This window comes from Brevundimonas diminuta, from assembly GCF_050310045.1.
GTDB classification, from domain to species: domain Bacteria; phylum Pseudomonadota; class Alphaproteobacteria; order Caulobacterales; family Caulobacteraceae; genus Brevundimonas; species Brevundimonas diminuta_F.
The window spans coordinates 505873-563543 of the sequence record NZ_CP190005.1 but is presented as its reverse complement, the minus strand read 5'-3'; the positions used below and the strand labels follow the sequence as shown (position 1 = coordinate 563543).

Below are 57671 nucleotides of genomic sequence, written 5' to 3'. Positions count from 1 at the left end.
CACGCTGCCGGTCTTTTCACGCAGCCAGACCAGCAGCAGACCCGCCAGCCCCGTCGTCGCCATCGGCGCCCAGTCGAAGGTGAAGGCGCCGTCCTGATAGCCCAGGGCGTGGGTCAGGCCGAACGCCAGCGCGGTCAGCATCGCGCCCCAGCCCATCTGCGCGCCCAGCACGCGGACCGGCCGCCCGAACGCCTCGTTCAGCATCAGCAGCAGCACGCCGCGATAGAAGATCTCCTCGTCCAGCCCCGGCATGGTCAGCTGGAAGGCCAGACTGTCGGTGTCGAACCCCTCGCCCGGCGCCCAGATCGCCAGACCGAGGAACAGCAGGACCAGCAGGCCGGACAGGATCAGCGCGCCCTTCAGCCCTTGCCGGTCCTGATGCAGGGTCAGGCCGCTGCGCCTCCATCCGACGAGAGGCAGGCTGGCGACGGCAAGGGACAGCATGACGGCCAGCGTCTTGCCCTCCCAATTCCAGCGCGAAGGTCCGAAATCCAGCGGGATATGCCCATAGCCGCGCGTCAGCACGGCGTCATAGACGGCCATCAGCAACAAGGCCGCGACCAGCCAGCCCCAGCGCACTCTGCCGCGCGACAGCATTGCAGCCGCCAGACCCGCCAGCGCGACGGCCCCCACCCAGCCCAGCATGGCGATGACTGCGTCCGGCATGGCTCTTTCCTCCCCCAATACGACGTCGTCGTTCAGAGGCGACCGAGCGGACCTGCGGATGCAGATGAAGAAAACTTAAGCTTCCTTCTCCCCCGATGGGAGAAGGGTCTAGTTATTCAGATCCAGCGAATAGCCCGCCGAGCGTACCGTGCGGATCGGGTTGACCGTGCCTTCGACGTTCAGCGCCTTGCGCAGGCGGCCGACGTGGACGTCCACCGTGCGGGCCTCGACATAGACGTCCGAGCCCCAGACCGCGTCCAGCAGCTGCTCACGGCTGAACACCCGGCCCGGATGCTTCAGGAAATGATCCAGCAGGCGGAACTCCGTCGGGCCCAGATGCACCTCGCGGCCCGCGCGGCTGACGCGGTGAGCGACGCGGTCCATGATGATGTCGGCGTGGTTGACCCGGTCGTCGGCCAGACCCGGGCGGATGCGGCGCAGCACGGCGCGGATGCGCGCGGTCAGTTCCGTCATCGAGAAGGGCTTGGTCATATAGTCGTCGGCGCCGGTGTCCAGGCCGCGCACGCGGTCCGTCTCCTCGCCGCGCGCGGTCAGCATGATGATCGGCAGGTTGCGCGTCTCGGCCCGGCCGCGGATGCGGCGGCAGACCTCGATGCCCGACAGCTTGGGCAGCATCCAGTCCAGCAGGATCAGGTCGGGGGTGCGCTCCTCGACCTGAAGCATCCCCTCCTCGCCATCGGCGGCGACGGCCACGTCATAGCCTTCCTTCTCCAGATTATACTGAAGCAGGGTGGCCAGGGCGTCCTCGTCTTCCATCACCAGGATATAGGGTTGCACGTCAGCCTCTCCGGTTCGTCGAAGTCGTCAGCGATGTAGGGGGATTAGTCGTCAGCCGCGTCGGGAGACGCAGACAGATGCGGGGTCGGCGTCGGCTCTTCGCCGGGACCGGGAACGGCCTTGGGCCGCTCGCCCAGCATTTCCTCGCCCGTGATCTCATAGTGGACCGTCTCGGCGATATTGGTCGCGTGGTCGCCGATCCGCTCCAGATTCTTGGCCATGAACAGCAGGTGGGTGCAGGCCGTGATCGTGCGCGGGTCGCCCATCATATAGGTGAGCAGTTCGCGGAACAGGGCGTTGTAGTGCTCGTCCACCTCGTCGTCGGTCTGCCAGACCGACAGGGCGCGCTCGATCTCTGACGCCGTATAGGCGTCCAGCACGTCGCGCAGACGGTTCGACACCAGCCGCCCCATCCGCTCGATCGAGCGGGTCAGCGGCTGCATCGGCTCGGCCTCGGCCAGGATCAGCGCCCGCTTGGCGATGTTCTTGGCCAGATCGCCGGTCCGCTCCAGATCCGAGGCCAGCTTCATGGCCCCCAGCGTCCGGCGCAGGTCGCTGGCGACCGGCTGGCGCAGGGCGATCAGGCGGATAGCCTTCTTCTCGATGTCACGGTGCAGGATATCCAGACGGTTGTCGCGCTCGACCACCGCCTTCGCCAGCGCCACATCGCGGCGGGCGACGGATTCGATGGCGTCCGCCACCTGCGCCTCGGCCAGACCGCCCATGCGGACGACCTCGGCCGTCAACTGGTTCAGCTCGTCGCCGTAAGCCTTGACCGTATGCTGGTTCATCGTCGCGTCCTCAGCCGAAACGGCCGGTGATGTAATCGAGCGTGCGCTTTTCGCGCGGGTTGGTGAATATCTCTTCGGTGTCGCCGGTCTCGACCAGCTTGCCCATGTGGAAGAAGGCCGTGCGCTGCGACACGCGGGCCGCCTGCGCCATCGAGTGGGTGACGATGACGATGCAGTAGCGCTCGCGCAGTTCGTCGATCAGCTCCTCGATCTTGGCCGTGGCGATCGGGTCCAGCGCCGAGCAGGGCTCGTCCATCAGGATGACTTCCGGCTCGACCGCAATGGCGCGGGCGATGACCAGACGCTGCTGCTGGCCGCCCGACAGGCCGGTGCCCGGCGAGTGCAGACGGTCGGCGACTTCGTCCCACAGACCGGCTCGCTTCAGCGACTTCTGGACGATCTCGTCCATCTCGCCCTTGCTGGAGGCCAGACCGTGGATTTTCGGGCCATAGGCCACGTTTTCATAGATCGACTTGGGGAAGGGGTTCGGCTTCTGGAACACCATGCCGACCTGGGCGCGCAGCAGCACCGGGTCGATCTTGCGGTCGTTGATGTCGCCGCCGTCCATGTCGATCCGGCCGGTCACGCGGGTGCCGGGGATGGTGTCGTTCATGCGGTTCATCGTCCGCAGGAAGGTCGACTTGCCGCAACCCGACGGCCCGATCAGCGCCGTCACCGTCTTGTCCGGAATATCCAGCGAGACGTCGAACAGGGCCTGTTTGTCGCCGTAGAAAACGCAGACATCGCGCGCGGCGATCTTGATCGGCCCCAGCGGCGCCGAGGCGTGGGCGCCCACGGCCGGAGCGGTCGACAGGGAGGCGGCAGCGCCGTTCGAAACGCCTTCGGGAGCGCGGAAAATGCGGGACTTCATCAGATTTACCACCGGCGTTCGAAGCGACGGCGCAGCAGGACTGCGGCGGCGTTCATGACGATCATGAAGGCGAGAAGGACAAGGATGGCGGCCGCCGTCCGTTCGTGGAAGGCGCGCTCGGAGGCGTTCTCCCAGATGTAGATCAGCGACGGCAGGGCGCCGACGGGCTCGTCGATGGCGTGCGGCACGCCCGGCACGAAGCTGATCATGCCGATCAGCAGCAGCGGCGCCGTCTCGCCCAGCGCGTGGGCCATGGAGATGATAGCGCCGGTCATCACGCCGGGCATGGCCAGCGGCAGGACGTGGCCGAACACCGTCTGGGTGCGGCTGGCGCCCATGGCCAGAGCAGCCTCGCGGATCGACGGCGGCACCGCCTTCAGCGACGAGCGGGTGGCGATGATGATGGTCGGCAGAGCCATCAGCGCCAGCACCAGACCCCCGACCAGCGGACTGGCGCGCGGCAGGTGCATGAAGTTGATGAACAGCGCCAAGCCCAGCAGGCCGTAGACGATGGACGGCACGGCGGCCAGATTGTTGATGTTGACCTCGATGATCGCCGTGATGCGGTTGCGCGGCGAATATTCCTCCAGCCACAAGGCTGCGCCGACGCCGACCGGAATGGCGATCAGGGCCGTCACCATCAGCATCAGGGCCGAACCGACCACGGCGCCCAGCAGGCCCGCCAGTTCCGGCTGGGTCGAGTCGCCCTTGGTGAACAGGGCCGAGTTGAAGTGAGCGCGGATGGCGCCCGAGGCCTTCATCCGGTCCAGCCACTCCATCTGCTCATTCGAGACGCGGCGCTGGTCCTCGGGCTGATCGCGGGTGATCTTGCCCTTCAGATACATTTCGGCGTCATCGGACAGGGGGGCGACGATCGGCACGGTCTGGCCCAGCAGGCTGGGCTGGCGCGCCACCATCTTGGCCGCCTGGAACTTCAGCTCCGAGGACAGCAGCGACTTCATGGCCGCGGCCTTCGTCCCCTCTTCGTCGTCCTGAACGCCCAGACGGCGGACCTGCTGCTCGGCGGCGATCTGCTCGAAATTGGCGCCCTGCGGATAGGCCATGTCGATCCGCGCAGGATCCATATGCACCGGTAGGGTGACGGTGTGGGCGTAGAAGGCGGTGTAGCCCTGAGCCACGATACTGCCCAGCAGGATCACCAGAAAGGCCAGAGCCACGCCGATGGCCGCACGGCCGTACCAGCGGAAACGGTTCTCACGCGCGTAGCGGGCGCGCAGGCGGCTCTTCAGGCGCTGGGTGCGCGGGCTGACGCCGGTCGAGGCAGAGGCGGCGTCAGTCATACTGTTCCCGATAGGCTTGCACGATGCGCATGGCGACAATGTTGAGCAGCAGGGTGACGACGAACAGGGTCAGCCCGAGGCCGAAAGCGGCCAGCGTCTTGGGGCTGTTGAACTCCTGATCTCCCGTCAGCAGGGTGACGATCTGGACGGTGACGGTCGTAACCGTCTCCAGCGGGTTCAGGGTCAGCCGCGCGGCCAGACCGGCGGCCATGGTCACGATCATCGTCTCGCCGATGGCGCGCGACATGGCCAGCAGCAGGGCGCCCGCGACCCCCGGCAGAGCGGCGGGCAGCAGCACCTTGCGGATCGTCTCGGACTTGGTGGCGCCCATGGCGTAGGAGCCGTCGCGCAGGGACTGCGGCACAGCATTGAGGATGTCGTCCGACAGGGAGCTGACGAAGGGGATCAGCATGATCCCCATGACTGCGCCCGCAACCAGCGCCATCTGGTTCTGGACCAGCGACAGGTAAAGGCCCAGATCGTTGAACGGCCCGCCGATCAGCATGTCGCCGATGCTGTTGAAGAAGACGCGCAGCGCCGGACCCACCGTCAGGGCGGCGAAGAAGCCGTAGACCACGGTCGGAACGCCCGCCAGAACCTCCAGCGCCGGCTTGACCATGGCGCGGGTCTTTCGGCCCGAATATTCCGACAGATAGATGGCCGAGAACAGGCCGATGGGCGCCGCCACCGCCATGGCGATGATCATGATCAGGAAGGTGCCTGCGAACAGCGGCACGGCCCCGAAGGCGCCCGACGACCCGACCTGATCGGCGCGAATGGCGATCTGGGGGCTCCACTTGGTTCCGAACAGGAATTCGGTGATCGGCACCATGCTGAAGAAGCGCATGGAATCGATGACCAGCGAGAAGATGATGCCCGCCGTGGTCAGCACCGCCACCGCCGAACAGGCGAACAGCAGGCCGGTGATCCAGCCCTCGACCCGGTTGCGCGCGCGCAGGTCCGGGCGGATGCGGGTGAAGACGAACAGTCCGCCCAGCACGGCGGCGATCAGGGCGGCGACGCCCCCGCCCCAGTTCAGGGTGGCGGTGATCCGGTGCGCGCGGCGGCCTTCGGCGGGCAGTTCCTCGGCATAGGGGGCAGGCCAGATCTGGCGCGCCTCCTGCCCTGCCCCGACCAGTCGCGCGTCGGCGAAGAAGGCCTCACGGCGGAACGGCTCAAGCTCGACGACGCTGTCCGGCGCGCCCGCCAGCATCATCTGACGCTCGATCGGCGTCGAGAACACCGAGGCGGCGATCAGCACGACCAGAGCCGGAATGCCGACCCATATCAGGGCATAGAGCCCATGCTGTCCGGGTCGTGAATGCGACTTCACGCCCTGACCCCGACGAACGGCCGTCGCGCGCCCGGCCAGATAGGCCAGCACGGCGAACGCCACCAGCAGCAGCAGGAATATCCAGATCATCCGGTCCGATCAGCGCAGGAATCAGAACGCGCCGGGTGCGGTGCGTTTCGGCCCGGAAACTGCCTGCGATACGTCAGCGGATTAAGACGGCTGGATGACAGTTATGTTACGGTGCAGGTCCATCATGTCGCAGTCCTGTGACGGTAAATCCGTGCGCGTCCGGATTTCCTTCAATACGCTCAGTTTTCCGAACTCGGCGCCAGCGGGAAGCAGGCCGCGAAAATCGCCCCGCAGCCCGGCGCGCTGTCGACCGACAGACCGCCCCGGTGGCGGATGATGATGTGCCGCACGATGGCCAACCCCAGACCCGTGCCCTGCCGGTCGCCGCTCTTCTGGCCTTCGACGCGATAGAAACGCTCGGTCAGGCGCGGCAGATGCTCGCGCGCCATGCCCGGCCCGTGGTCGCGCACTGTGACGACGGCGTAGCGCTGGCCCGTTTCGCGGTCCGGGGTCGCCAGCGACAGGCGGTTGCCCTCGGGCATCCGCGCCGACATGGCCTCGTCCAGAGTGCGGCCGATCTCGATGCCGATCTCTATGGTCCCGCCCGCGCTGGAGTATTTCAGCGCATTGTCGATCAGGTTCTGCACCACCTGGGCGATCTCGTCCCGGTCGCCGATCACGGCGGCGCCGCCGTGCGGCAGATCCGCATGGATCGTCACCTGCCGCTCGCGCGAGATGACGCTGACCGCATCGACGACATCGGCGGCGGCCCGCGCCAGATTGACCCGGCCCAGCGGCGCGATGTGTTCGTTCAGCTCGATGCGGCTCAACGACAGCAGATCGGCCACCAGACGCCGCATCCGGTCGGCCTGCACCGCCATGATATCGAGGAATTTGTCGCGCGCCTTGGGATCATCCTTTGCGTGCCCCTTCAGCGTCTCGATGAAGCCCGACAGCGAGGCCAGCGGCGTGCGCAATTCATGACTGGCGTTGGCCAGGAAGTCGACGCGCATCTTCTCCATGCGACGCACATCCGTCTCGTCGCGCAGGGCCAGCAGCGTCAGCGCCCCATCGCCCCAGTTGGAGTTTTCGCGTACCGGCAGCGGACGGATCAGCGCCTTCCAGTACCGCTCCTGAACCCCGCCGCCGACATAGTCGACCTCACCGCCGATACCGCCGAACAGGGCTTCGTCCACCGCCTCCAGCACACGCGGATCACGGATGATTGACACCAGCAGACCGCCGCCGGTCCCACTCAATTTGAACAGTTCGCGCGCAGCCGCATTGGCCAGGGCGATGCGACGCCCCGCGATGTCGTCCGCTTCGCCGCCGCTGATGATCAGCAGCGGATCGTCCAGCGCTTCAAAGGCGTCGCCCAGCAGGGCCGCATCCGGACCCAGATCGACCGCGCCCGGTTCAAGCGCCGTCTCGTCCATGCCGGACGGCGGATTACGGTTGACCACCCAGGTCGCCACGGCCACCGCCAGCGCCCCCGCCGCCAGCCAGCCCGCCAGTTCCGGCTTCATCACCGCCAGCACCGCCATGACCAGTATGGCCACGCCGCCGCTGGCCCCAGCCGTCCACAGACGGGACGAGGCGGTCGGCGCGACTGGCGATGGTGAATGATCGTAAGGCATTTCGATCGACGTTATCTCATTGTTTAACAGCCTGACCCAGACTGCCTATCTTCAACCCGCCCAAGTCGGCCGGTTCGATGTTTGTTCAGTATCTAGCTTGGTTTCTTCACGGATTTACGGCGGAACCCCAACGGGTTGAAAGGACAGCGTCATGACGGACGGCTTCCTGCACGGTCTGATCCATCAGCACGACTGGCGGATTGCGGCTTTTGCGACGCTGATCTGCATCTTCAGCCTCGGTGTCGCCATGCTGCTTTTTGATCGCGCCCGGCGGTTGTCGCCGCGCGCGAGACGCCCCTATCTGCTTTCAGCGCCTCTGGTCGGCGGATTGGGCGTCTGGGCGACGCATTTCATCGCTATGCTGTCCTACGACGCAGGCGCTACCGTCCGTTACGACGCCTTCCTGACCGGCGTGTCGCTGGTTGTGGTGGTCCTGTCCTTCTGCGCCGCCATGCGCCTGCATCTGACGGGCCAGGACACGGTCTGGCGCCGACATGCTTCGCTGGCCGCGGCCCTCTTGATGGCGCTGAGCGTGGCCGCCATGCATTTCATCGGCATGTCCGCCCTGCGCATGGAGGGCCTTGTCCTGACGTGGAATGCGCCGCTTGTGCTGATGGCCGTCGGCGGCGGGGTCGCCCTGTTCGCCGCTTCCGCCGCGCTGCCTCTGACCAGTCCCATGCCGCGCCTGGCTCTCAGCACCGCCCTGATGGTCTGCGGAATCTGCTGGCTGCATTTCGTCGCAATGGGCGCCATGACCCTGTCGCCGGCGCCCGAAGTGTTCCTGCCGGCGCAGACCACCAGCCAGACTTTGATCGCTCTTTGGGCGGCGCTGGGCGTGGTTTTGACCGTCATCATCGCCGCCTTTTTCGTCGGCATGATGTGGTGGTCACGGCGTAGCGCGCTGGGTCAGGTGCTGGAAGCCATCAACGCCATGCCTGACGGCGTCAGCGTCTATGATGCAGATGACCGGCTGATCCTGTGGAACCGCCGCTTTCTGGAGATTTATCCGCATCTTGAGGGTCAGTTGAAGCCGGGCGTCACCTTTCAGACGCTGATCCGCCAAACACTCGCAAATGGCATCGTGCCCGAGGCGCTGGGATGTGAAGACGCGTGGATTGAACAGCGTATGGCCACCCACCGCCGCATCGCAGAACCGCGTGAGCTTCAGGTGGCCGACCGCTGGGTTAAGATTCAGGATCGGCCCACCACCGGCGGCGGCGTCGTCACCCTGTATACGGACATCACGGATCAAAGGCGCAACGCCGACGCCCTGGCCGAGGCGCGCGACGCCGCCGACGCCGCCAACCGGGCCAAGAGTCGCTTCCTGGCCAATATGAGCCATGAGATCCGCACCCCCCTGAACGGGCTCATCGGCGTGGCCCAGGCGCTGTCCCGCACGGAATTGACGCCCCAGCAACGCGAGATGCTGGAATTGATCCAGTCTTCCGGCCGCGCGCTGAAGTCCCTGCTCAGCGACATTCTGGATCTGGCCCGCGTCGAATCCGGCCGGCTGGAGCTGAAGGAAGAAGCGTTCGATCTGGCCGAGACGGTGGATGAGGCCGCCATGCTCTATGCCGAGGCTGCGCGGCAAAAGGGCCTGCAATTTATCGTGGAGGTGGCGCCCGAAGCGCAGATCTGGGCGTTCGGAGACGCCCTGCGCCTGAAACAGGTGCTGACCAATCTGGTATCCAACGCAGTGAAATTCACCCGTTCCGGCTTCGTCAGCCTGACCGTCGACGCTGTGCCCGCCGAAGCGCCCCATACGCTGCGTTTTGTCGTTCAGGACACGGGCATCGGTTTTGATGCGCACGCGCAGGAGCGACTGTTCAACCGCTTTGAACAGGCCGACGGGGATATCAGCCGTCATTACGGGGGCTCTGGGCTGGGCCTGGCCATCTGTCGCGAAATGGCCGCCATGATGGGCGGTGATATCGGCTGTGAAAGCCAGCCAGGCGCAGGATCGGCCTTCATCCTCACCCTGCCGCTCAAGACAGCCGAGCCGCCGGATCCGGTCGCCGCATCGCCCGCGCCGCCCGCGCCGGACGAAGCGCCCGGCAACAGACTGCGCGTGCTGGCCGCCGATGACCACCCCACCAACCGGCGCGTCGTCGAACTGATCCTGGATCCGGGGCAGTTTGATCTCGTCTCGGTCGAGAACGGCGCCGAGGCGGTGGAGGCCTGTCGCGCCGAGCGCTTCGATCTGGTGCTGATGGATATGCAGATGCCGGTGATGGACGGCCTGACCGCCGTGCAGGAAATCCGCCTGCATGAAGCCGCGCACGGCCTTGTTCGCACGCCGCTGGTCATGCTGACGGCCAACGCCCTGCCCGAGCATCTGGAGAAGGCGCTGGCCGCCGGCGCCGACCGCCATATGGCCAAACCTTTCAGCGTCGAGGCCCTGCTGGCCATGGTCGCCGAACTGACCGCAAAAACGCCTCAGGCCGCGAACGCCGCGGCCTGAGGTTTCGTTTCTGCAAGGCGCGCAGCCTATTCGTAGCCGTGCGCCGCTTCGTTGATGACCTGACTGGGCATGGACGAGAAGTCCACGCTCAGCGGCCGGTTCGCCTTGGACTGGAACGTCTTGATGACGTGCTCCAGACGGCGGCGCGCTTCACGCTCGCCCTCGCCCGATCCGTCGAGCCCCAGCGGCGCCAGACAGAAGTCGATGATGGCCTGTGGTCTGCTCAGCGGTTCCATGATGCGTCCTTTCCTGTGAAACGTGGAACTCAGGCGGCGTTGAACTGGGCGGTCTCGGTCGAGTCCTTCAGGGCCGTCGTCGAGGACTGGCCCGAAGAGATGACCGTGGCCACGTCGTCGAAGTAACCGGTGCCGACCTCGCGCTGGTGACGGGTGGCGGTATAGCCGGTCGCCTCATTGGCGAACTCGCGCTGTTGCAGCTCCGAATAGGCCGCCATGCCGCGATCGCGATAGCCGCTGGCCAGTTCGAACATCCCGTTGTTCAGGCTGTGGAAGCCCGCCAGCGTCACGAACTGGAACTTGTAGCCCATGGCCCCCAGCTCGCGCTGGAACTTGGCGATGGTGTCCTTGTCCAGCTTGGCTTCCCAGTTGAACGAGGGCGAGCAGTTGTAAGCCATCAGCTTGCCCGGATACTTCTTCTGGACCGCCTCGGCGAACTTCTTGGCGTCGTCGAGATCGGGGTGCGACGTCTCCCACCACAGCAGGTCGGCGTATTTGGCGTAGGACAGGCCCCGCGCGATGCAGTGGTCCAGACCCGTGCCCGCCTTCAGGCGATAGAATCCCTCCGGCGTGCGGTTCTCGCGATCGATGAAGGGGTGGTCCCGCTCGTCGATGTCCGAGGTGATCAGCTGGGCCGACTCCGCATCCGTGCGCGCCACCGTCAGGGTCGGCGTGCCGCAGACGTCGGCCGCCAGACGCGCCGCGATCAGGTTGCGCTCATGCGCCTGGGTCGGAATCAGCACCTTGCCGCCCAGGTGGCCGCACTTCTTCTCGCTGGCCAGCTGGTCCTCGAAGTGGACGCCCGCGGCGCCCGCCTCGATGAAGGCCTTCATGATCTCAAAGCTGTTCAGCGGGCCGCCGAAACCGGCCTCGGCGTCGGCGACGATGGGGGCGAACCAGTCACGCTTGGCGCCGCCCTCGGCATGCTCGATCTGGTCGGCGCGCTGGAGGGTGCGGTTGATGCGGCGGCACAGTTCCGGCGCGGCGTTGGCCGGATACAGCGACTGGTCCGGGTACATGGCGCTGGCCGTATTGGCGTCGGCCGCGACCTGCCAGCCCGACAGATAGATGGCCTTCAGGCCCGCGCGGACCATCTGCATCGCCTGATTGCCGGTCACGGCGCCCAGGGCGTTGATGTAGGGCTCGGAGTGCAGCAGCTCCCACAGGCGGTTGGCGCCGCGCTCGGCCAGCGTGTGTGTAACCGGCACAGAGCCGCGCAGACGCAGGACGTCTTCCGGCGAATAGGGGCGCTCGATACCGTCGAAGCGGCCGGCGGGCGAAGGAACCAGATCGGCGAAGGTCGTCATGTCTCGTCTCGGTCTCGATAAGGCGCGGCCGCAGCCGCTGTCCCGGAAACCTGAACATGTCTTCGTCACGATTTACACACTCATGCAGCTATCATTCAGGTCAAACAGTCACATCATGACACTTGCCATAAAGTCATGATGTGACATGATCGCGCCATGAACGCCGCCGCTGATCGCAAACTGTTCCTGGGCGGCCGCCTCAAGCGGCTGCGGCGCGACCTCGACCTGTCGCAGACGGCGATGGCGGCGGATCTCGGCGTCTCGCCCTCCTATCTGAACCATATCGAGCGCAACCAACGCCCCGTCTCGGCCCAGCTGCTGCTGCGTCTGGCCGAGACCTATGACGTCGACCTGCGCAACCTCGGCCAGTCCGGCGGTCCGGCGTCCGAGGCCGAACTGTCCGAAGTCTTCGCCGACCCCCTGTTTCAGGGTCTGGCCGTGCCGCGCCACGAGATCATGCAACTGGCCGAGGACCAGCCCGCCGCCGCCGACGCCGTGCTGCGCCTCTACCGGGCCTTCACCGACCGCCGCGTGCGCGACCGGGCCGAGGTCGAGGCCGGGGGCGGCGCCGCGCCGACCGACAGCCCGTCGGAATGGGTGCGTGAATACGTCCAGTCCCGCCACAACCACTTCCCCGACCTCGACGCGCTGGGCGAGGCCCTGCACGACGCCCTGCGCGCCGAGGCCCCCGGCCCCGACGAAGGCTTCGAGGCCCTGGCGCGAGGGCGGCTGTTCGCCCGCCACGGCCTGACCGTCCGCACCCTGCCCGCCGAGGTCATGGTCGAGTGGACCCGCCGCTTCGATCCGCACCGGGGGCGACTGCTGCTGTCCGACGCCCTCGGCCCATCCTCGCGCGCCTTCGCCATCGCCAACCAGTTGGCCCTGATGGAGCATGGGGCCGAGCTTCAGGCCCTGACAGACGCGGCCAGCGCGCCCGACGCCCCCGCCGCCAACCTGCTGAAGACGTCCCTGACCAACACCCTGGCGGCCGCCATCCTGATGCCCTACGCCGCCTTCCAGCGCACAGCGGAAGAGACGCACTACGATCTGGCCCGCCTTCAGGCTCGCTTCGGCGTGAGCTTTGAACAGGCCGCCCACCGCCTGACCACCCTGTCCCGCCCGACGGCGCGCGGCGTGCCCTTCTTCCTGATGCGGGTGGATCAGGCGGGGAATGTTTCCAAGCGCTATGCGTCTGGCGCCTTCCCCTTCTCGCGCTTCGGGGGCGCCTGCCCGCGCTGGCGTCTGCACTCGGCATTCCGCACGCCGGGCCGCATCGTCACCCAGATCATCGAGACGCCCGACATTGATGGAAAACCGGGCGGCCGCTGGTTCACCCTGGCCCGCACCGTCGACCGTCAGGGTCAGGACGCCTTCACCGAGGGCCATGACCTGGCTATCGGCCTGGGCTGCGAACTGCGCCACGCCCATCGCCTGATCCATGCGCGCGGCCTGGACCTTCAGAAGCCCGAGGTCACGCCCATCGGCCCGGCCTGCAGACTCTGTGAGAGGCACCCCTGCGCCGAACGCGCCGCCCCGCCGGTCGGCCGCGCCCTGACGGTCGACGACTGGTCCAAGTCCGTCAGCCCCTACCCGTTCACCTGACGTTACAGGCCGACTACGCATCACGCGGGCAACACCAACAGCCGGAAAATGCACGACGCCCTAGCGAAAAGGTAAAATCATCGCCATCTTGGTCATCGTTCCAGGGGGGCCTGGAATCTGGAGCCTGAAGCCATGCGTCCTATCGCTTTTCTTGCACCCTTCGTCGCCGCAGCCGCCCTGTCCGGCGCTGTGGCGGCTCAACCCTCGGCCGTTGTCGTGACGGTCAGCCCGGACTTCGCCAAGGGCGCTGCTGAACTGGGCCAGCGTGATGTCGAGCAGCAGGTCAGCGACCTGACCCGCACGGTCGAGCGCGTGCTGACCCAGCGCAACGCCCTGGACGGCGCCCGTATCGAACTGGTCATCACCGATCTGAAGCCGAACCGTCCGACCATGCAGCAACTGGCCGACAAGCCGGGGCTGGATTCCATGCGCAGCCTGTCGATCGGCGGCGCGGCGGTCGAGGGCACAGTGACGACAGCCTCGGGCGAAGTTCAGCCGGTCAAGTTCGACTACTACACCCCGACCCTGGCTGACGCGCGCGGCGCGACGACCTGGACCGACGCCCAGCGCGCCTATGACCGGCTGGCCCGCAATCTGGCCGAGGGCCGCTTCGTCAAGCGCTGAAGCGTTTGATGATCAGGCGCTGAGTTCCGTGGACTTGGCGACCGCCGCCTTCACGGCGCTTTCGACAGAATGGTCGAGGGCGCCGTTTTCATTGAGGGCGATCAGACCGGCCTGCGTCACCCCGCCCGGCGAGGCCACGCGGTCGATCAGGGCGTTCAGCGCCTCGTCGCCCTCCACGCCCGCAGCAGCGGAACGAAGGGTGGCGCGCGCCAGACGGGCCGCAGCCTCGGGCGACAGGCCTTCCGCCTCTCCGGCCTCGGCCAGAGCCCGCGTGAAGGCGAAGAAATAGGCAGGGCCGCAGCCGGACACCGCCGTCGCCGCGTGCATCAGGGCCTCATCGTCCAGCAGGACCGTCTCGGCGATCGGCTCGAACAGTTCGCGCCCGATCTTCAGGGCATCCGTGTCGGCAGACCACAGCGTCGCAACGCCCTGCGCCTGAGCCACGCCGGTCGTCGGCATGACGCGCACGACCGGGCGGCCGTTGTAGCCCTCGGAGATCGTCTCGCCGCGCACCCCCGCCATGACCGAGACGATCACGGCGTCCGCCGCCAGATGCGGCAGCACAGCCTGCGCGGCCTCCAGCCATTTGGCGGGCTTCACGCCGATGACGAAGGCGCGGGCGTTCGCCAGTTCCTCCAGCGGCGGATTGATCCGCGCGCCCTTCGCCCGCGCCGCCTCGGCGACCGGTTTTTCGGACGGCGTCAGAATGATCAGATCGGCCGGATCGACGGCGCCCGTCGCCAGCCAGCCTTCCAGAATAGCCGAGCCGAGGCGCCCCACGCCCTGAAGCACGACCGGACGCCCAGAACCACTCATCAGGCGTTGCCCACCGTCTCGAACAGGCAGGCGTCGATCGCCTCCTTCGGCTTCTTGGAGCCGCGCACCATGAAGTCGAACGCCGGATAATAACGGTCCGCCGCCTCGACCGCTGCGTCGATCATGGACGCCGCCTGCGCCAGCGTCGGGCGCTCGGTGTGCGGCAGGGCCAGGGCGTGGCGGAAGACGATCTCGCCCTCGTCCGGCCAGATCTCGAAATGGCCCAGCCAGGTGCGCTGATTGATCATCGACACCAGTTCATAGGCCGCCGCGCGGCGCGTCTTGGCCACCCGCAGGTCCAGCGCCAGGCACAGTTGCAGGCAGTCGCCCTCGGGCCGCCAGGCGAACCAGAGTTCGTAATCCTTCCAGTCGCCGGCCAGGGCGAAGGCCAGATCGCCCTCGTCCGTGCGGTCGAACGGCAGGTTCTCCGCCGTCAGGACGTGTTCGACCACATCCAGCGGATCAAAGGGCAGGTCGACCTCTTCGGGTCTCACAGCATCCATCAGGCGTTCAACTTCTTCAGCAGCGGCAGCGACTCAAATGAGCGCTTTCGAGGACGGTAGGCGTGTTCGCAGATTCGGCTCAACCGGCTGAATCCGGGGTCGAGGCGGCGTCTGTGGACGGTCCCTTGACGGCCTTCTTCGGCGCGGGCCCAGGACTTGAAGGAGCGGCCTTCAGCGCCGCGATCTCGGCGCGCAGGGCGGCGATCTCGTCCTTCAGCACATCGAACTCGTCGCGGCGGACCAGATCCATTTCGGCGACGAAGCGGTCGGCCTGTGCGCGCCAGGCGGCCTTGGCCTCTTCACCCGCGGCCTGAGCCAGACCCATGGCGCCGGTCGTCAGCTTGGCGAACTCATCAAGGAGGGGGTTGCGCGTCTGCATGTGCGGCCTCTTGAGAACTCCCGGACCATCGGCCCGAACGTGGTTAACGGTGCATTGATTTGGGTAAACCAAACCTTACCTGTCTGCGGCCTATAGACTGCTTCGCGGGAAAAGCGCGCGACGAATGCAGCCGCCCTTGCTAGACCATGGACAACTTCTGAAGGCGCAGACGGAGGCCCCGTGCCCTTTCCCGAATTCGATCCAGTCCTGATCCATCTCGGTCCCTTGCCCATCCGCTGGTACGCCCTGGCCTATGTGGCCGGGATCGTGCTGGGCTGGTGGTACGCCTCACGCCTGGCCAAGACCGAGCGGCTGTGGGCGCCGGGCCGCTCGCCCGTCGGCGGACAGCAACTGGACGATCTGGTGCTGTGGATCACGCTGGGCGTCATCCTGGGCGGCCGCCTCGGCTACGCCCTCTTCTACAAGCCGGCGATGTTCGCCCAGTTGTTCACCGGCGACAGTCTGGGCGAGCGGCTGGAACTGCTGCAGCTGTGGACCGGGGGCATGAGCTTCCACGGCGGCTTCCTCGGCGTCGTCATCGCCATCGCCCTTTACGCCCGCCGCCAGAAGGTGAACCCGCTCAGCCTGGGCGACCTGATCGCCCCGGTCGCGCCGCTGGGCCTGTTCTTCGGCCGCATCGCCAACTTCATCAACGGCGAGCTGTGGGGCCGCGAGACGACGGTTCCCTGGGCCATCCGCTTCTGCAACGAGCGCATCCAGCAGATGTACGGCTTCTGCCCCGCCGGCAATGAGCCGCGCCACCCCAGCCAGTTGTATGAGGCCGGGCTTGAGGGCCTGCTGCTGTTCATCGTCCTTTCGCTGGCGATCTGGAAGTGGCGGATGTTCAAGCGCCCCGGCTTCGTCACCGGCCTGTTCCTGCTGGGCTATGGCGTCTGTCGCGCCGCGCTGGAGAACGTGCGCCAGCCCGACGCCGGGCTGGAGAACCTGCCGCTGGGCCTGACCATGGGGATGATCCTGTCGATCCCGATGATGCTGGTCGGCGCCTGGCTGATCTGGCGGGCGCTGAAGAAGCCGGTCGTCACGGAGGCGTAAGACCATCATGGCGGAGACGCTCAAGGACCGGCTGGTCCGCGAGATCGTGCTGACCGGGCCGATGACGGTGGCGGACTACGTCACCCGCTGCCTGCACGACCCCAGAGGCGGCTATTACGCCACGCGCCCGGCGCTGGGCGAACGCGGCGACTTCATCACCGCCCCCATGGTCAGCCAGATGTTCGGCGAACTGATCGGCCTGTGGGCGGTCGAGACCTGGACGCGCCTTGGCGCGCCCGAGCGGGTGCGACTGGTCGAGGTCGGGCCCGGCGACGGCACGCTGATGTCCGACGTGCTGCGCGCCGCGCGGCTGGTTCCCGGCTTCCTGCAGGCGGTAGACTTGATCCTGATTGAGCCGAGCGCGCCGCTGCGCGCCGAACAGGCCCGGCGCCTGGCCGACTCCGACGTGCATCCGCGCTGGCTCAGCGCCCTGCACAAGGTCGAGACGGACGCCCCCGTCATCCTGATCGCCAATGAGGTGCTGGACTGCCTGCCGGCGCGCCAATTCATCAAGACGGAAGGCGGCTGGGCCGAGCGCCGCATCGGCGTCACCGACGACAATGAGCTGACCTTCGGCCTGACCGCCATCGCCGACGGCTTCGAAACGCCCGGCTTCGACGTAGAACCCGGCCAGATCATCGAGATTTCAGAACAACAGGCCGCCTTCGGCCGCGATCTCGCCAGCCTGATCCGCGCCGCCTCGGGCGCCGCCCTGCTGATCGACTACGGCCGCAGCAGACCCGAGGCGGGCGACACCCTTCAGGCCCTGCGGCGGCACCAGAAGGTCGAACCGCTGTCCACGCCGGGCGAGGCCGACCTGACGCAATGGGCCGACTTCCCGCTGGTGCTGGAGGCCGCCGTGCGTGGCGGCGCCGACGTCACCGGCTGCGTCGGCCAGGGCGCCTTCCTCAAGGCGCTGGGGATCGAAGCCCGCGCCCAGCGATTAATGCAGGGACGCCCAGAAGCCGCTCCGGTCATCCAGCGGCAACTGGACCGCCTGACCGCGCCGGACCAGATGGGCGCACTGTTCAAGGCGGCGGCGATCTTCTCGCCGCGCTCGCTGATGCTGCCGGGCTTCTGACGCGGCCCGCCCGATGATGGAGGCTGATACGGCCATGACCTTCACCGACCACGAACGCCAGATCCTGCTGGCCACCAAGGGCGTCGGCCCCAAGGTGATCGAGCGGCTGGAAGAACTGGGCGTCGGCGGCTTCGCCCGTCTGGCCCAGGCCGACGCGGCCGTCGTGTGCGCAGGCGCCGCCGCCAGCCTCGGCTCGACCTGTTGGAAGAACAGCCCCCAGGCCCGAAAAGCCGTTCAGGCCGCCATCGACGCCGCCCGCACTGAGCTGGAGCGCGCCGCATGAGCCTGAACCCGATCACCCATCCGCTGCTGACCAGGGCCGGGGTGCGCCATGGCTTCTTCACCCGCGCGGGCGGCGTATCGGACGGCCTCTACGCCGGACTGAACGCGGGCGTCGGCTCCAAGGACGACCCGTCTCACGTCGCCGAAAACCGCCGCCGCGTCGCCGAATGGATGGGCGGCGGCGCCGACGACCTGTGCGGCTGCTATCAGGTCCACTCCGCCGTCGCCCGCGTGGCTGAAAGCGGCTGGGCCGGAGAACGTCCCGAGGGCGACGCCGTGGTGGCGGGCGTAAAGGGCCCGGTCCTGACCGTCCTGACCGCCGACTGCGCCCCCGTGCTGTTCGCCGATGCCGAGGCGGGCGTGGTCGGCGCCGCTCACGCAGGCTGGAAGGGGGCCCTGGGCGGCGTCATCCACTCGACCGTCACTGCCATGCAGGCCCTGGGCGCCGAGCCCTCGCGCATCGTCGCCGTTGTCGGCCCGTGCATCGCGCAAGGCTCATACGAAGTCGGCGCCGACTATCAGGACCGCTTCGCCCACCACGACCCCGGCAGCGAACGCTTCTTCGCCCCCGGCGCAGCGCCCGACAAGCGCCAGTTCGACCTGCCCGGCTTCGTTCTTTGGCGACTGGAGCAGGCAGGCGTCGGCGAGGCGGCGTGGACCGGCGACGACACGCGCGCGGACGAAGGGCGGTTCTACTCCAACCGCCGCGCCTATCTGGCCAGCGAACCGGATTTCGGCCGGTTGATCAGCGCGATTACACTAAGCTGACCCTTCTCCCCTTGTGGGAAAAGGTGGGCGCCGGAGGCGCTCGGATGAGGGGTGTCAGCGCGGCATCTAAAAATTAGCGAGGACGGCGACGCGACAATCTGGATGCCAGGGCGTCGCCACCCCTCATCCGTCAGGCTCCGCCTGCCGCCTTCTCCCTCAAGGGGAGAAGGAAGCGGTCAGCCCGCCATCGCCATGTCAGGCACGCGAACCGTCTCACGCCAGGCATCCGGCTGGGCCAGCAGGGCGCGGACCAGCTTGTTGTTCAAGGCGTGGCCCGCCTTGACGCCTTCGTAGCGGCCCAGCAGGGGCGCGCCGAGGACATACAGGTCGCCGATGGCGTCCAGCGCCTTGTGGCGCACGAACTCGCGTTCCATGCGCAGGCCGCCGGGGTTCAGGATCTGGTCGCCGTCGATGACCACGGCGTTCTCCAGCGAGCCGCCACGGGCCAGACCGGCCTGACGCAGGGCCTCGACCTCATGGGCGAAGCCGAAGGTGCGGGCGGCCATGATGTCCGAGCGGAAGGTCGGCTCATCCACGACGAAATCCACCACCTGATTGCCGATAACCGGCGTCGGGAAATCGATCTCGAAGCGCATCTCATAGCGGTCGCAGGGCAGAAGGACGGCGGACTTGTCGCCCTCTTCCACCCGGATCGGCTTCAGGATCTCGATAAAGGTCTGTGGCGCTTCCTGACGGCGGAACCCCGCGCGATCCAGAAGTTGCACGAACTGCAGGGCCGATCCGTCCAGGATCGGCAGTTCCGGCCCGTCGACCTCGATCACGGCGTTGGAGACGCCCAGCGCAGCCAGTGCAGCCATCAGGTGCTCGATCGTCGACAGGCGCACGCCCGCCGCATTCTCGATCATGGTGTTCAGGCGCGCATCCACGACCGCCTCGCCCGAGACAGGGATGCGGTTGTCGCGGTCGGTGACGTCCGTGCGCACGAAGACGATGCCGTGGCCGGGCGCAGCCGGGCGCACGACCAGACGCACGCGGCGGCCAGTGTGCACGCCGACGCCGGCGCAGATGGCCGGGGAGACGATGGTCTGTTCGTACTGGTCGTTGCGGACCGTCACTCGGAAACTCTCTGTTGCGCGACCCGCCCCAAACGGGACGATCTTCGCCTCACCTGTCGTTTACGCCTCGGGGCTCAAGCTCGAAATGAAAGTCGAGTTTCGGATTGTTTCGGTTCGGCGACACGTCCCGCCCCCTGTCACCACACGTAAAAACGCCCCGGAGGTCGGCTCCGGGGCGCTTCAATATCAGGACTTTTGGGGTCGATCAGTTCGCGAGGCGGCGAAGAAAGGAAGGGATTTCCAGATCGTCGTCGTCGGACTGGCCCACCTGCGGGTCCTGCTGCTGAGGTTGCATCGACTGGGTCTGGCGCAACTGCTGGGTCGTGCGGTTCGACGACGGCGGCGGCGCATAGGACTGTTGCTGCTGCGGCTGCTGGCGCTTGCGACCGAACAGGCTCCAGCCGCTGCGGCGATGGTCGCGTTCGTCGTAGAAGGACTCCTCGGCGGGCTCTTCATGACGGGCGGCCGGACGCTGGGCCGGTTGCTGCGGCGCCGACTGCTGACGCTGAGGCGCGCGGTCGAAATAGAGGTCGCCCTGCTCGGTCGAGGCGGCAGGCTGAGTGCGGCTGGCGCCCTGCTCATATTCCTCGACCCACGGATCGACGATCGGCTCAAGGTTGCGCGGCGCGTCACGGATGACCGGCTCAGGCTTGGCTTCAAACTTCGGCTCCGGCGCACGAGCGGCCGGGGCTTCATAGGTTGGAGCGGGCGCAGGCTGCGGCGCAGCCTCACGAACCGGATCGATGCGGACTTCGGGCTGACGCGGCGCTGCGTTCGGCAGGCCGGCCGTGCGGCTGAAGGCCTGTCCCTGCGGCTCGATCTGCTGGATCACAGCCTCGTCCATACCGGTCGCCACGACCGAGACGCGGATCTTGCCATCCAGGGCCGGATCGAAAGCGGCGCCAAAGATGATGTTCGCGTCGCCGTCCACTTCGCCGGCGATGGCGTTGGCGGCCTCGTCGACTTCCAGCAGGGTCATGTCCATGCCGCCGGTGATGTTCACCAGCACGGCCTTGGCGCCCTTCAGGCTGGTTTCGTCCAGCAGCGGGTTGGCGATGGCGTTCTGGGCCGCCAGCAGGGCGCGGTCGTCGCCCGTGGCCTCGCCCGTGCCCATCATGGCTTTGCCCATCTCACTCATCACGGCGCGAACGTCGGCGAAGTCCAGGTTGATCAGGCCCGGCAGGATCATCAGGTCGGTGATCGAGCGCACGCCCGAGTGCAGCACCTGATCCGCCATGCCGAAGGCGTCGGAGAAGGTGGTGCGTTCGTTGGCGACGCGGAACAGGTTCTGGTTCGGGATGACGATCAGGGTGTCGACGTAACGCTGCAGCTCTGCCACGCCGGCGTCGGCCAGGCGCATCCGGTGGCGACCCTCGAAGGTGAAGGGCTTGGTCACCACGCCGACGGTCAGGATGCCGCGATCACGCGCGCATTTGGCGATGACCGGCGCCGCGCCGGTGCCGGTGCCGCCGCCCATGCCGCAGGTGATGAAGACCATGTGCGCGCCTTCCAGGTGCGCGTGAATTTCGTCCGCGCTCTCCTCGGCGGCGTTCATGCCGACTTCAGGGTGAGCGCCTGCTCCCAGCCCCTGCGTGATGGTTTCACCCAACTGAATGCGGCGGTCGGTCTTCGCGAAGCTCAGATGCTGGGCGTCGGTGTTGGCGACGACGAACTCCACGCCCTCAAGGCCGGAGTCGATCATATTGTTGACCGCGTTTCCGCCCGCTCCGCCTACGCCGAACACGACGATGCGGGGCTTCAATTCCGTGGCTTCCGGCCTGACCAGCGAGAGAGACATTATAAAATTCCGACCTAAGGACCCTGCCCTTCGTCCCCGATGCGAACTCCCCGCCGAATCGCATTGGTTATGAGCGCGTTAAGGAAAACCCCGACTGCGTTAACGAAGGGTTACCTTATCTAATATGAGTCGGCCTTTACGTAAGCGCTCGATTAAGGGAGGTGCGCATATTCAGGCGCTTCCTCGAACGAAAAAGCGTAAAGGCTGCGCTCGCCAGGCACGAAAAAGGGGAGAACCTAGGCCCTCCCCTTTCCGTCTACAGTTGACTTATAAGTGTCACTTAGAAGGTCAGCCGCAGGCCACCGAAGAACTGGCGGCCGAACAGTTCATATTGCGAGTCACTAAAGCCTCTCGTGTAGGGCAGACGTTCGTCGAATACGTTGTTAATGCCCACATACATCTCGGTGTTGTTCGCATAAAACACACCGCCACTCAAGCGCACACGAACGATCAGATCGTGATAGATTTGAGAGTCAATATACGGGATATTGGTGGTTTCTTCTTGCGAGGGATTCAGAGCCTTGGTCGTTTCGTAGGTAGCAACCTTATCTTCGAAACGGGCTTCCCACCCAACAGTGAGCGGACCACGGGTCCAGTTCACATTGGTGGTCACACGCCACACCGGGTTACCAACTTCGCCGCGGTTCATGTTGATAACATCAGGCTTGTTCTGGAACTGGTACGTGTTGAACTTTTCGAGGTGAGTGGCCTTCATGCCAAACGAAAGATTACCTCTTGCGCGGCTCATGAACTGCCACTTCTGACCCAGATCTTCCAGGTTTTGGCTGTAGGTTGCCACAACATCCCAGCCACTGGTCTCAAATTTCGAGGTATTCACATACGTATTACGCAACATATTGATGTTACCGAACATATTCGAAGTCGGATCGGTGTTGCGATCAAACAAGCTACAGAACGTCAAGTCCATGCCGCCTGGCGAATCATAGCAGTTGTTTAGGATCGTCTGGTCACCAACTTGCGCGATAGCATCATCGATCTGAATGCTGAAATAATCCACCGTCACAGCTAGGCCACGTGCGAAGCTGGGCTGCAAGATAACACCGGCGGTCCAGCTCTTCGAGCTTTCCGGATTAAGATCCGGATTACCACCCACCGTCTTATCGATCGATGCGTTGGTGTTCGAAGCCCACGGCAATTGCGGTATTCTGTTATCCAATGCGCAGTTTGCGGCACGGTTCGGATTTGCGTTAATGCGGCTCTTATCGCAAGGATCAACGATATTTGTGAAGGTTTCCGTGATCGGCAAGAAGGCTTCGGTGATGTTTGGCGCACGAACAGCTTCACCCACAGTGCCGCGGAACGTCACACTCGGAATCGGCGCATACAACAGACCGATCTTCCAGGCTTCGGCCTTGCCGGTGTGCGAATAGTCGGCGGAGCGATAAGCACCATCCAACGTCAGACGGTGAGCGAACTTCTTGTCAGCCAACAACGGAAGGCTGACTTCGGCGAACCATTCACTTACGTCAAAACCGCCGACCGAATCCGGCTGTGCAGCCGATTCAGACAGACCCGTCTTTTCGAAAGCGTCGTTCAGCGCAGCGCTACTCTCTTCGCGATACTCAAAACCACCGGCGAAGCCGATTGGGCCTCCCGGCAGATTGAGGAAGCGCTCGGTATCAAAGGTGAACACGCCCGACAGAACCTTCTGCGTCAGCTTATGCGTGCTGAGCGAAGAGTGGGTGACATAGTTGATAGCTTCAGCAGTGTTCTGCCCGATGAACGGGTTGTAGGGCACACAGGCGCCGCCAACCATGCCTTCAGGAGCCGCCGTCGGGTCAAGCGTCGAGCGGCAAACGATGCTGCCATCCGGTGCTCGCACCGCGTCGATTGCCGCCGAGTAGTTGCCCGGGATACGGGTGCCCGTGGTGCGGAATTCGTTATTGGTGCGACCGTAGTTATACGACAGATCCCAACTGATCGGCGCAAAACCGGCATCGAAATCACCTTCAAGGCCACCGACCACACGGGTCGTTGCACGCTCAACACGCGACTTGCGGCCGCCGGTGTCGCCGAGGAAGCGGTTCACCATCATACCGCCTGCACCCAGATACGGCCCCGCAGCGGCTATCATTTCCGGCGTCAGGAAAGCATTGTCAGGTTGAACTGTTTCTTCAAAGAAGCTGAAAGACGGCTGATAATTATCGTCGAATGTAGAACGGATATGTTTGGCGTCCACATACGCACGGATGTTCGGCATCAGATCAAAGTGAGCTACAGTGTTAAAACCGACACGCTCTGACTTAGGAATGACCACCTGCCAGTCTTCAACAAAGAAGCAGCTATCGCAATATTCTCCAAACGTGCCGAAAGCGGCGCTGTTCTCACCTGTGCGGGCCGGTTGCTTGACAAAAATTCCGTCGGCCGTAAAGCCATAGGATTCACCCGTATATGCGTTGTAGAATACACCGCGTTCATCGATCATCTCGCTGCCGAGATAATTGGCCCACAAGCGGTTCGGAATGCCATTACCCGGAAGTCCGGTCGGATCTGCAGGGTTAATGATGGTCCCGGAACGCAGGGCTAATTCCGGCACTTCTGGGGCCATGACCTGTTTGGTGCCGTCGGCGAAGAAGCTGAAGGCCGCGTTACCGCGACCATTGGCAAAATTGCCGCCGATCGTGGCATCCATCGACCAGCGCTCGTTCAAACCCTCTTCGCTGATACCGTAGGTTGTGCCAAATTCCATGCCCTCGAAATCATCGCGCAGCAGGATGTTCACAACACCCGACACAGCATCCGAGCCATAGATAGCCGATGCACCGCCGGTAACCACTTCGACACCCTTGACCAAGGCGGTCGGAACAGCGTTCAGGTCCACAGCCGTGCTACCGGCTGACCCGCCGACATGGCGCTTGCCGTTAACCAACGTCAGGGTGCGATTCGCACCTAGGCTGCGAAGGTTGGCCTGGTTCAGACCCACGGTCGAGCCGCCGCTGTCAGCGTTGGCGCGAACAGTGTTGGTGCGACCCATACCTGGCATTTCCGCCAGAATGTCACCCAGGTTCGTTGTGCCTGAATTCCTGATGGATTGCTGCGTGATGGTCGAAACCGGAGCCGGTTGCTCGAGATTGGGGCGCGCAATACGCGAGCCCGTGACGACGATTTCACCGAGTTCGGTCACGTCCGCATCTCGCTCTTCCTGTGTAGTTTGGGCGAGAACCGGAACCGACATCACGAGAACCCCCGCGAGCACCGTGCTTCCTAACAGATATTTGCGCTTCAAGTGCATAGTTACCCCAACCTTGAATAAAAACTGCACAGCGCAGCGTCTGCGCTACGCCTCACAATTCATCGGTCTAAGCGAAAAATGGCGGCAGGCAACCTTTGTGGCTCAAATTAGACCAACAGGTGACGCAGATGTAACAACGAAGACACACTTAAGCGCGCCCACAATGGCTTCGATCATATCGGCTCCTGATGATTTTTCTTTTTCTAGGAGCCTTTTTACGGGATATAATTCAATACTACACATCACCCACAAACCAACGATTTGTTAATTTTAGCCCAAAATAAGGCGCGCGCCTTATCTCAGCGCCCTCCTCCAGAAAACGCCATGGCCGAATCCACAGGCTTCGCGCCCATAAACGCGCTCAAACTCCAAGTTTCAGACTTATATCAGCAACTAGCTAAAGGCCGCGTGCAATCTCACAGATTATCTCTCAGCCAGCCCGGAGCCCTATGCACCATGCCGGCAGATATAGATGATATGATGGGTTAACGCATCATAATTTAAATAGATATTACGCGCCCTACCTAGAAACTCCCGATATTTTTTGCCCTATTTATTACTAGGCGAGCAGAAATTAATAATAAGTAGGGCGCGATATTAGAAATATCCTGCATAAATTTCCCACATCGCTTCAAATACCCCAAAAAGGTGGAGAGGTTAATTCAATAGTAAAGAATGAGCACTCAACATATATCAAATGATATGTAAAAAATGGACAGCATTATAAATACTATTGAAATCACTTTAGTTAAAGTAGAGCCATTTTATAACAAAATCATCGACACCAAATCACAAATAGGTTTTGCATAAGATCAGATTTTGAACTGAAATAAGAAAGACAGCCACTCAACGCTCGTTCCGCCAGGTTAATGCTATGCCGCCGGTGCGCGGGCGGATCGGGGTGGTCGCCAGGGCCTCCGGCAGGCTAAAGGGATCGCCGAAGGCGAAGGTGTTGGCGGAACTGTTGAACGGATTGTCAACATAGGCCGTGAGGCGCCAGCGCTGCATGGCCAGTCCCGCCGCGAGGCGGCCGGTGACATAGTCGCCCATATCGTTGCGAGGCGCGGCCTCAAAGGTCAGACGCGATGGGCCGACATAGGCGACATTGGCCGAGGCGAAGACCGCAAGGTCAGGCGCAATCTGACGCTTCCAGTTCACATGGACATTAGCTGAAACGGCCGGCACGCCGGGCAGGCTGGTCCGCGGCCGCGCCTCGAAATCGATGCTCGGCCGTATCAGTCTGGGATTGGAGAAAAGGGCGTTCGCCTTGAATTCCAGATTGGACGTCGGTCGCCAGTTGGTTTCCAGCTCCAGACCCGTATTGACGCCGTCTCCGACATTGACGGCGTAGACCAGACCGCTGGGCAGGAACTGGTCGCTCTGGATGCCCGTCCAATTGGCATGGAAAACGGCGACGCGCGCCTGCACACGACCATCCCACAACAACCCCTTGGCCCCGACCTCATAATTCCACAGGACATCGCCGGAATAGACCTGATCCGGCTCAATGTACTGGCCCTCAAAACTCCAGTCGACTGGCCCGGCGGTGTTGAAACCGCCCGCCCGGTGCCCTCTGGCGATCTGGACGTAACCGGACCACGAACCCGGCGGCTGATAGGACAGCGTCACGCGGGGAGAGAAGCCCCTGTCCTCGCCTTCACCCTCAAAGCTGCGCTCATTTTCGCCTTGGCGGACCAGCGACCGCGTGTGGTCCACGCCCCGGTAATAGCGCCCGCCAAGCGCCAGGTTCACGTTCTCCGTCAGATCATAGGCCGCCTCTCCGAAAACGGCGAGTTCGCGTCGCTCGTCCTGACGCTCCTCGGAATAGGTCAGGTCGCGAAACGGCCAGAGCGTCCAGAGCCTGGCGTCGCTACGGGTCTCGCCCGTCGAGGCGAAGACGCCGGTCAGCCACCGCAGGCGGCCGCGTTGGGGCGAACTATAGACGGTTTCAAAGATCGTCAGATCAATCTTCTTGATGTCATCCAGCGCGCCGATACGGCCCTGAGAACCGAAGAACTCCAGCCCGGCGGAAGCGTCGTAACGGCTGGCGAACGCATGGTCGACGCGTGACAGGGTGGTCTCCAGCCGCCCCCAGTCGCCTTTGCCTTCCAGCGACAGATGCGCTTCGCGGAGTTCGTTGTCATGCGGCTCGCGCACAAGTCTGGCGCGGGTATGGCCGCCGGACTTCCGGTAGACATAGTGGGTGTCTTCCGTCTGGATGCGCTGGCGGATGCCGCCTGCGTTCAGGATCCACCCGTCATCCAGATTGAACGAAGCCGCAATCCGGCCGCCGCGCCGCCGGCCGGTGTTGACGCGCCTCAGGCTCTGGCTTTCATCGTTCAGATAGCCGCCCTTCTCTTCGGAATAGAAGACGCTGCGGATTGCGCCGTGCTGACCCGGCAGCGGCGTGTTGGACATCACGGAGACGTCGGTGTTCCGCCCTCCGCCCTCGATCTTGGACAGGGAGGCGTTCATTTCCAGTTGTTCATTCACGGCGTCGGGCGCGGCCGGAACGATCCGCACGATGCCGCCGATCGGCCCGGTGCCATAGAGCGCGCCCTGCGGCCCGCGCAGCACCTCCACCCGGTCCAGATCAATCAGTTTCAGGTCAGGATCGGGCGCGCTGTAGGTAAGGGGCGACCGATTGAAATAGATGCCCACCGTCGACTGGGTCTGGCCGGTGAAGGCGCCGTCCGACATGCCGCGCAGAAAGATCTTGTTGCGGCCCGAGCCCAGGTTGGTGACCGTCATGCCGGCGACAAGGGCGCTGAGGCCGTCGGCGCCCTCGGCGCCCGCGTCCTCGATCTGGGCGTCCGACAGGGCAGTGATGGCGGTGGCGGCCGACTGAGGCGAACCGGTCCGCCGCTCGGCCGTCACGATCACATCGCTGAGTTGCGTGACGACCGCCTCATAGGGCGCAGGCGATGGGAGGGCGGCGCTCGTCGCTGGCCGCGGAGGGCGGGTCGACGAACGGCGGATGACGATGCTGCGGTTTGGGCCGTAAGCGTGGTCGCAACCGCTCCCGGCCAGCACACGGTTCAGGGCGGCGTCCAGCGTCATGACGCCAAGCAGGCGCTCCGAGACGCCCCGGCAGGCGCCCAGATCGCCGCCCATCGGCGTCCGCGCCTGGATGGCGACATCCAGCAGGGCTTCGGAGCGGCGTTGCGGCGGCACATTGAAGCGGAAAGTCCGCTCGGAGGCCGCGGCGACAGGCGCCCACAGGGCCCCGCCGCATGCCAGGATGATCGTTGCGCAGGCGACGCTGCGCCTAACGCGCAGTAATGCGAACCTCGTTTGAGGCGCGAACAATCCTGACAGGGGCAAAGGCTTCCAACTGCCCAAGGACGGCTACTTCATCATCCGCTTTCAACACGCCGCTGAACCGCAGTTCGCGCGCCGCATCATCCGCTATAACCGCCTTGTCCAGATAGAGCGACAGGTCATCGACGACCTCGGCCAGACGAGCCTCATGATAGACCAGAATGCCGTCACGACGAACGCCGATCGTCGTGGGGTCCGCGCTCGCGACCGAGACGGCGCCCCGGCCGGACTGGCGCAGGCTCTGCCCAGCGGACAGGGCCGTCGCCCGGCCAGATCCCGCAGGGGTTACGGCGACCCGCCCCCGCTCGACCTGAACGACAAAGCGCTCGCCCTGATGGATGACGTCGAAGGCCGTGCCCAGCACCCGCACGCTGTGGTCGCCGGTGCTGACGACAAAGGGGCGACCCGCGTCATGGGTCACGTCAAACGCGGCCTCGCCGCCGCCCAGAAGAATATCCCGCTGGCGACGGCCGATCCGCGCCTCCAGCGTCGTGTTGCGATTGAGCCAGACTTCCGACCCGTCCGCCAGGATTATGGTTTCGGCCCGGTCGCCCGTGACGTGCCTTTCGACGTGGTGGCCCGCCATCTGGGTCCAGACGCCCAGCGCCAGCACGGCGCAGGCCGCCGTCGCCGCCACGCCGTACATCCAGCGCCGCCTTCCGCCGTGAACCGGGCGGTCGTCATTGGCAGGTTTCAGGGGCGCGGCTGCGTCTTCGTCTTCAGCTTCGACCCAGGCGCGTTCGACCGCATCATAGGCCAGCCGTCGCTCCGGATCGGCTTCGATCCAGTCGATGAAGGCCAGCCAGTCGGCCTCGCCCGCTTCGAGATCGCGCAGCCTGGCGAACCAGGCGACGGCCTCTTCCATGGTCTGTGTCCTGTCGATCATCGCCTCACGTCCGGCGCTTCGGGCCAAACGCCTCCATCCCATTGACGACACGGAACGCCGAACGCCTCAACGCAGCCTTCCAGCCCCACTTTATCCGCGCGTCCCTCTGCGCGCGCGGGCGGCCGCTCGACCATCGCCGGCATCCGATCACGCGCCCTCATGGTCGCGCCTCGTCGCCAGCGCCTTCAAGGCCTGCATCATGCGTTTCTCGACGGTGCTGCGCGACACGCCGAGACGGGACGCCACCTCGGCGTAGCTGAGCGCTTCGAACTTGTGCATGCGGAAAACAGTCTGCGTCCCCTCGGGCAGATCCGCCAGGACGGCCGAGACGGCGGCCAGCCCCTGACGCCCCGCCACCACCGCTTCGGCGGACGGCGCTTCATCGACCTCGCCCTGATGCAGGGTCGCCCAGGCGCCGTCTCGCGCGGCGGACCGCATCCCCGAACGCCAGCGGTCCATCATCAGATTGGAGGCCAGTCGATACAGATAGGCTCTGGGCTCGCGCACCTCGATGTCCGGCGCGGCCTGAAGTTTCAGATACAGTTCCTGGACCAGGTCCTCGACATCAGCCTGCGGCCCCAGCCGCGCCCGGAAGAAGCGCCCGAGGGCGTCGCGCTGTTCGAGATAGACCGCGAAGAGGTCCGGGCCACCAAGAGGCGGGCTCAACGGCGCCCCCCCGCTCTCGGTCCGGATGAGGGTGGTCTCATGGTTTTCTGCAAGGCAGCCGACATCTTCGGGTTCATGCCTCGCGCCTTACGATGAGGCAAGCGGTCGAGCGCGCCGTCTTAAGGAACGAAGCACCGCCTCCGGCGCCTCGTTTTCACCAGAGTTCCCGGCATGAAGCCGCCCGCGCCCCGATCTGCTTACCTCAACTGGCTCGCCAGCGTCCTGCGTCAGGAGGATGAAGCACAGTCGGCCTCACGCCCGCCGGACGATCTCGTTCTGGGTTACGCAACCGGCTATGACGCCGCCATGATCGCGCCGTTCGTGCGATCGTTGCGCGCCCATTTCGACGGCCCCGCCGCCCTGGTCGTCGACCAGAGGCCCGATGTGCTGAAGCTGCTGGCGGACCATGCTGTCGAAGCCGTCTTCGCCGACAAGGCCGCCGATTGGGCGCCGCACCCTGTCGTCACGCGCTTCGCGCTCTATGCGCAGCTGGTCAGGCGCTGGCCGCACGCCGCCAATGTCTTGCTGACCGATGTGCGCGACGTGATCTTTCAGGGCGACCCGTTCAATCCCCGCCCCGCCCGACTGGAAGTCTTCGTGGAGTATGAGGAAGGGCGGCTGGGCGACCACGCCTTCAACATGAAATATCTGACCGCCCTGGTCGGCGTCGAAATGGCCGGGCTGCTGAAGACCCGGCCTTGCCTGTGCGTCGGCACCGTCATGGGGCCGCGCGAAGAGATCATCCGTTTCTGCCGCGTGCTGCTGATGCTGGCGGCCATCCCGCGATCCGAAATCGGCGGGGCCTTCGGCGCCGATCAGGCGGCCTGCAATCTGGCGGTCCATCTGGGTCTTGTGCCCGCGTCGGTGCGCCGGAATTTCGGCCGGGTCGCCACCCTTGGCATGACCGACGGCCAGACGCTGGGCTTTGTCAACGGCCGCGTCACCAATCCTGACGGCGGCGCCAGCCCGATCGTCCACCAGCACGACCGCCACCCGCATCTGGCCGACGCCGTCCATTCCCGCTGGGCGCCGGGCGAACGGCTATGCGGGCGGGCGACCCCGAAAACCACGGCCGATCGCGGTCGCAGGCTGAAGCAGTCGCTGCTGCGCCGGCTTCCGGAGTTGCGCTGAGTCCCATGTCTTTTCCCCTCGGCGCTGGAGTTCGCCATGTATGATGATTGGCGCGTCGGTTTCGCGCGTCGCCCGCTGGTCCGCGTGATGGAGGCCGGGCTGCCACGGCCCGATGACATCACCTGGCTGCCGCCCTGCCCGCGCGACTTCCAGTTCATCGCCGATCCGTTCGGGATCGAGCGGGACGGCGTCCTGACCGTCTTCGCCGAGTTCTATGACTATCGCATCCGGCGCGGCGACATCCGCTTCTATCAGTATGAAGGCGACCGCCTGACCGGACAGGGGCTGGCGCTGGCCGAACCGTTCCATCTGTCCTACCCCAGCCTGATCGAGGACGACGGCCGTCTCCATATGCTGCCCGAGGCGCACAAGAGCGGCGCCCTGACCCTTTATGAATGCGAGCGATTTCCGGATCGGTGGCGGCCGTGCGCGCGCCTGCTGGACCTGCCCGCCATCGACGCCACGGTCACGCGCCACGACGGGCGCTGGTGGATGTTCTACGCCCTGCCTGGACCGAACGATCGTTCAATGCGCGAACTTCATGTCGCCTGGTCCGACAGCCTGACCGGCCCCTGGCGTCCGCATGAGAACAACCCGGTCCGCCGCGGCCTGACGGACTCGCGGCCCGGCGGCGCCGCCTTCGTCCACAACGGCCTGCTGCACCTGCCGGTCCAGGATTGCGACGGCGGTTACGGCCGCGCGATCCATCTGTTGCGGATCAATGACCTGACGCCGACGACGTTCGCCGCCACGCCCGTGCGCCGCTTCATGCCCGGCGGTCTGGCCGACGGCTTTGAGGACGGACTGCACACCCTGTCGGGTGGTGACGTGACCTTCATCGACGTCAAGGGACTGCGCGCTTCACGCCGTGAGAAGCGGATCGCCCGCCTCTACAAACTGCGTCGCCTGCTGGGCCTGAACGGGCCGCGACGCGCTCAGCCCCCAAGGATCGCCTGAGATGGAGACAGCCGCTTTCCGAAACGCAGCCAGCATCGCCCCCCGCATCGCCCCCCGCATCGCCATCGTCATGCCGCACGGCGGACGGATGGAGGCGCGGCGTCTCAACTCGATGGAGACAGTCGCCGTCACGCTGAACCGCTATAGCGCCTTTAAAGCCTCGACCGTCTTCATCTGCGAGGACGGCGCCGAGTCGGCGGCCGAACCGGACGCCACCCTTCGCGTCCCTGCAGGCCTGAGCAAGAAGGCCCACGCCGCCGCCGTGCTGAAGGTGCTCCAGGCCTATCGTCCCGACATCGTCGAGTTTCACCAACTGCTCTGCACCTCGGCCGCCCTGGCCAAGCGTCTGCCGGGCGCCCGCAGCCTGTTCTTCAGGCACACCAGGCTGAACCGGCCGCGCAATCCGCTGCGGCGCCTGAAACACTGGCGGCGGCTGCGGGCGTTCGACCATGTCGTTCTGGTCAGCCAGACCGCAAAGGACGAGTTTCTGGCGGATTATCCCGACTTCAACCGCCGCGCCGTGGTCGTGTCCAACCCCATCGATCTGGCGCCGTGGCGCGGCAATGCGTACCACAAGGAGCGCCTGATCCTGTTTTCCGGCCGGGCCCTGCCGGAAAAGGGGCTGGACGCCTTCTGCGAGGCGCTGGCCGTAGTGCTGGACCGGGCGCCGGAGTGGCGCGCGGCGCTGGCTCTGGGCGAATGGGAGCGCAGCGCCGACTGGGCCGAGACCTGCATCCGGCCGCTGGAACGATTCGGCGACCGGGTCGAAATCCACCGCTCGGCCCCCCTGGCCGCCGTTCAGGCCATGAACCGCCGGGCCGCCATCGCCGTGACCCCCTCGCGCGTCAGGGAAGCCATGGGCCTGACCGCCATGGAGGCGCTGGCCGGGGGCGCCGCCCTGATCTCGTCCGGGCGCGGCGGCCTGCGTGAAGCCAGCGGCGAACACGCCCTCTATGTCGATCCCCCCGAGGCCCCGTCGCTGATCGAAGCCATGCTGGTCCTGATCGGAGACGACGCGGCCCGCGAGGCCATGGCCCGTCAGGGACAGGACTATGTGTCACAGGCCCATGATCCAGTCGTCCGCGCGGGCGAACTGGATCAGTTAAGACGAAACCTGCTGGTCGGCGCCCGGCGCCCGGCCGCCGCCCGCATCACGCCCGCAATCGCCATGGCTCACGGATGAAACTCCGCAATTTTCTTGCGCGCCTGCGCACTCGCAGGGAAACCGCCCGGATCCGCGCCCTCTCCGACCGTCAGGTCATGGCCGCAGACTTCATTCCCGCGCTGGCCGATACGAAAGGGAGTCTGCTGTGGATCGGCACACGGGTCTATACCGCCGCCGACTACGCCCGGCTGGAGCGGTGCGGCGCCGAGGTCTGGACAACGGACATAGACATCAAGGCCGCTCGGTGGGGCCATCCGACCCGTCACCGGATCGGCGACGCCTGCGCCCTTGAGGACGTCTTTCCCGAGACCCGCTTCGATGCCGTGATCTGCAACGGCGTGTTCGGCTTCGGCGTCGATACGCCCCAGATGCAGGCGCGCAGCCTGGCCTCCATCGCCAGGGTGCTGAAGCCGCATGGCCTGCTGCTGCTGGGCTGGAACACCGACCGGATCAGTGATCCGGTCACGTCAGGCCTGACCGCGCCGCTGTATGCGCCCGTCGACTTCGCCGGACGGCCGTCGCGCACGACGTTCGAGGACGTCACCCACGTCTATGATTGTCTGCGCAAACGCTGAGGCGGAAGGCGCCCGGATCGCGCGCCTTCCGCCCTGTCGAGTTCAGCCCACAGCCTCGGTGCGGATCACCATGGCGGCGGCGTCCTTCACCGGCGGCTCGCAGTGCGGGGCCAAGGCCTCGAAGAACCAGCGCGGGTCGAGCGCCTGTTCGGGCGCGTGGACGCCGGGTCGGCCCTTCTGCTCTGCGATGAAGCGCAGGCCTATGCTCATCGGAATGCCCGTCGCCCTGGCCATGCCGTCGGGCATGGCCGCCGGGCGGCAGGCCGAGGCGACCCGCTGACCGTCGCGAAGCCCCGTCGCCAGGGCGAAGAAGTGCGGCAGCGGCCCCGGCTCGCCCAGCGCGGGAAGCGCCTCGACGATGCGCGCGTGGCGGGCCTCATCCACGTTGAACAGGGCGCGGGCGCCGTCCTCGATCGTCAGCGCGCCCGCCTGAATATCGTGTCGCACCGTGCCGATGGCGGCGATCACCGCGGTCGGCATCACCATGGCGTTCAGGATGCGACCGCCCGCCTTGACCGTGTTGATCAGGGTGACCGGCTCAGGATGGCCGACGGTGTAGACCGTGCCGGTCCCGACGCCGGGATAGTCCAACGTCACGCCCTCCAGCGGCTGGGTGTCCGTCAAACGCCCGCCGTCGGCGATGCGAATGTCGCCCGCCAGTTGGTGGATCCAGTGGATGGTCGCCGCCGAGACGGGATGGCTGCGATCCTCGTCGTCCAGATCGACGCCCCAGCAGGTGTAGAGGTTCTCGACCTCATCCAGCCCCTCGACCGCCAGCATGGCCAGCAGGTTGGAGGCGCCCGGGCTGGCGCCCATGCCGACCAGGGCGACCACGCCCGCCGCACGCGCGGCGGTGTCCAGCTCCAGCATGGCCAGAGTCGGCTCCCAGTCGTCGCAGATGTCGACGTAGTGCGTGCCCGTCTCGATCGCCGCCTGCAGGATGGAGGCGCCGAAGCGATAGAAGGGCCCCGCCGCATTCATCACCACATCGGCGTCTGACAGGGCGCCCTTCAGGCTGGCGGCGTCGGTCGCATCGACGGCGCGGGCGCTGATCGTCACGCCGGACGGCGCGGCCGGGGTCAGGGAATCGGCCAACGCGCGCGCCCTCGGCTCATCGCGGTCGGCGATGACGATCGACGTCAGCGACGGCGTGTTCAGGGACGCCAGCGCCGCCGCAGCCCCCATTTCACCCGCGCCCAAGAACAGAACCCGCATCGACACACCCTTGCAAAGAGGACCTGAAAATCGTCCCTATACAAAAATCACAACAGTTGTTACGTCAAGAAGGTCCGGTCTTTCCTGGAGGGGAAAAGCGGGACGGGAAGAAACATCGGGGAGGGATGGACCATGTCCGATCCGACTGCGTCTGCAGTGCAGGCTGACCGTTCAGATAAGAGCGGCGCCGGCAAGACAAGCCTGGCCGTGCTGGCTCTGGTAGGGCTGTTGTTCGCCTATAATCTGGGCCTGAACATCACGCCGATCATCAACGGCCTGTGGACCGAGCGGCTGGGCCTGGCGCCCAGTCAGGCCGGTCTGGTCATAAGCGCCCAGTTCGCCCTGATGGCCGTCTCGACCATGCTGACGGCGCGCCTGCTGCAGAAGCTGAACATCCGGCGCGCGGCGATGATCTCGGCCGCAGCCGTCGGCGTCGCCTATGTCGCCACCGGTTATGCGCAGACCCCCGCCCTTCTGGCCCTGTGCTTCGGCGCGGCGGGCATCGGCATCGGGGTGCAGATGGCCTGTGTCGCCGCCCTGCTGTCGCGCCATGAAAACGCCGAGCGGCTGTACGCCATCGCTGTGGTCGCCGCCTCCTTCGTCATCGCCGCCCTGACCATCGTCTTCGCCAGCGTGGCGCCGGGCCTGTCGCTGAAGGCGCTGTTCGGCGGCCTGGCCGTCATCCCCGTCATGCAGTTCCTGCTCAGCTTCTGCATTCCGGCCGGAACGGCGCCGCAGGCGGCGGAAAAGCCCGACGCGGACAAGGGCGTCACGCGCGGCTTCCCGCTGGTGATCCTGTCGATGGTCTTCATGCAGGTCGGCGGCATGGCCGTCTGGGCCTTCACCGAGCGGGTCGGCCACCATCTGGGCATTCCGACCGCCACCATCGGAACCATTCTGGCGGCCACGGCCGTCTCGGCCATCGTCGGCGCCGCCTGCGCGGCGGGCCTGTCGCGACTGCATATGCGTCGGCCGCTGGCGGTCATCGGCCTGCTGGTGTTCGGCCTGTCGAACCTGTCGATCGTGGCGGCGGGCAATATGCCGGTCTATGCCGTGGCCCTGTTGGGTCAGGCCTTCGCCCTGACCTTCACCCTGCCCTTCCTGACGGCCATCGCCCTGGAAGAGAACGACGGCGGGCGAACGGCGGCGAACGGCACCGGACTGGCCATGCTGCTGGGCGCCGTCAGCCCCTATGTCGCGGGCTGGATCGCCGAGAACCACGGCCTGCAATCCATCGTCCTGTTCAGCGGCGCGGCCCTGGCCGCCTCGGTCATACCGCTGCTGCTGCGCCGACGGGCGCAGGTCACGACCCCGCCGGTTTCAGCCCCGGCGTCGAATTCAAACGTCTGAAAAACAGACATAAAACGAGGGAGGGAAGATCAATGCATAATAAAAACAATACGCTTTTGAACGCCGCGTCCTGGGCCGCCATCGCCCTGGCCGCCAGTTTGACGGCCGGACTGGCCGCGCCCGCCGCCGCTCAGGAAACGTCAACCCAGGACGCCGCCGCCGTGGACGACATCATCGTCACCGCCACGCGCCGCTCCGAGCGGATGCAGGACGTCGGCATCGCCGTCTCGGCCTATTCGGCGGACAAGCTGTCCGACCTGGGCGTGACCTCGGGCCGCGATCTGGTCAAGGCGACGCCGGGCCTGAACTTCACCGCCCCGACCGGCAGCAGCGGCACCGTCGTCTTCAACCTGCGCGGCGTCGGCCTGAACGACTTCGGCGTCGGCAATGAAGGCCCGGTCGCCGTCTATGTCGACGACGTCTATCAGGCGTCGATGAACTCGGGCGCGTCGCCCATCTTCGACATCCAGCAGGTCGAAGTCCTGCGCGGACCGCAGGGGACGCTGTTCGGGCGCAACGCCACGGGCGGTCTGGTCCACTTCATCACCACCCGTCCCTATGATGAGTTCGGCGGCAAGATCGACCTGCGCGCCGGGGGCGACAGCGCTTATATGGAAGGCGCCGTCAATGCGCCGCTGGGCGGCGGCTGGGCCGCACGCCTGTCCGGCGTGGTCGAGCAGGTCGACCCCTATATGAAGAACGCCGACGGCCCCGACGGCGGCGGCGTCGACCGTTCAGCCGGGCGCTTCCGTCTGGCCTATTCCGGGTCGCGCTTCGATCTGGACCTGATCGCACGCGGCGGACACAGCACCTCGCGCAATCAGGCGACCTTCGTGCCGACAGCGACCAACGCCGACGGCATGGGCTATGCCGTCGACATTCCCGCGCACCAGATCTTCGGTGTGCCGAACACGCCCAGTCTGGCGGTGCTGGACGACGGCGATCCCTATACCGGCGCAGTCAATAATCCGGGGCATGACAAGCGCGACAACTTCGCCACCACCCTGCGCCTGCGGGCGGACCTGACGGATAATATCGAGTTCGTTTCGGTGAGCGACTACACCCGCAACGCCACCAACTATATCGAAGATACCGACGTCACCCCGCTGCAGATCGCCGAGATCGCGTCCGACAGCCGCACCAACCAGTATTCGCAGGAGTTCCGCCTGGCCGGAACCGGCGACCGGTTCAACTGGCTGGCGGGCGCCTACTACTTCCACAATGAGGTCTGGAACGGGCGGCAATTCAACGTCTATGTCGCGGACGCCGCATTTGATTCCGACTTCAACCTGACGGTCGAATCCTACGCCCTGTTCGGCGAGGCCTCGTACAAGATCACCCCGACCTGGACCGTCATCGGCGGCCTGCGCTGGACCGATGAGCGTCGCACCATCGACTTCACCCAGGACCTGTATTTCGACGTGGACGGTTCGGGCCTGTATTCGCCGACCAACTATGTCGAGCGCATCTTCGCCTTCAGCCGCGACCTGAACGGCGACGCGGCCCGTCAGAAGAACAGCCAGATGAGCGGCCGCGCCCGCATCGAATGGCGGCCCCGGAAGGGCATTCTGGCCTATGCCTCTTATAATCGCGGGTTCAAATCGGGCGGATTCAACAACCCGCTGGATGCGTCCTACATCACGCCGCAGCAGATGCCCTATGAGCCGGAAACGCTGAACAGCTATGACGTCGGGGTGAAGACGGAGTGGATGAACGGCCGCATCCGCGCCAACGCCAACGCCTTCCACTATGACTACAGGGACTTCCAGGCCTTCCGCACCGAGGGTCTGAGCAGCTTCCTGTCCAACGCCGACGCCAAGATCAACGGCATCGATGTGGAACTGGCCGCCCGCGTCACCCAGGGGCTGGATATCTCGGGCGGGTTCGAGATTCTGAGCGCCCGCGCCTATGACATCGACACGCCGACGGGCGGCAAGGCGGACCGCCGCCTGGCCAACGCCCCGCGCTTCTCGGCCAATCTGGGCGTCAACTATGAGCTGCCGGTCGGCGAGAACGCCATGCTGTTCAGCCTCAGCGGCCGCTATGTCACGTCGCAGTATTTCGACATCAACAACTCGCCGGTGGCGCAGGAAGACGGCTATGGTCTGGCCGACGCCCGCATCGCCTATCGACTGAGGGACGCGGGACCGGAACTCTATGTCTCGGCCAGCAACCTTTTCGATAAACGGTATCGTATGTATGCGGTCGATGTGAACGCCCTGGGCTTCTCCCAGGCGATGTACGCCGAGCCTCGCCGCATCACCGTAGGGGTCAAGGCCAGCTGGTAAACGATCCGACACAGGATCGACCTGGATCTAGGGGAACGACATGGTGGCGGCGACACGCAGCAGATCCGATCGCGGACAGGACAAACGGTCCGACGTGGTCGCCGCCACCTTGCGCGTCATCGCGCGCGACGGGCTGGACAAGGCCTCGATGCGCGCCATCGCCCAGGAACTGGGCTGCACCACCGGCGTCCTGACCCACTACTTCCGCGACAAGGAGGAAATGCTCGATGTCGTCCTGACCGAGCTGATCGCCGCCATCGAGGAACAGCGCAGCGAGTTCCATCTCGGCGAAATGGATCTGGACCGCTACATCGACTACGTCTGCGGCCTGTTGCCGAACACCGAGGCGCAGGTCCGCTGGTGGAAGGTTTGGCTGGCCTTCACCACCTCCTCCTTCGTCAAACAGCGCCAGTCCAGCGAGAACCACCGCTTCTATGAAGCCATCCGCTCCAGCTGGAGCGCGACCTTCCGCAAGCTGATCGCGGGCGGCTGCATCCGCAGCGACCTGAACCCCGAAGACGAGGCCGATGTCCTTTTGGCCATTATCGACGGTCTGGGCGTGCAGGTGCTGATCTCCCCCGCCTATCTGACGGTCGAGCGCCAGCGTCGACTGCTGACCACCCATTTCAACCGCCTGAAACCCTGATCCCGGCCGACTGAAGGCGCGGCGCAGCCTGCGTCAGAACGTCCCTTGGCTCAGGCAGGCCTTTTAGATCACAACTGTTATGGTTCCGGAGTTGCATTCATGACCGCGTCAACCCCCGAAGGGTCCGGCTGGGACAAGGCCTTTTCCGATCATTCCCTGCCGGTCGAGGTCGCCCGCGCCGAGGGCGTCTTCATCCATGATACGCAAGGACGGCGCTACTACGACGCCTCGGGCGGGCCGTTCGCGGTCAATATGGGCCACGGCCACCCGCGCCTGACCGAGGCGGTGCGCAGCCAGCTGGACGACTATTGCTATGTCCACCCCATGCTGGCCAACCGACGCCGCGCCGACCTGTGCGAAAAAGTCGCCGAAGTCGCGCCCGAGGGCTTCAACGCCACCTATCTGGTGTCCGGCGGGTCAGAGGCGGTCGAGACGGCCCTGAAGATCGCCCGCCAGTATCACGTCGCCCGCGGCGCCGTCGGCAAGCACAAGATCGTCAGCTGCTATGAATCCTATCACGGCATGACGCTGGCCACGATGAGCCTGTCGGGCAATCCGGGCACGACGCGCCACTATGACCCCATGACCTTCCAGTGGCCCAAGATCGCGCAGTACAGCGACTATCAGAAGCCCGCCCATCTGACCCGCGACGAGTGGGGCGTGCAGTCCGCGCGCGAGCTGGACCGGGTGATCCAGTTCCACGGCGCCCATGTGATCGCCGCCTTCATCGCCACCCCGCACGGCTGCGGGCCTGACTATGGCGTGGTTCCGCCCGACAGCTACTGGGCCGAGATCCGCCGTATCTGCGACGACAACGACGTCCTGTTCATCAGCGATGAAGTCGTCACCGGCTTCGGCCGCACGGGCGAGTGGTTCGGCATGGACCACTATTCGGTCAAGCCCGACATCATCACCGTCGCCAAGGGATTCTCGTCCTGTTACGTGCCGCTGGGCGGGGTGATCGTCAGCGACCGGGTCAACGCCCCCTATCGCGAGGGAGCCGCCTTCGTTCACGGCTTCACCAACGGCGGCAACGCCCTGGCCTGCGCGGTCGGCTGCGCCGTCATCGACGCCATCCGTGAAGACAATCTGCTGCAGGCCGTGCGCGACCGCAGCGCCCAGCTGTTCTCATGGCGCGAGCGGCTGCTGGCCCATCCCTGCGTGGCCGACGTGCGCGGCTGGGGCCTGTTCATGGTGATGGAGCTGGTCAAGCCCTCAGCCGAAGGCCGCGCCTTCTTCGACCCCGAGGCAGAGGCCGAGCAGAAGTTCCAGCGCGCCGCACTGGACAACGGCGTCGCCCTCTATTCCACTCTCTACGGCCAGCGGCGCCGTCCGGTGCTGCAACGCGGCCTGCCGATGTGGATCGCGCCCGCCTTCGTGATTTCAGATGACGAACTGTCCGACATGATGGAGCGTGTCGACCGAACCCTCGGCCAGTGGGAAGACCAACTCGGCGTCGTGGCCTGACTTAAGGAGAGTTAAGCAATGGATTTCACCCTGTCGGAACGGGAACGTTCGTTCCAGGCGCGTGTCCGGGCCTTCATGGCCGAGAAGGTGCGCCCGTGCATCGCCGCCGTTCACGCCGAGGTGGCTGAGGGCGAGCGCTGGGCTGCGCCGCTACCCTCGATCGAGGCGCTGAAGGGCGAGGCGCGCGCCGCCGGGCTGTGGAACCTGTTCATGCCGCCCGCGCCCGAAGGCATGGATGAACCGGACGATTTCGAGTTCACCGGCGAGCGTCTGACCAACCTTGAGTACGCCCTGTGCGCCGAGGAGATGGGCCGCATCGAATGGGCCAGCGAGGTCTTCAACTGCTCAGCGCCCGACACCGGCAATATGGAGGTGCTGCACCGCTACGGCACGCCGGCGCAGAAGGCGCAGTGGCTGACGCCGCTGATGAACGGCGAGATCCGCTCGGCCTTCCTGATGACCGAACCGGCCGTCGCATCGTCCGACGCCACCAACATCCAGACGCAGATCCGTCGCGACGGCGACCACTATGTCATCAACGGCCGCAAATGGTGGTCGTCCGGCGCGGGCGATCCGCGCTGCCGCATCGCCATCGTCATGGGCAAGACCGACCCGGACGCCAAGACCTATCGCCAGCAGTCGATGATCCTGGTGCCGATGGATGCGCCGGGCGTGAAGATCGAGCGGCCGTTGAGCGTCTATGGCTATGACCACGCCCCGCACGGCCACATGGAGGTCAGCCTGACCGACGTGCGCGTGCCGGTCGAGAACATCCTGCTGGGCGAGGGGCGCGGTTTCGAGATCGCGCAGGGGCGCCTCGGCCCGGGCCGCATCCATCACTGCATGCGCACCATCGGCGCGGCCGAAGAGGCGCTGGAGGCGATGGCGCGTCGGCTGATGTCGCGCGTCGCCTTCGGCAAGCGGATCGGCGAACATTCCGTCTGGGAAGAGCGCGTCGCCCGCGCCCGCATCGACATCGAGATGACGCGCCTGCTGTGTCTCAAGGCCGCCGACATGATGGACCGCGCGGGCAATAAGGCGGCCAAGGACGAGATCGCCATGATCAAGGTCCAGGCGCCGATGATGGCGCTGCGCATCATCGACGACGCCATTCAGGCCCACGGCGGCGGCGGCGTGTCCCAGGACTTTGAGCTGGCGGCGGCCTGGGCGGGCATCCGCACCCTGCGCTTCGCCGACGGCCCGGACGAGGTCCACGCCCGCGCCATCGCCCGGTCCGAGTTCGCCCGCCACGCGGAGGCGGCCCGATGAGCGATCTGGACGTCGCGCGTCTGGGGCAATGGCTGGCGGGCGTCCTGCCCGCCGCACCCGCCGACATCCGTCTGGAGAAGTTCCCCGGCGGCCAGTCGAACCCGACCTATCGGATGACCGTCGACGGCCGGGACTATGTCCTGCGCCGTCGGCCCTTCGGCCCCCTGCTGCCCTCGGCCCATGCGGTCGAGCGCGAATACAGGCTGATCAGCGCCCTGCATCCGACCGGCTTTCCCGTGCCTGCGCCGCTGGCCCTGTGTCAGGACGAGGACGTCATCGGCTCGGCCTTCTATGTGATGGAGCTGGTCGAGGGGCGCACCTTCTGGAACGGCGCCCTGCCGGACCTGTCGCCGCCAGAGCGCCGCGCCGCCTATGAGGCCATGGTCGACACGCTGGCCCGGCTGCACAGCGTCGATCCGGTCGCCGTGGGGCTGGAGGACTTCGGCCGCCCCGGCAACTATTTCGAGCGTCAGGTCGCCCGCTGGACCAAGCAATACCGCGCCGCCCAGACCGACGACCTGCCCGAGGTCGAGCGCCTGATCGACTTCCTGCCGCGCACGGCGCCGGAACAGACGCGCACCGCCATCATCCACGGCGACTATCGCATCGACAACCTGATCTATGCGCCCGATTCCATGACCGTCCGCGCCGTGCTGGACTGGGAGCTGGCGACGCTGGGCGATCCGCTGGCCGACTTCGCCTATCTGGCCATGAACTGGATCCTGCCCGCCGACGGCCGCGCCGGTCTGAACGGTCTGGACCTTGAAGCCGCGGGCATTCCGTCGCTGGACGACATGGCCCGGCGGTACTGCGCCGCCACCGGCCGCGATGACCTGCCGGACCTGCACTGGCACTTCGCCTTCAACCTGTTCCGCCTGATCGGCATCATTCAGGGCGTGAAGAAGCGGATGCTGTCGGGCAACGCCTCCAGCGCCAAGGCCGCCGACGCCGTGGCCATGCTCGAACCCCTGACCAAGGCCGCCTGGCGTGAAGCCCGCTTGGCCGGCGCCGAAGAATAAGGATCCCTTCGCCCATGCGTATGTTTGATCTGAGCGGCAAGACCGCCATCATCACCGGCTCGTCGCGCGGCATCGGCCGGGCCATCGCCGAGGCTCTGGCCGAGGCGGGCGCCAACGTCGTCATCTCCAGCCGCAAACAGGACGCCTGCGACGCCGTCGCCGCCGCCATCAACGAAAGCCGGGGCCGCGAACAGGCCGTGGCCATCGCCGCCAGCATCTCGGACAAGGCGGCGCTGGAAAATCTGGTGGCCCAGACGCGCGAGCGTTTCGGCGGCGTCGACATCCTGGTCTGCAACGCCGCGACCAACAGCGCCTATGGCCCGATGCTGGGGCTGGAAGACTCGCACTTCCGCAAGATCTTCGAGAACAACGTCCTGTCCAACCACTGGCTGATCAACATGGTCGCCCCCGAGATGATCGAGCGCAAAGACGGCGCCATCGTCATCGTCTCGTCCATCGGCGCCCTGATCGGCTCGGACGTGATCGGCGCCTACAACATCTCCAAGGCCGCCGACCTTCAGCTGGTGCGCAATCTGTCGGTCGAGCTGGGGCGGCATAACATCCGGGTCAACGCCATCGCCCCCGGCGTGGTCCGCACCGACTTCGCCCGCGCCCTGTGGGAAGACCCCAAGGCCGAGAAGCGCCTGCAGGGCGCCACGCCGCTGGGCCGGATCGGCGAGCCCGAAGACATCGCTGGCGCCGCCGTCTTCCTCGCCTCTCAGGCGGGCGCCTATGTCAGCGGCCATACGCTGGTGATCGACGGCGGATCGACCGTCACCGGCACGCTGTAAGGCGCAGCCGAACGGGCGCCTTGGCCCGCTATGTCGTTTCAGAGGCGGCGATGCTAACCTCGCCGCCTCCCCTGTTCGACGGATGCGTGAGCCCCTTATGACGCCCCTGCCCGCCCTCGCCGCCCTGGCCCCCGAAATGACCGCCTGGCGCCGGGACATCCACGCCCACCCGGAACTGTCCGGTGAGGAATCGCGCACCGCCAGGCTGGTGTTCGACGTTCTGGAAGGGCTGGGCCTGAAGCCCGAGGGCGGCATCGGCGGCGAAGGCGTGGTCGCCGTCGTCGAAGGGCGCGAACCCGGCCCGTCCATCGGCCTGCGCGCCGACATGGACGCCCTGCCCATGAACGACGACAGCAACGTCCCTCACGCCTCGACCAGGCCCGGCGTCTCGCACGCCTGCGGCCACGACGGCCATACGGCGACCCTGCTGGGCGTGGCGCGCCATCTGGCCGCCAACCCGCCCACGCGCGGCCGCGTGGTGCTGATCTTCCAACCGGCGGAAGAGACGGGTCTGGGCGCCGTCGCCATGATCGAGGACGGCCTGTTCGACCGCTATCCGTGCGACGAGGTCTATGGCTATCACAACATGCCGCTGTTGCCGCTGGGCGAGGCGGCGGTCCACACCGGCCCGACCATGAACGGCTATAAGGTGTGGGAGATCGAGATTCAGGGCGTCGGCGGCCACGGCGCCGCCCCGCACAAGACGAAAGACCCCGTTCAGGCCGCCGTGCGCGTGGCCTCTGAAATCTCGTCCATCATCGGCCGTCATGTCGACCCGATGGAGCCCGCCCTGATCACCGTCACCAAGCTTCAGGCCGGATCGTCGCACAACGTCGTGCCGCACGAAGCCAGTCTGGCGGGCACCCTGCGCGCCACCTCATCCGACGTGATCGAGACGATGTGGCAGAAGCTTCAGGACATCTGCGCGGGCGTCGGCGTCATGACCGGCTGCACCGTCACGGTGCGCGAGACGGCGGGCGTGCCGCCCGTCTTCAACGCCGCGGCCCAGGCCGATGTGGCGGCGGCGGCGGCGGGCGGCGTGTTCGGCGCGGACAAGGTGCATCGCGACCTGAAGCCGTACCCGTTCACCGACGACTTCGCCTATATGCTGCAGATCGCGCCGGGAGCCTACTTCTTCGTCGGACAGGGCGGGACGATGGTCCACCAGACCGCCTATGACTTCAACGACGACCTGCTGCCGAACGTGGCCTCGGTCTTCGCCCGGATCGTCGAGGCGAAGCTGTCTTAAAAGCAGGTCAGGGCGGCGGGATCAGGCGCGCAGCGTGGCCCCGCCGTCGACATAGAGGTCGGTCATGGTGATGTGGGCGGCGCGGTCGGACAGCAGGAAGACCACCGCCTCGGCGATGTCTTCGGGCGTCGCCAGCTTCTGCAGCGGGATGCCCGCCTTGAACGTCTCGGGCGAGCCGGCGATGACGCGGGCGGCGCCGTCCTCATCGGCCCACATGCCGGTCTGCATCGGCGTCAGGGTCGAGCCGGGCGCGACGATGTTACAGCGGACGCCCTTCGGCCCCAGCTCCAGCCCCAGACAGCGGGTGAACATGGTCGCCGCCGCCTTGGACGCGGCATAGGCCGCCATCGCATGACGCGGCACGCCCGCCGCGTTGGAGCTGACGGTGACGAGGGCGCCCTTGCCTCTTTCGCCCATCCGGCGCGACGCCGCGCGGCCCAGATGGAAGACCCCGTCCGCATTGACAGCGAAGACGCGGCGCCATTCGGCGTCAGAGGTCTGATCCACCGTCACATTGGACAGGACGCCCGCCACGCTGGCGACGAGGTCGATCGGGCCGTCCTCGGCCTCAATGCGCTCGAACAAGGCCTCGACCGCCGCGCCGTCGGACACGTCCAGCGGCTCGACGCGCACGCCGTTCAGGAAGGCCAGACCCGACAGGGCGGTGGACGGCAGGTCGGTCGCGACCACGCGCGCCCCCTCCTCGACCAACAGGCGCACCACAGCGGCGCCGATGCCGCCGCCCGCGCCCGTGACCAGGGCCAGACGGCCAGACAGTCCGCTGTCTCTCATCGTGTGGTCTCCTCGAAGGCGGTCATGCGCTCGTCCAGAGCCGGCGCGATCAGGGCCGTCGCCGCCGGGCCGGTCAGTTGCGGGTGCAGGAAGGGAACCTCGACCACGTCCAGATCGGCGGCGTAAGCGCGCCACAGACCCGGCGTCAGGTCGCGCTCCTTGTGGTCCAGCGCCGCGCGGACATGGGTGGTGCGGCCGCCGAAGGGCTGGTGATGATGTTCACGCACCAGACGGTTGGTGTCCAGCACCACGCGGATCACTCCGTCCAGCGCCGCCTCGGGCAGGCCGCCCAGGGCGCTGTCGCCCGCCTTCAGGAAGGCGACAATGGCCGCGCGGCTGCGTAAGTCGGGATGCTGGGTCGGGTCATATCCGGCGATGGCCAGAAGGGCGCGCATCGCGTCGACCGGATCCGGGTCCGGCTCGGCGCGCCAGCACTCGGCCGGATAGGAATCCAGCATAGCCATCAGCCCGACCTTGACCCCGCGCCGCTCCAGCTCGACCGCCGCCGCCTGGGCGATGATGCCGCCGACGGACCAGCCCGCGATATGCACCGGACCGGGCGCGCCCAAGGCCAGAATGTGATCGACATAGACCGACGCCAGCGCGTCGATGCCGTCCGGCAGGGCGTTATCGGGGTCCAGCGCGGGCGACTGCACGCCCCACACCGTGCGGCGCGGCGACAGGGCGCGCGCCAGGGTGCGATAACCCCAGGACAGCCCCCCCGCCGGGTGGATCAGGAACAGCGGCGGCAAGGCCGGATCGCCCTCGGCCAGACGGATCAACACGCCCAGCCCGTTGTCGAAGTCCAGCGCCTCGGCGTCGATCAGGGCGGCCAGTTCGGCCACGCGCGGCCGGTCGAACAGGGCGCCCAGCCCCGGATCGCGCCCCAGCCGCTCGCGGATCAACATCATCAGATGCACGGCCAAGAGGGAGTCGCCGCCCAGGGTGAAGAAGTCGTCGTCGGCGCCCGCCGGCTCGCCCCTGCCCAGCGTCTCGGCGAACAGTTCGGCGATGATTTTTTCCGTCGGCGTCTCGGCCGCCCGGCCCGCCGCAGCCTCGAACACCGGGGCGGGCAGCGCCTTGCGGTCCAGCTTGCCGTTAGAGGTCGTAGGCAGGGCGTCCAGCGCCACGATGGCGGCGGGGATCATATAGTCGGGCAGGCGCGCGGCCAGTTTCGCCTTCAGGGCGGCGGGGTCATAGCCCTCAGCCGGGACCAGATAGGCGACCAGACGGCGCTCGCCCGGACGGTCTTCTCGGGCCAGAACCACCGTCTCACGCGCCAGAGCGCTGGCGATGACGGCGGCTTCGATCTCGCCCAGTTCGATGCGCAGGCCGCGGATCTTCACCTGATGGTCGCTGCGGCCCAGATAGACGACGGCCCCGTCGGCCCGCCTGCGCGCCACGTCGCCGGTGCGATACAGCCGCTGACCCGGATGGTGCGGATCGGGGATGAAGCGGTCCTCGGTCAGGTCGGGCCGGTTCAGATAACCGCGCGCCAGTTGCACCCCGCCCAGATGCAGATGGCCGCCCATGCCGGGCGCCACGGGGCGCAGCCGCTCGTCCAGAATGACCAGCCGCGTGTTCCACACCGGCCAGCCGATCGGCATGGGGCGGGACGTATCCTCCGGCCCGGCGGCCCAGTAGCTGACGTCCACCGCCGCCTCGGTCGGGCCGTAGAGGTTGTGCAGTTCGGCGCTCACCGTCTGGTGGAAACGGTCGCGCAGTTCAGCGGGCAGCTCCTCGCCGCTGCAGAAGACGTGGGCGACCGCGATGCCCTTGGCCGCCGGATCGGCCAGAAAGGCCGACAGCATGGAGGGGACGAAGTGCAGGTCGGTGATCGCATGACGGCGGATCAGCCCGGCGATGGCCGCCGGATCGCGGTGCGCGCCGGGCGGGGCCACGACCAGTTCTCCGCCTGAAATCAGCGCCAGGAAGAACTCCCACACCGACACGTCGAAGGTGGTGGGCGTCTTCTGCAGGATGCGGGTCTGGGCGCCGACACCGTATTCGGCCTGCATCCACAGCAGGCGGTTGACGATGGCCCGATGCTCGACCAGCACCCCCTTGGGATCGCCGGTCGACCCCGAGGTGTAGATGACATAGGCGGCGTCCTCGCTCCCTTGCGCGACGACAGGCGCAGCCCCGTCCAGCGGCCAGTCGGCGGGCGCCAGCAGGGCCTCGCCGAAGGCGCCGCCGATGTCTTCATGGGCCAGGACGACGCTCGGTCCGGCGGCGCGGACGATGGCGGCGATGCGCTCGGCCGGATGCTCCAGATCCAGCGGCAGATAGGCCCCGCCTGCGCGTAAGGTCGCGACCAGCGCGATCACCAACTCCAGCGAACGCGGCAGGGCCACGGCGACGAGGCTTTCGCGCCCCACGCCGCGCACCGCCAGCGCCGAGGCCAGCGCCGCCGTTCGGCGGTCCAGTTCGGCGTAGGTCAGGGTCTGGTCGCCGAAGGTCAGCGCCGGGGCGTCCGGCGTCGCCTTCATCGCCGCCTCCAGCAGGGCGGTCAGCGTTGTGTCGGGAACGGGATGGGCGGTGTCGTTGAAGGCTTCGAGTTCGCGCGCGGCCTCGCTCGGCGTCGCGATGGGCACCTCGCCCAAGGTCTCGGCGTCCAGCGCGTTGCTCAGGAAGGCGGCCAGACGCTCTGCGTGGGCGGCGGCTTCGTCCAGCGTATAGAGGTCGGGGTTGGCGTCGACCTCCAGCGTCAGCGCCGGGGCGGCGTCGCCGCGGAAGGTGAAGCTGATGTCGTCCACCGGGCCGGTGCCCAGCACCTTCAGCGTCGTGTCCAGCCCGTCGAAGCGCGGCGGCAGATCGAACGGCAGGACGTTGACCAGCGGCCCGTACAGCCGCCGCGCCCCGCCGATCAGGCCCAGGTCGCGCCGCAGCTGCTCGCTGCGGTAACGGCCGTGGCGGCGGGTCTTGATCAGGGCCTTGGAGGCGAGGATCAGTTGCTCGTCCAGCGGCGCATCCTCGTCCAGCGTCAGGCGCAGCGGCGGGACGTTCATGATCATGGCGGGCGTGCGCGCCGAGGCGCTGCCCATGCGGCCCATCCACGGCACGCCGATCACGGCTTCTTCCGCGCCCGAGAAGCGGCGGACATAGGCGGCGCCGATGGCGGTCAGCACGTCGGGCCATGACAGGCGCCCGCCGTCGGCGCGGGCGCGCAGGCGGGTCGTGACCTGCGGCGGCAGGGCGCGCTCGATGCGGTGGAAGCGGTGGGCGGTCGTGGCCTTACCGGGCGCCAGGGAGGCGACCTCCGGCGCGTCGCCCATGATCTCGCGCCAGTAGGCGGCGTCGGCCGTGCGCTTGTCCGAGGCGCGATAGGCGGCGTCTTCGTCCCAGACCCTGGCGATGGGGTTGAAGACCGGGCCGGGCGCCGGGCCGCCGCGCGCGGCGTTGTAGAGCTCGGCTGTGCGGTTGGTCAGCAGGGCCATGCCGAAGCCGTCGGTGGCCAGATGATGAACGCGCAGGCTCCACAGGAAATGCTGCGGGGCCATGCGGAACAGGATGTTGGCGGCCAGCGGGTCGCGCGTCGGATCCAGCGGCGTCTCATGGTCGCGGCGCATGGCGGCCATGGCCTCGGCGACCGGATCGGCGGCGGCGGACACGTCAACGATCCGAAGCAAAGGGCGATGGGTCGGGTCGAGGGTCTGGAACACTTCGCCGTCTCGTTCGACGAAACGCAGCGACAGGGCCTCGGCCTCGGCGGCGGTCCGATCGACGGCGGCGCGGAAGGCCTCGACATCCAGATCGCCCCGGATGTCGAGATAGTGGGCCGTGTTGAAGATCGGATTGGCCGGGTCCAGCCTCTGGGCGAACCACAGGCCGGATTGAGCTTCCGTCAGCGGGTATTCCAGCGCCGCCGCCATGCGTCCGTCGTCCATGATGTTCAGGTCAGGCGTCGTGACCGGCCGCGTGCAGGCGCGCCTGAACCACGCTCCACCAGCCTGCGAGCGTGGTGTGTTCGGCCAGTTCGCTGAACTCCAGCGGCACGGCCTCGCTCCACGCCAGCGACAGGTTGAGGGCGCGCAAGGAGTCGACGCCCAGGTCCATCAGATTGTCGTCGTCCAGAATGGAGTCCGGCGTTTCGTGCAGCACGGCGGCGACATCGGCGCGCATCCGTTCCAGCGTCAGATCCTGCGGGGTCAGCTTGGTCATGTCAGTCGTTCCAGAACGCGCGCCGTCGAAAGGGCCACGGCGCAGGTGTCGGCGGCCCAGGCCACCGCGCCCATATGCTTGTCGCGCGAGAAGTCGCCAAGCGCATCGGCGACGAAGAAGGGTTCGATATCGCGCTGAAACGCTTCGGCCGCCGTCAGTTGGCAGCCGATGTGGGCGTAGACGCCGCAGACGATCAGCTGTTCCCGCCCTCGCACGCGCATCAGCGTCTCGAGATTGCTGCGCTGGAAGGCGCTGTATCGATGCTTGACCAGAGGGAAATCGCCCGGCGCCGGGGCCAGTTCAGGCAGGATGTCTTCATGCTCGGGCGTGCGGCTCATGCCCGGCCCCCACAAATCAGCCTGAAGCCCCCGGTCGCGGCGATCCTGATCGCCATGCTGGGCGGTGTAGAAGACGGGAACGCCCGCCGCCCGCGCCGCCGCGATCAGGCGGGCGATGTTGGCGGTCAGGCCGGGCAGAGGCTCGGCGCCCGGCGCATAGGGGCGCATGAAATAGCGCTGCATGTCGTGGACCAGCAGGGCGGCGCGATCACGCTGCAACGTCCACTGGGCGCGCGAGGCGGGGATCTCCGCCTCGGTCGGCAGGGCATAGGCGGGGACGGTAGGCAGGCCTTTAGAGACGCTCACGCCTTGCCCTCGTCTTCGAGAATGCGCTGGCGAAGCGCGGCGCGCAGTTCGCGGCGGCTGACCTTGCCCACGGCGGTCACGGCGAAGTCTTCGACGAAGACGATCTGGTCCGGCACCTTGAAGTCGGCGATGTCGCGCTTGCGCATCCAGGCCTTCAGTTCGACGCCGCGCGGCGCGTCGCCGTTGGGAATGATGAAGGCGCAGATGCGCTCGCCCAGATAGTCGTCCGGCACCGACACCACGGCGGCGTCGAAGACGGCCGGGTGGGCCAGCAGGTGATCCTCGACCTCCTCGGCCGAAATCTTTTCGCCCGCGCGGTTGATGTGGTCGGTGGCCCGGCCCATGACCACGAGGTAGCCCTCGGGCGTGCGGCGCACCACGTCGCCGGTGCGGTAGAAGCCGTCCTCGGTGAAGGACCGCGCATTGGCCGCCGGTTCGTTGTGATAGGCGCGGATCGTATAGGGGCCGCGCGTCAGCAGATTGCCCGGTTCGCCCTCGGCCACGGGCGCGCCCTTGTCGTCGACGATCAGGATCTCGTCGTCGGGGCTGATGGGCCGCCCCTGCGTCTCGACGATCAGGCTCTCGGGGTCATCCAGCCGGGTGTAGTTGACCAGCCCCTCGGCCATGCCGAACACCTGCTGCAGGGTGCAGCCCAGTTCGGTGCGCACGCGCCGCGCGGCCTCTGGCAGGAATTTCGCCCCGCCGACCAGCAGCACCTGAAGGCTGGACAGGTCGTGCGTCTTCTTGGCCGCCGCCTGCATCCACAGCAGGGCCAGAGGGGGCACCAGTCCGGTGATCGTCACCCCCTCGCGCGCGATCAGAGGGAAGCAGACGTCCGGCGACGGCGACGGCGCCATCACCACCGTCGCCCCGACATAGAGGGCGCCCAGATAGCCCGGCGAGCTCATGGGGAAGTTATGCGCCGCCGGCAGGGCCGTCAGATAGACGCTCTCCGGCTCCAGCCCCGAGATGTCGGCGCTCTCGCGCACGCTGTAGAGATAGTCGTCGTGGGTGCGCGGGATCAGCTTAGATAGGCCGGTCGAGCCGCCCGATATCTGCAGGAAGGCCACGTCGGACGGATCGGCGTCGTCCGTCGGCAGGGAGGCCGGATCGGCGCGGAAACCGTCGAAGGATGCGAACTCTTCCGCCTCGCGCACCACGACCACATGGCGCAGGTCGGGAACCTCGGCCTGAACGGCGCGGGCCAAGGCGCGGTAGTCGAAGCCTTCATGCCGGTCGGCCACGACATAGGCCGACGCCTCCGCGCGCATCAGGAAGTGGACAATCTCGGTCGAACGGTGCGCGGGCAGGGCGTAGACGGGGATCAACTTGGCCCGAAACAGGCCGAAGATCACGCTGAGAAACTCAGGCAGGTTGGGCAACTGCACCACCACCCGCTCGCCCGGCTTCAGCCCCAGCGCCAGGAAACCGGCGGCGGCCGTCTCGGCCTTTTCCAGCAGTTCGCCATAGGTCCAGCGCTGGTCCATGCCGACCACGGCGACGGCGTCAGGCTGCGCCTCCGCCCGGCTGCGCAGCAGTTGGGAGAAGGTTTCGCCGCGCCAATAGCCCTTGGCCCGATAATGCGCCGCCATGTCGTCCGGCCAGACCTGTTGCAGGGGAATCATACGCTCGCCTCATCCACGCCCAGGGCGCGCAGAACGGCCTGGAACTTACCCGACGTCTCGTCCACCTCGGCGGCGGGATCGGAGCCTTCGACAATGCCCGCCCCGGCATAGAGACGCGCCTGATCGCCGCACGTTTCGGCGCAGCGCAGCGAGACGTACCACGCGCCGTCGCCAAAGGCGTTGGTCCAGCCCACGGCCCCGGCATAGAAGCCACGGTCATAGCCTTCAAGCGCGAGGATCATCTCGGCCGCCTGATCGCGCGGCGAGCCGCAGACAGCGGGCGTCGGATGCAGCAGGGCGGCCAGTTCGGCGGCGGAGGTTTCATCGGGGCGATGCAGCCGTCCCTCGATGCGGGTGCCCAGGTGCCACATGGTCCGGGTCGAGACGAGCGCCGGGCCGGGCGGCGCGCGCAGATCGCTGCAGTATGGCGCCAACAGGTCCATGATGGCCTCGACCACCAGGGCGTGTTCGCGTCGGTCCTTGTCGGACGCCAGCAGGCTCTGCGCCGCCGCCTCGTCCTGCACCACGTCGGTGCTGCGGCGGGCCGATCCGGCCAGAGGATGAGAGAAGACGGCCGGGCCGCGCTTGGACGCCAGCAGTTCGGGCGTGGCGCCGACCAGACGACGCATGGCGCCGCCCTGCCCGGCTCCCTGCCCCTCGCCCAGCGGCGTCAGGAAGCGCGCGGCGGTCGGGTCGGCCTTCAGATCGCGCCACAGGGCGAAGGGATCGACCACGCCGTCGCCCTGAACCTTCAGGCTGCGCGACAGCACCACCTTGTCGACCGGCTCGGCGCCGCCCTGAGAGGCGCGCATGGCCTCAAGCGCCTGCGTCACCGCCGCCTCATAGGCCGCACGCGACGGCTCGGGCGTCAGGGCGCGGATCGACGGGCGCGACGCGCTTGAGGGCATGTCCCAGATGCGGTTGGCCGCGCGCTCGGGCAGGAACAGGCAGTCGTCAGCGCGACGGTCGAACGGCAGGGCGCCGACCAGCAGGCGCGGCGACGGCTCATCGGTTTCGGGCGCGACCGGCAGATCGGCGAAGAAGCGGCGCACGCGCTCGCCCAGGGTCGTCGCCGGTCCGGGCGTCAGGCGCTGCTTCAGGCCCGTCGTGAACAGCCGCAGTTCCGGCGTGCTGAGTCCGAACGCCCAATCCATCTCATTCTTCGGCGCAGCGGCCTCATGGCGTTCGGATGCGCTTTTGCCGCCGATCTGAACCGACAGATCGGGCGCGCCCCAGAACTCCGCTACTCTCGACTCCATGACGATCCTTGCTGCGTCCAAGCTGTTGCATATCATTCGCAACAACCGGCCTATAGCCGAGCAACCTTCGCGTTGTCTTGCGGCGAGATTAATTCCAAGCCGCTCTGGTCGTTTCGCCACAGAGGTTTAGAAGGGCGCTCATGCGAATGCTTGTCATTGACGATGATGCCCGGACCCGCGCCTTCGTGGCCGACGGCCTGCGCCAGCAGGGGCATACCGTCGATGAGGCAGGCGACGGCGAGACGGGCCTGCATATGGCGATGGAGGGCGACTACGACGCCATCGTCGTGGACCGCATGATGCCCGGCCTGCCCGGCATCGAAACCGTGCAGGCCATGCGCGCGGGCGGGCTGAAAACGCCGGTGCTGATGCTGACGGCGCTCGGCTCGGTCGACGACCGGGTGGCGGGGCTGAACGCGGGCGCCGACGACTATCTGGTCAAGCCCTTCGCCTTCAGCGAACTGAGCGCGCGGCTTCAGGCGCTGGTGCGGCGCCCCCCGCTGGCGGAGGCGACGACGCGGCATCGGGTGGCCGATCTGGAGGTCGACGTGACCGCCCACCGGGCGACCCGCGCGGGCCAGACGTTGGACCTGACCCCGCACGAGTTCAAACTGCTGGAGCGGCTGGCCCGCAACGCCGGTCATGCGGTGACGCGCACCATGCTGCTGGAAAGCCTGTGGGGCTTTCACTTCGACCCGCGCGCCAATCTGATCGACGCCCACATCAGCCGCCTGCGGGCCAAGGTAGACCGCGGCTTCGATCAGGAGCTGATCCACACCATCCGGGGGGTGGGCTATGTCCTCAAGGCCCCGGACTGAACCCAAGCGCCCGTCCGTCTGGACCACGGCCAGCCTGCGCTACGCCGTCGCCTTCTCGGCCCTGTTCGGACTGGGCGCGGCAGTGATGATCGCAGGCGTGGACTACGGCCTGATGCGCTTCGCCGAGGCCGAGGTCCGCGAAGGGTTGAGCCATCAGATGGACGTCATGCGCGCCGACGCCAACCGGCACGGCACGGGCCAGTTGGTCGAGGAGTTGAACGCCGAGGCCCGCAACCGCGACGCCCGCCGCTATCTGCTGCTGGTCGAGGCGCCGGACGGCAGCAGCTTCTCCAACGGCTTGACGCGGCTGGCGGTCAATCAGAGCGGTTTCCGGCGCAATCTGCCGAACAAGGCGCGGCCCGCGCGCTGGCCCGACCAGACGCCCAATATGCTGGTCCTCAGCGCCCAGGCGTCCGACGGCGGCCTGCTGGCCGTCGGACGCGACATCCAGCATCTGGACGAGCTGCGCGGAGGCATCCGCCGCTATGCGCTGATGAGCGGGATCGCCCTGATCCTGCTGGCGCTGGCCGGGGGCTGGGCCGCCGGGCGGCTGTTCCTGCGACGGCTGGAGGGGGTCAACCATGCGGTCGGCCGCATCATCGCCGGTCAGGATTCGGCGCGCCTGCCCGCCGTCGGTCTGGGGCGCGAGTTCGATGAACTGTCGGCCAATCTGAACCGGATGCTGGACCGGCAGGAGGCGGCGCTGACGACGCTGAAAACCTTGTCCGAAGGCGTGGCCCATGAACTGCGCGCACCCTTGAACCGGGTCCGCAACCGGCTGGAGGATCTGGCCGCCCATCTGGACGACCCCCGCTCCAGCGAGGCCGCCGTCGAGCGCGCGCTGGAAGAAACCGATCAGGTCAGCGCCCTGTTCGAGGCCCTGCTGACGCTGGCGCGGATCGAAAGCGGCGACGCGGCCCTGAAGGCCGAACCGCTGGACCTCGCCGCCCTGACCGGCGCCGTGGCCGACATCTACGCCCCCTTCGTCGAAGAGGCGGGCGGTCGCCTGACGCTGACCCTGAACCCCACCGGATCGGTTGAGGCCGACCCCGCCCTGATCCAGCAGGCCCTGGCCAATCTGATCGAGAACGCCGTCTTCCACGGCGGCGGCCGGATCGACGTCTCGACCGCCCGCGAAGACGACCGCGCCATCATCCGCGTCGCCGACCACGGCCCCGGCGTGCCGGAGACTGAGCGCGAAAAAGTGCTGCGCCGCTTCTATCGGCTGGATCAAGGCGCAGGCGAACGCACCAAGGGCGCCGGTCTGGGTCTGGCCATGGTCGCCGCGGTGGTCAGGGCGCATGGCGGATCGCTGCGACTGAACGACAACCAGCCGGGGCTGGCGGTCGAACTGACTCTGCCCAGCGTCTGAGGCGCCGCTTTGCCTTTAAGAAACCGCACCCAGTTGCAATTCATTCTCAATTAAGCGACAGCCTCGCCTTCATGTCTTTCAGGAGCCGTCCATGACCACAGCCACCGCCAGCGAGGCGGCGCCCGGCGGCGCCTTCAGCCTGAAGCCCCTGCTGTTCACGGCGGGCGTGGGCAGCATGTCGATGATGGCCTTCGTCGCCGTGGTCGGGCCGATGGCGCGGCTGCTGGGAATGCAGCCCTGGCACGTCGGGGCGGCGGTGACGGCGGCGGGTCTGGCCTGGATGCTGATGGCCCGCTTCTGGGGCGTGCGCAGCGATCAGGTCGGACGGCGCAGAGTGCTGTTGGCCGCCCTGGCGGGTTTCGCCGTCAGCTACGCGTTTCTGGGTCTGTTCATGAGCGCGGCCCTGGCCCTGGTTCCGGCGGCGATCATCAGCTTTATCGGCATGACGGTCGCGCGCACCGCCGCCGGGGCCTTCTACGCCGCCGTGCCGCCGATCTGCGCGGCCGTGGTCGCGGACAACACCGCCCCGCACGAACGCGCCCGCGCCATGGGCGCCGTCGGCGCCGCCAGCTCGCTGGGCATCGTCTTCGGACCGGGCGTAGCGGGCCTGTTGGCCGGTTGGAGCCTCAGCGCCTCCCTGATCATCATCTCTACCCTGCCTGTGCTGGCCTTCATCGCCGTGTGGCGTTTCCTGCCCGCCGACGTCCCGCATGAGACGCGCAAGAAATCGGCGCTGAAGCTGTCGGACGTCCGTATCCGCCGCGCCGTCGCCACCGCCTTCTTCGCCATGTACGGCGTCGTCGTCTGTCAGGTGGTGGTCGGCTTCCTCGCGTTGGACCGCTTTGGCCTGTCGCCGAACGAAGCGGCGCGCACGGCGGGCATCGCCCTGGCCGTCGTCGGGGTGGTGCTGTTCTCGGCCCAGATGGTTCTGCGCCGCCTCAACTGGCCGCCCTCGCGCTTCATCCGCATCGGCGGAAGCATCGCCGCCGTCGGCTTCGTCTGCGCCGTGTTCGCCGCCACCCCGATGCAGCTGTGGGCGGCCTATGGCGTCATCGCGGCGGGCATGGGCTGGGTCTATCCGTCGCAATCGGCCCTGGCCGCCAACGCCGTCGAAAGCCATGAGCAGGGCGCCGCCGCCGGCGCCGTCGGCGCAGCCCAGGGCCTGGGCGCCGTGATCGGTCCGCTGGGCGCGACGCTGGCCTATCAGGTGGCGCATGGCGCGCCCTACGCCCTGTCGGCGGTGATGATCCTGATCGCCGCCCTGTGGCCCGCCGCGCGCCTGTCCGCAGAACGCGCCCCGGCCGAGTAACGCGTCAGGCGAATGCGGCGTCGCCCTGCTCGGCCTCGAAAGCCGCCGACAGGGCGTCGACCAGCCACTGGGTGCCCACGTCGCCGTCCGAGCGTTCGTGCCACACCAGATGATAGTCGAAGGGCTTCATCCCTTCAGGCGCGGGGAAGGTGCGCAGCCCGTGGGTCGATGCAAACTGCTGTGCAGCGCGACGGGGCAACAGGGCGATCGCGTCCCCTTCGTGCAGCAGATAGGGCGCCAGCGAGAAGCTTTCAGAGCGCACCAGAACACGGCGCTCAGCCATATCCGGCAGGTCTTCCGCCACCCAGTCGCCGAAACCGTCGCCCGCCGAACAGGCGACATGTGGCCATTGCAACAGGTCCGGGCGCGTCGGCGACGCCTGATGCACAGGGTGGTCGGCGCGCGCCAGCCCCAGTTGCGTTTCCCGAAACAGCCAGCGTGAATTCAGCCCCGAGCCTTCCGGGCTCCACCCGGTCAACACCAGATCAAGCCTGCCGTCCTCCAGCCGCCTGAGGCTCATGTCCGACAGCGGCTCGACGGAAATCTCGATTCCGGGCGCCTCCTGCCCGATGCGGGCGATCGCGGGCGTCAGCACGCTGAGCAGGCCGTAGTCGGTCGAGGCCAGGCGGAACACCCGTTTCATCCGGGCGACATCCTCGCCGGGATCACGCAGAAGGCTCTCACCCGCCTCCAGCCAGGCCCGCAGCGGCGCATACAGCGCCTCGGCGCGCGGGGTCGGCATCATGCCGCGCGGGCCGCGCACCAGCAGGGGATCGTCGAACTGATCGCGCAGACGGGCCAGAATGCGACTCATCGCAGGCTGGCCGATGCCCAGTTTCTCGGCTGCGCGCGAGACGCTGCGATGCTCGATCAGCACCTGAAGGTGCTGAAGCAGGGTGAAGTCAATGCGATTGAGGAACCGCCCCGGCATAAGGTCTCGCTGTAGGACGCCTGTAGCGCCGACCCGGGAGTATTAAGAACGCATCTTAATTGCAACACATACCGATGAACGTTTCGTCTGATCGCCCGC

General features: G+C 66.7%; 48 protein-coding genes (1 of these 48 running past the window's edge). 22 read left to right on the top strand and 26 right to left on the bottom strand.

The genetic code is table 11. The features are described 5' to 3' along the window. The 7 genes from ACORJG_RS02660 to ACORJG_RS02630 all read right to left on the bottom strand — a co-directional run. Positions 1–666, bottom strand: the 5' portion of a protein-coding gene (locus tag ACORJG_RS02660; RefSeq protein ID WP_427791393.1) for a CPBP family intramembrane glutamic endopeptidase, BDIM_20840 family. Its footprint begins 54 nt before the window's first position; only the first 666 of its 720 coding nucleotides appear in the window; its start codon is at positions 664–666; the stop codon falls past the left edge of the window. 108 nt (positions 667–774) lie between these two features. Next, the gene (phoB, locus tag ACORJG_RS02655; protein WP_427791391.1) at positions 775–1464 is read right to left on the bottom strand and encodes a phosphate regulon transcriptional regulator PhoB; all 690 of its coding nucleotides are present in this window, start codon (positions 1462–1464) and stop codon (positions 775–777) included. A gap of 44 nt (positions 1465–1508) precedes the next feature. Continuing rightward, on the bottom strand, positions 1509–2255 hold the full coding sequence (gene phoU, locus ACORJG_RS02650; RefSeq protein WP_427791389.1) for a phosphate signaling complex protein PhoU: 747 nt from the start codon (positions 2253–2255) through the stop codon (positions 1509–1511). A gap of 10 nt (positions 2256–2265) precedes the next feature. Then, positions 2266–3126, bottom strand: coding sequence for a phosphate ABC transporter ATP-binding protein PstB (gene pstB, locus ACORJG_RS02645; RefSeq protein WP_427791387.1), 861 nt, complete (start codon positions 3124–3126; stop codon positions 2266–2268). A 5-nt stretch (positions 3127–3131) separates the two neighbouring features. Further along, entirely contained in the window at positions 3132–4427 is a 1296-nt protein-coding gene (gene pstA / locus ACORJG_RS02640; protein WP_427791385.1) for a phosphate ABC transporter permease PstA, read from the bottom strand. Next, a complete protein-coding gene (pstC, locus tag ACORJG_RS02635) occupies positions 4420–5850 on the bottom strand; it encodes a phosphate ABC transporter permease subunit PstC (protein ID WP_427791383.1) in 1431 nt (476 codons plus the stop codon). Before pstC ends, pstA begins: the two co-directional genes overlap by 8 nt. A 179-nt stretch (positions 5851–6029) precedes the next feature. Beyond that, positions 6030–7427 (bottom strand): sensor histidine kinase, encoded by a 1398-nt coding sequence (locus ACORJG_RS02630; RefSeq protein WP_427791381.1) that lies wholly within the window; start codon positions 7425–7427, stop codon positions 6030–6032. A gap of 151 nt (positions 7428–7578) precedes the next feature. Between ACORJG_RS02630 and ACORJG_RS02625 the strand changes: the two genes are divergently transcribed. Then, positions 7579–9888, top strand: a complete 2310-nt coding sequence (locus ACORJG_RS02625) for an ATP-binding protein (protein WP_427791379.1) — start codon at positions 7579–7581, stop codon at positions 9886–9888. 26 nt (positions 9889–9914) lie between these two features. Here the strand turns inward: ACORJG_RS02625 and ACORJG_RS02620 are convergent, their stop codons facing one another. Next, entirely contained in the window at positions 9915–10124 is a 210-nt protein-coding gene (locus ACORJG_RS02620) for a hypothetical protein (protein WP_003168852.1), read from the bottom strand. Positions 10125–10153: 29 nt separating this feature from the next. Further along, positions 10154–11431 (bottom strand): isocitrate lyase, encoded by a 1278-nt coding sequence (gene aceA / locus ACORJG_RS02615; RefSeq protein WP_427791378.1) that lies wholly within the window; start codon positions 11429–11431, stop codon positions 10154–10156. Positions 11432–11587: 156 nt separating this feature from the next. On the opposite strand from aceA, the gene ACORJG_RS02610 reads away from it, so the two are divergent. Further along, a complete protein-coding gene (locus ACORJG_RS02610) occupies positions 11588–13033 on the top strand; it encodes a helix-turn-helix domain-containing protein (RefSeq protein ID WP_427791377.1) in 1446 nt (481 codons plus the stop codon). Positions 13034–13165: 132 nt separating this feature from the next. Next, positions 13166–13657, top strand: coding sequence for a hypothetical protein (locus ACORJG_RS02605; RefSeq protein WP_427791376.1), 492 nt, complete (start codon positions 13166–13168; stop codon positions 13655–13657). A gap of 12 nt (positions 13658–13669) precedes the next feature. Here the strand turns inward: ACORJG_RS02605 and ACORJG_RS02600 are convergent, their stop codons facing one another. The 3 genes from ACORJG_RS02600 to ACORJG_RS02590 form a co-directional block, all read right to left on the bottom strand. Beyond that, positions 13670–14473 (bottom strand): pyrroline-5-carboxylate reductase family protein, encoded by an 804-nt coding sequence (locus tag ACORJG_RS02600; RefSeq protein WP_427791374.1) that lies wholly within the window; start codon positions 14471–14473, stop codon positions 13670–13672. Then, positions 14473–14976, bottom strand: a complete 504-nt coding sequence (locus ACORJG_RS02595) for a YbjN domain-containing protein (protein ID WP_004370784.1) — start codon at positions 14974–14976, stop codon at positions 14473–14475. Before ACORJG_RS02595 ends, ACORJG_RS02600 begins: the two co-directional genes overlap by 1 nt. 79 nt (positions 14977–15055) lie before the next feature. Continuing rightward, a complete protein-coding gene (locus ACORJG_RS02590; RefSeq protein WP_427791372.1) occupies positions 15056–15355 on the bottom strand; it encodes an accessory factor UbiK family protein in 300 nt (99 codons plus the stop codon). Positions 15356–15535: 180 nt separating this feature from the next. Here ACORJG_RS02590 and lgt point away from each other — a divergent pair, with 180 nt between their 5' ends. From lgt to pgeF, 4 genes are read left to right on the top strand one after another with little or no spacing between them, the layout of a single operon-like run. Continuing rightward, positions 15536–16408, top strand: a complete 873-nt coding sequence (gene lgt / locus ACORJG_RS02585; protein ID WP_427791370.1) for a prolipoprotein diacylglyceryl transferase — start codon at positions 15536–15538, stop codon at positions 16406–16408. 7 nt (positions 16409–16415) lie between these two features. Beyond that, positions 16416–17489 (top strand): class I SAM-dependent methyltransferase, encoded by a 1074-nt coding sequence (locus ACORJG_RS02580; protein WP_427791369.1) that lies wholly within the window; start codon positions 16416–16418, stop codon positions 17487–17489. Positions 17490–17523: 34 nt separating this feature from the next. Then, positions 17524–17772 carry a helix-hairpin-helix domain-containing protein gene (locus tag ACORJG_RS02575; RefSeq protein WP_427791367.1) on the top strand — a complete coding sequence of 83 codons (249 nt, stop codon included), beginning with the start codon at positions 17524–17526 and terminating at the stop codon, positions 17770–17772. Next, on the top strand, positions 17769–18539 hold the full coding sequence (gene pgeF / locus ACORJG_RS02570) for a peptidoglycan editing factor PgeF (RefSeq protein WP_427791366.1): 771 nt from the start codon (positions 17769–17771) through the stop codon (positions 18537–18539). Before ACORJG_RS02575 ends, pgeF begins: the two co-directional genes overlap by 4 nt. A 176-nt stretch (positions 18540–18715) precedes the next feature. Here the strand turns inward: pgeF and lpxC are convergent, their stop codons facing one another. The 6 genes from lpxC to ACORJG_RS02540 form a co-directional block, all read right to left on the bottom strand. Then, positions 18716–19615 (bottom strand): UDP-3-O-acyl-N-acetylglucosamine deacetylase, encoded by a 900-nt coding sequence (lpxC, locus tag ACORJG_RS02565; protein WP_427791364.1) that lies wholly within the window; start codon positions 19613–19615, stop codon positions 18716–18718. A gap of 205 nt (positions 19616–19820) precedes the next feature. Next, positions 19821–21413, bottom strand: coding sequence for a cell division protein FtsZ (gene ftsZ, locus ACORJG_RS02560; RefSeq protein WP_427791362.1), 1593 nt, complete (start codon positions 21411–21413; stop codon positions 19821–19823). A gap of 280 nt (positions 21414–21693) precedes the next feature. Then, on the bottom strand, positions 21694–24660 hold the full coding sequence (locus ACORJG_RS02555) for a TonB-dependent receptor domain-containing protein (protein ID WP_427791360.1): 2967 nt from the start codon (positions 24658–24660) through the stop codon (positions 21694–21696). A gap of 852 nt (positions 24661–25512) precedes the next feature. Next, a complete protein-coding gene (locus tag ACORJG_RS02550) occupies positions 25513–27840 on the bottom strand; it encodes a TonB-dependent receptor domain-containing protein (protein WP_427791358.1) in 2328 nt (775 codons plus the stop codon). Between the two features lie 94 nt (positions 27841–27934). After that, the gene (locus ACORJG_RS02545) at positions 27935–28873 is read right to left on the bottom strand and encodes a FecR family protein (RefSeq protein WP_427791356.1); all 939 of its coding nucleotides are present in this window, start codon (positions 28871–28873) and stop codon (positions 27935–27937) included. Between the two features lie 147 nt (positions 28874–29020). Next, positions 29021–29539 carry an RNA polymerase sigma factor gene (locus ACORJG_RS02540; RefSeq protein ID WP_427791354.1) on the bottom strand — a complete coding sequence of 173 codons (519 nt, stop codon included), beginning with the start codon at positions 29537–29539 and terminating at the stop codon, positions 29021–29023. 171 nt (positions 29540–29710) lie between these two features. Here ACORJG_RS02540 and ACORJG_RS02535 point away from each other — a divergent pair, with 171 nt between their 5' ends. From ACORJG_RS02535 to ACORJG_RS02520, 4 genes are read left to right on the top strand one after another with little or no spacing between them, the layout of a single operon-like run. Beyond that, complete coding sequence (locus tag ACORJG_RS02535; protein WP_427791352.1) at positions 29711–30670, top strand: hypothetical protein; 960 nt, start codon at positions 29711–29713, stop codon at positions 30668–30670. A gap of 36 nt (positions 30671–30706) precedes the next feature. Continuing rightward, positions 30707–31627 (top strand): glucosamine inositolphosphorylceramide transferase family protein, encoded by a 921-nt coding sequence (locus tag ACORJG_RS02530; RefSeq protein ID WP_427791350.1) that lies wholly within the window; start codon positions 30707–30709, stop codon positions 31625–31627. A gap of 1 nt (position 31628) precedes the next feature. Beyond that, entirely contained in the window at positions 31629–32810 is a 1182-nt protein-coding gene (locus tag ACORJG_RS02525; RefSeq protein ID WP_427791348.1) for a glycosyltransferase family 4 protein, read from the top strand. Next, on the top strand, positions 32807–33367 hold the full coding sequence (locus tag ACORJG_RS02520) for a class I SAM-dependent methyltransferase (RefSeq protein ID WP_427791346.1): 561 nt from the start codon (positions 32807–32809) through the stop codon (positions 33365–33367). Before ACORJG_RS02525 ends, ACORJG_RS02520 begins: the two co-directional genes overlap by 4 nt. Before the next feature lie 42 nt (positions 33368–33409). Here ACORJG_RS02520 and ACORJG_RS02515 read toward each other — a convergent pair whose 3' ends face one another. Then, positions 33410–34582 carry a saccharopine dehydrogenase family protein gene (locus ACORJG_RS02515; protein WP_427791344.1) on the bottom strand — a complete coding sequence of 391 codons (1173 nt, stop codon included), beginning with the start codon at positions 34580–34582 and terminating at the stop codon, positions 33410–33412. A 132-nt stretch (positions 34583–34714) separates the two neighbouring features. Here ACORJG_RS02515 and ACORJG_RS02510 point away from each other — a divergent pair, with 132 nt between their 5' ends. From ACORJG_RS02510 to ACORJG_RS02475, 8 genes are all read left to right on the top strand, one after another. Beyond that, complete coding sequence (locus ACORJG_RS02510) at positions 34715–35932, top strand: MFS transporter (RefSeq protein ID WP_427791342.1); 1218 nt, start codon at positions 34715–34717, stop codon at positions 35930–35932. 32 nt (positions 35933–35964) lie between these two features. After that, entirely contained in the window at positions 35965–38220 is a 2256-nt protein-coding gene (locus ACORJG_RS02505; RefSeq protein ID WP_427791340.1) for a TonB-dependent receptor, read from the top strand. Positions 38221–38260: 40 nt separating this feature from the next. Further along, positions 38261–38866, top strand: a complete 606-nt coding sequence (locus tag ACORJG_RS02500; protein WP_427791338.1) for a TetR/AcrR family transcriptional regulator — start codon at positions 38261–38263, stop codon at positions 38864–38866. A gap of 99 nt (positions 38867–38965) precedes the next feature. Next, positions 38966–40333 (top strand): aspartate aminotransferase family protein, encoded by a 1368-nt coding sequence (locus ACORJG_RS02495; protein WP_427791336.1) that lies wholly within the window; start codon positions 38966–38968, stop codon positions 40331–40333. Positions 40334–40351: 18 nt separating this feature from the next. After that, the gene (locus ACORJG_RS02490; protein WP_427791334.1) at positions 40352–41602 is read left to right on the top strand and encodes an acyl-CoA dehydrogenase family protein; all 1251 of its coding nucleotides are present in this window, start codon (positions 40352–40354) and stop codon (positions 41600–41602) included. Then, on the top strand, positions 41599–42621 hold the full coding sequence (locus ACORJG_RS02485) for a phosphotransferase family protein (protein ID WP_427791332.1): 1023 nt from the start codon (positions 41599–41601) through the stop codon (positions 42619–42621). The genes ACORJG_RS02490 and ACORJG_RS02485 overlap by 4 nt, the downstream gene beginning before the upstream one ends. Positions 42622–42635: 14 nt before the next feature. After that, the gene (locus tag ACORJG_RS02480) at positions 42636–43412 is read left to right on the top strand and encodes an SDR family oxidoreductase (protein WP_427791330.1); all 777 of its coding nucleotides are present in this window, start codon (positions 42636–42638) and stop codon (positions 43410–43412) included. 97 nt (positions 43413–43509) lie between these two features. Next, entirely contained in the window at positions 43510–44661 is a 1152-nt protein-coding gene (locus ACORJG_RS02475; RefSeq protein ID WP_427791328.1) for an amidohydrolase, read from the top strand. 21 nt (positions 44662–44682) lie between these two features. Here ACORJG_RS02475 and ACORJG_RS02470 read toward each other — a convergent pair whose 3' ends face one another. From ACORJG_RS02470 to ACORJG_RS02445, 6 genes are read right to left on the bottom strand one after another with little or no spacing between them, the layout of a single operon-like run. Beyond that, positions 44683–45453, bottom strand: coding sequence for a 2,3-dihydro-2,3-dihydroxybenzoate dehydrogenase (locus ACORJG_RS02470; RefSeq protein ID WP_427791326.1), 771 nt, complete (start codon positions 45451–45453; stop codon positions 44683–44685). Further along, positions 45450–49340, bottom strand: coding sequence for an amino acid adenylation domain-containing protein (locus ACORJG_RS02465; protein ID WP_427791324.1), 3891 nt, complete (start codon positions 49338–49340; stop codon positions 45450–45452). Before ACORJG_RS02465 ends, ACORJG_RS02470 begins: the two co-directional genes overlap by 4 nt. Positions 49341–49350: 10 nt before the next feature. Next, entirely contained in the window at positions 49351–49614 is a 264-nt protein-coding gene (locus tag ACORJG_RS02460; RefSeq protein WP_427791322.1) for a phosphopantetheine-binding protein, read from the bottom strand. Beyond that, entirely contained in the window at positions 49611–50258 is a 648-nt protein-coding gene (locus tag ACORJG_RS02455; RefSeq protein ID WP_427791320.1) for an isochorismatase family protein, read from the bottom strand. The genes ACORJG_RS02460 and ACORJG_RS02455 overlap by 4 nt, the downstream gene beginning before the upstream one ends. Then, positions 50255–51883: a (2,3-dihydroxybenzoyl)adenylate synthase gene (locus ACORJG_RS02450; protein ID WP_427791318.1), complete on the bottom strand. Its 1629-nt coding sequence runs from the start codon at positions 51881–51883 to the stop codon at positions 50255–50257. The genes ACORJG_RS02455 and ACORJG_RS02450 overlap by 4 nt, the downstream gene beginning before the upstream one ends. Then, complete coding sequence (locus ACORJG_RS02445; protein WP_427791317.1) at positions 51880–53142, bottom strand: isochorismate synthase; 1263 nt, start codon at positions 53140–53142, stop codon at positions 51880–51882. Before ACORJG_RS02445 ends, ACORJG_RS02450 begins: the two co-directional genes overlap by 4 nt. A 140-nt stretch (positions 53143–53282) precedes the next feature. Here ACORJG_RS02445 and ACORJG_RS02440 point away from each other — a divergent pair, with 140 nt between their 5' ends. From ACORJG_RS02440 to ACORJG_RS02430, 3 genes are all read left to right on the top strand, one after another. Further along, positions 53283–53960, top strand: coding sequence for a response regulator (locus ACORJG_RS02440; RefSeq protein ID WP_427791315.1), 678 nt, complete (start codon positions 53283–53285; stop codon positions 53958–53960). Further along, entirely contained in the window at positions 53938–55332 is a 1395-nt protein-coding gene (locus ACORJG_RS02435; protein WP_427791313.1) for a sensor histidine kinase, read from the top strand. The genes ACORJG_RS02440 and ACORJG_RS02435 overlap by 23 nt, the downstream gene beginning before the upstream one ends. Positions 55333–55423: 91 nt before the next feature. Next, positions 55424–56641 carry an MFS transporter gene (locus ACORJG_RS02430; RefSeq protein ID WP_427791311.1) on the top strand — a complete coding sequence of 406 codons (1218 nt, stop codon included), beginning with the start codon at positions 55424–55426 and terminating at the stop codon, positions 56639–56641. Positions 56642–56645: 4 nt separating this feature from the next. On the opposite strand, the gene ACORJG_RS02425 is transcribed toward ACORJG_RS02430, so the two are convergent. Continuing rightward, a complete protein-coding gene (locus ACORJG_RS02425) occupies positions 56646–57572 on the bottom strand; it encodes a LysR family transcriptional regulator (RefSeq protein ID WP_427791309.1) in 927 nt (308 codons plus the stop codon). Between the last annotated feature and the right edge of the window lie 99 nt (positions 57573–57671).

Coding starts and splice junctions, on each gene's coding strand:
- ACORJG_RS02440 (WP_427791315.1), top strand. CDS start 53,283: ATGCGAATGCTTGTCATTGACGATGATGCCCGGACCCGCGCCTTCGTG.
- ACORJG_RS02430 (WP_427791311.1), top strand. CDS start 55,424: ATGACCACAGCCACCGCCAGCGAGGCGGCGCCCGGCGGCGCCTTCAGC.
- ACORJG_RS02435 (WP_427791313.1), top strand. CDS start 53,938: ATGTCCTCAAGGCCCCGGACTGAACCCAAGCGCCCGTCCGTCTGGACC.
- ACORJG_RS02525 (WP_427791348.1), top strand. CDS start 31,629: ATGGAGACAGCCGCTTTCCGAAACGCAGCCAGCATCGCCCCCCGCATC.
- ACORJG_RS02610 (WP_427791377.1), top strand. CDS start 11,588: ATGAACGCCGCCGCTGATCGCAAACTGTTCCTGGGCGGCCGCCTCAAG.
- ACORJG_RS02450 (WP_427791318.1), bottom strand. CDS start 51,883: ATGATTCCCCTGCAACAGGTCTGGCCGGACGACATGGCGGCGCATTAT.
- ACORJG_RS02630 (WP_427791381.1), bottom strand. CDS start 7,427: ATGCCTTACGATCATTCACCATCGCCAGTCGCGCCGACCGCCTCGTCC.
- ACORJG_RS02425 (WP_427791309.1), bottom strand. CDS start 57,572: ATGCCGGGGCGGTTCCTCAATCGCATTGACTTCACCCTGCTTCAGCAC.
- pstA (WP_427791385.1), bottom strand. CDS start 4,427: ATGACTGACGCCGCCTCTGCCTCGACCGGCGTCAGCCCGCGCACCCAG.
- ACORJG_RS02590 (WP_427791372.1), bottom strand. CDS start 15,355: ATGCAGACGCGCAACCCCCTCCTTGATGAGTTCGCCAAGCTGACGACC.
- ACORJG_RS02620 (WP_003168852.1), bottom strand. CDS start 10,124: ATGGAACCGCTGAGCAGACCACAGGCCATCATCGACTTCTGTCTGGCG.
- ACORJG_RS02445 (WP_427791317.1), bottom strand. CDS start 53,142: ATGGAGTCGAGAGTAGCGGAGTTCTGGGGCGCGCCCGATCTGTCGGTT.
- ACORJG_RS02490 (WP_427791334.1), top strand. CDS start 40,352: ATGGATTTCACCCTGTCGGAACGGGAACGTTCGTTCCAGGCGCGTGTC.
- ACORJG_RS02545 (WP_427791356.1), bottom strand. CDS start 28,873: ATGATCGACAGGACACAGACCATGGAAGAGGCCGTCGCCTGGTTCGCC.
- ACORJG_RS02520 (WP_427791346.1), top strand. CDS start 32,807: ATGAAACTCCGCAATTTTCTTGCGCGCCTGCGCACTCGCAGGGAAACC.
- aceA (WP_427791378.1), bottom strand. CDS start 11,431: ATGACGACCTTCGCCGATCTGGTTCCTTCGCCCGCCGGCCGCTTCGAC.
- ACORJG_RS02595 (WP_004370784.1), bottom strand. CDS start 14,976: ATGGATGCTGTGAGACCCGAAGAGGTCGACCTGCCCTTTGATCCGCTG.
- ACORJG_RS02530 (WP_427791350.1), top strand. CDS start 30,707: ATGTATGATGATTGGCGCGTCGGTTTCGCGCGTCGCCCGCTGGTCCGC.
- ACORJG_RS02515 (WP_427791344.1), bottom strand. CDS start 34,582: ATGCGGGTTCTGTTCTTGGGCGCGGGTGAAATGGGGGCTGCGGCGGCG.
- ACORJG_RS02535 (WP_427791352.1), top strand. CDS start 29,711: ATGAAGCCGCCCGCGCCCCGATCTGCTTACCTCAACTGGCTCGCCAGC.
- ACORJG_RS02580 (WP_427791369.1), top strand. CDS start 16,416: ATGGCGGAGACGCTCAAGGACCGGCTGGTCCGCGAGATCGTGCTGACC.
- ACORJG_RS02495 (WP_427791336.1), top strand. CDS start 38,966: ATGACCGCGTCAACCCCCGAAGGGTCCGGCTGGGACAAGGCCTTTTCC.
- ACORJG_RS02510 (WP_427791342.1), top strand. CDS start 34,715: ATGTCCGATCCGACTGCGTCTGCAGTGCAGGCTGACCGTTCAGATAAG.
- ACORJG_RS02460 (WP_427791322.1), bottom strand. CDS start 49,614: ATGACCAAGCTGACCCCGCAGGATCTGACGCTGGAACGGATGCGCGCC.
- ACORJG_RS02480 (WP_427791330.1), top strand. CDS start 42,636: ATGCGTATGTTTGATCTGAGCGGCAAGACCGCCATCATCACCGGCTCG.
- ACORJG_RS02575 (WP_427791367.1), top strand. CDS start 17,524: ATGACCTTCACCGACCACGAACGCCAGATCCTGCTGGCCACCAAGGGC.
- ACORJG_RS02605 (WP_427791376.1), top strand. CDS start 13,166: ATGCGTCCTATCGCTTTTCTTGCACCCTTCGTCGCCGCAGCCGCCCTG.
- ftsZ (WP_427791362.1), bottom strand. CDS start 21,413: ATGTCTCTCTCGCTGGTCAGGCCGGAAGCCACGGAATTGAAGCCCCGC.
- ACORJG_RS02475 (WP_427791328.1), top strand. CDS start 43,510: ATGACGCCCCTGCCCGCCCTCGCCGCCCTGGCCCCCGAAATGACCGCC.
- pstC (WP_427791383.1), bottom strand. CDS start 5,850: ATGATCTGGATATTCCTGCTGCTGCTGGTGGCGTTCGCCGTGCTGGCC.
- pgeF (WP_427791366.1), top strand. CDS start 17,769: ATGAGCCTGAACCCGATCACCCATCCGCTGCTGACCAGGGCCGGGGTG.
- ACORJG_RS02465 (WP_427791324.1), bottom strand. CDS start 49,340: ATGGACGACGGACGCATGGCGGCGGCGCTGGAATACCCGCTGACGGAA.
- ACORJG_RS02470 (WP_427791326.1), bottom strand. CDS start 45,453: ATGAGAGACAGCGGACTGTCTGGCCGTCTGGCCCTGGTCACGGGCGCG.
- ACORJG_RS02485 (WP_427791332.1), top strand. CDS start 41,599: ATGAGCGATCTGGACGTCGCGCGTCTGGGGCAATGGCTGGCGGGCGTC.
- ACORJG_RS02625 (WP_427791379.1), top strand. CDS start 7,579: ATGACGGACGGCTTCCTGCACGGTCTGATCCATCAGCACGACTGGCGG.
- ACORJG_RS02600 (WP_427791374.1), bottom strand. CDS start 14,473: ATGAGTGGTTCTGGGCGTCCGGTCGTGCTTCAGGGCGTGGGGCGCCTC.
- pstB (WP_427791387.1), bottom strand. CDS start 3,126: ATGAAGTCCCGCATTTTCCGCGCTCCCGAAGGCGTTTCGAACGGCGCT.
- phoU (WP_427791389.1), bottom strand. CDS start 2,255: ATGAACCAGCATACGGTCAAGGCTTACGGCGACGAGCTGAACCAGTTG.
- ACORJG_RS02500 (WP_427791338.1), top strand. CDS start 38,261: ATGGTGGCGGCGACACGCAGCAGATCCGATCGCGGACAGGACAAACGG.
- ACORJG_RS02505 (WP_427791340.1), top strand. CDS start 35,965: ATGCATAATAAAAACAATACGCTTTTGAACGCCGCGTCCTGGGCCGCC.